Below are 57,671 nucleotides of genomic sequence, written 5' to 3' on the forward strand. Positions count from 1 at the left end.
ATGTCAGATCGCAATGCGCCTGTTAGGGCGCGGCTGGTAACAGAGCCTTATAGGCGCCTATGAAAAACCTCCGGCTATGCCGGAGGATATTTATTTGTCAGCCTTAAACCACTTTCTCGTGAGATGTTGATTGTTCTTGTTGGGCGATAGTCCAAAGAAAACCCAGACGTCAATGCTTTACCTTACAGCGAGATGATGTAGATATGCAGCCAAGAACGATGATGAGGAATGGCGACTAAAATTTGTTAGCCTCCTTGTTAACGGGCTGTATCAACGCCGTCCATTGTGAAGGCGGCTTTTACTGTTTCGCGCTGCTAGGCCTACCACGATTGTCCCTCATTTATTGTTTAATGCCGTGCAGTTACTCGCAGTATTGAGCCCATCATTTCTGCAACGGCGCGATAGTTTGCGTAGCGTATTCCAGCCCTGTTTTTATTTCCGGTAGCCCTCATTTTTCGACGTTAATCTTCCTGTGCGAAAGGATTCGAGCAGGGAGCAACTTATTAAGATTTCGATAGATATCGCCGCGATAGCCGTGGTTGTGGGCATGTTGCCAATGATGTTTTTAGCGCAACTGCCGCCTCAGGGGCTGCTGTTTAGCTTGGCGTTACTGATGCTGTGGTTATGGCGACAAACTCAGCATATTGTCTTTCAGGGACTCGCTTGGCTCTTGTGCGGGTTTATTTTTGCGTGTTGGAGTGCGGGTGGCATTGTGCGGCAAATCAACACGTTGAGCAGTAAACCCGTCAGTATCGTGGCAACGATAAGCAGTGTTAAATTATCAGGTCACGAACCCTCTAAACTGTTGTTTCGTATTGAGCAGGTTAATGATCGTTGGCTATTTCCAGCGTTGTCATTTAGCGCCAGCTTGAAGGGAAAACACGGGTGCGCCGGGCAACGTTGGGCGCTAAAAGTTCGGCTACGGCCGGTGCATAGCCGTCTTAATCAAGGTGGTTTTGATCGGCAGCGTTGGGCTATTGCACGGCGTCAGCCATTGGTGGGTTATATTCAGTCCGCCAAGCTTATCGATGCACAATGTGGCTGGCGGCAGCGAATTATCACCGCAGTGGAACGGCAGTTAGAGCCCTTGTCACATCGTGGCATTCTATTCGCGCTGGCATTTGGCGAACGGCTGTTAATCACTAAGCATGAACGTGCATTGCTACTTAAAACCGGGATAGCTCATTTAATGGCGATCTCCGGGTTACATATTTCGTTGGCGGCGATGTTGATATGGAGTCTTGCGCGATTGTTACAGCGCTTATTGCCGGCATGGCTTATTGGTTACCGCTTTCCGTTGTTGAGTAGCGTCATTCTGGCATTAGGCTATGTTTGGCTAGCCGGTGGGCAACCGCCTGCACTGCGTGCCGCCATGGCACTCACCTTGTGGATGGGGCTACGTTTATTTGGTGTCAGCTGTTCTTCTTGGCAAGTTTGGTTGTGGTGTATCAGCCTACTGCTATTAAGCGATCCGTTGGCGATATTGTCAGACAGTTTTTGGCTTTCGGCGCTGGCCGTTGCTGCGTTGATTTTTTGGTTCGAGTGGGCACCGTTACCCGCAAGGTTTAATACCGCTTGGCGATGGGCGCCGCTACGTTGGTTGCATATTCAGCTTGGTATGACGTTATTGTTATTGCCGATGCAATTCGGGTTATTTCATGGCGTGAGCTGGACGTCATTGCCTGCGAATCTATGGGCTGTGCCTATCGTATCGTTGCTGACGGTACCTTTTGTTTTGTGTGCTTTGATCGTCAACGATGTGCCATGGCTCGGGGCATTTTTATGGTCTTTGGCCAATTATTCTCTACATTGCGCGCTATGGCCGTTACCTTATCTGGAGCAAGGATGGGTACGCGTTAGTGCCGGATTATTACAATTTAGTGCGCTTGGTTGGCTGGGCGTGGTGGCGTGGCGCTTTAAATGGTGGTGGCGTTATCCCGCGGGCTGTCTCGTTGTGGTGCTCTGCTGTTTGATTTGGCGAGTACGCCAACCAGACTATCATTGGCGGGTGGATATGTTGGATGTGGGGCACGGCCTGGCCGTGGTGATAGAGCGTGAAGGTAAAGCTATAATCTACGACACCGGCGACCGCTGGGAAACTGGGAGTACCGCTGAAAGCGTGATCCTGCCTTATCTACATTGGCGTGGTTTGCAGCTTGAGCAAATTATCATCAGCCATAGCCACCAGGATCATATTGGGGGGCTGGCGGTGTTGCAGCAGGCATTTCCTCGGGCCCGCGTTTATTCACCGTTAAACGACACCGGGCATTTACCTTGTGTGCAGGGGCAACAGTGGCACTGGCAAGGATTGCGGCTAGCAGCGTTATGGCCGCCACGGCGAGTGAATTATGCGGCTAATGATGATTCCTGCATTCTACGCATTGATGATGGCACCCACAGCATGCTCTTGACCGGGGATGTCGAAGGCAGAGGTGAGGCAGCCTTAATGCGGCAACGAAGTCATCTACCTGCCACATTGCTACAGGTACCGCATCATGGCAGTAAAACATCTTCGGCATCGCCATTTTTACGGGCGGTGGCGCCAAAAATGGCCTTGGCCTCTGCTGCACGTTACAACGTTTGGCGTTTGCCCGCTGAAAAAATAATCAAACGGTACCGAGCAAATCATATCCTGTGGCGGGATACATCACGTTCAGGGCAACTAAGCGTGCGTTTTTTCGACAATTATTGGCAATTAAAAGGCTTTCGTGAACAATTAATGCCCCGTTGGTACCATCAGTGGTTTGGCGTAGAGGGGGATAATGAGTAAAATAGGCCGCTATTTCTTTCAAGGCTGGTATTTGCATGATGAATGACAAAGATCTCTCGACCACTCAGACCTTCCGTCGACTGTGGCCGATGATCGCACCTTTCAAGTCAGGGCTAATAGTAGCCGCTATCGCGTTAGTTTTGAACGCCGCCGGGGACACATTCATGTTGTCCTTGTTAAAACCTCTGCTGGATGATGGTTTTGGTAAAACTGACAGCAGCGTTTTACTCTGGATGCCTCTCGCCGTTATGGGGCTGATGCTGATGCGTGGGGTAACCAGTTTTATTTCCAGCTATTGCATCTCCTGGGTGTCGGGCATGGTGGTGATGCAAATGCGGCGGCGCTTGTTCGGCCATATGATGCGGATGCCGGTGTCTTTCTTTGATCAACAATCTACGGGTACTTTGCTGTCGCGCATTACTTATGATTCTGAACAGGTGGCTTCGTCTTCATCCAGTGCACTGGTAACCGTGGTGCGTGAAGGGGCTTCGATTATCGGCTTGTTCATCATGATGTTCTACTACAGCTGGCAGCTTTCAGTCATTCTGATTGTCTTGGCACCCATTGTGTCTTTTGCAATTCGTCTGGTGTCGAAGCGTTTTCGTAATATCAGCAAGAATATGCAGAACACCATGGGGCAGGTGACAACCAGCGCTGAGCAAATGCTGAAAGGGCATAAAGAAGTGTTGATTTTCGGCGGTCAGCAAGTGGAAACCGAACGCTTCAATTCAGTCAGTAACCGTATGCGCCAACAGGGCATGAAGCTGGTTTCTGCCTCTTCCATTTCCGATCCGATTATTCAGTTCATCGCGTCTCTGGCGCTGGCGTTCGTCTTGTTTGCCGCCAGTTTCCCGAGCGTGATGGAAACCTTGACTGCCGGTACCATCACCGTGGTGTTCTCTGCGATGATCGCTCTGATGCGTCCGCTGAAGTCATTAACTAACGTCAATGCACAGTTCCAGCGCGGTATGGCCGCCTGCCAAACGTTGTTTTCTATTTTGGATATGGAGCAGGAAAAGGATACCGGCACGCGCCAAATTGAGCGAGCCAAAGGGGATATCGAATTCCGTCATGTCACTTTCTACTATCCTGGGAAAGAAACACCGGCACTGCGTGATATCAACTTGAGCATTCAAGAAGGTAAAACCGTGGCATTGGTTGGGCGTTCGGGTTCCGGGAAGTCCACTATCGCTAACTTGTTAACGCGTTTCTATGACATCCAGGAAGGTGAAATCCTGATGGATGGTCACGATCTGCGTGAATATACCTTGGCTTCGCTGCGCGATCAGGTCGCGCTGGTGTCACAAAACGTGCACCTGTTCAATGACACCATTGCCAATAATATCGCTTATGCGCGCGAGCATCGCTACACCCGCGAAGAGATTGAAAAAGCGGCGCGTATGGCCTATGCCATGGACTTTATTGAAAAAATGGATCAGGGCTTGGATACGGTGATCGGCGAAAACGGCGTGATGCTTTCGGGTGGACAACGCCAGCGTATTGCCATTGCGCGAGCATTGCTGCGTGACTGTCCGATCCTCATCCTTGATGAAGCGACGTCAGCGCTGGATACAGAATCTGAGCGGGCTATTCAGGCTGCGCTGGATGAACTGCAAAAAGATCGCACTTCTCTGGTGATCGCACACCGTCTATCTACCATTGAAAAAGCAGATGAGATTCTGGTGGTTGAGGATGGTCGTATTGTCGAACGTGGCGAACATGCTCGTTTGCTTGCTGAACAAGGCGCCTATGCGCAACTGCATCGTATGCAGTTTGGCCAATAATGATCGAGCGTATCTGGTCCGGTAGTTCTTTGGTCTACCTGCTGCTGTTGCCGTTTTCTTGGCTTTATGGACTGGTGAGTTGCCTCATTCGTCTGAGTTATCGTATTGGCCTACGTAAAAGCTGGCGTTCGCCGGTACCGGTGGTGGTGGTCGGTAATTTGACTGCGGGTGGTAATGGTAAAACACCGATGGTCATTTGGTTGGTTGAGCATTTACAGCAGCGAGGCTATCGGGTTGGGGTCGTATCACGCGGATATGGCGGGAAGTCGGCGGTTTATCCTTTGTTATTGGATGCGCAAACGACGACCCAACAGGCAGGTGATGAGCCGGTGTTAATTTTTCAACGCACCGGCGCACCAGTCGCTATATCGCCCAAGCGTAGTGACGCGGTTCAGGCGTTGTTGAAACATCACGCTATCGATCTGGTGATCACGGATGATGGTTTGCAACACTATGCGTTGCAGCGGGATTTTGAAATCGTGGTGATTGACGGCGTGCGGCGTTTTGGCAACGGTTGGTGGTTACCCGCAGGCCCGATGCGTGAACGCGTGGGTCGGTTGAGCTCGGTAAATGCCTGTATTACAAATGGTGGGGTAGCTCAGCCCGGTGAAATCGCGATGACGTTACAAGCGCGGGAGGCGGTGAATATTGCCAGCGGGCAACGCTTACCTGCCGCGCAATTACCTGCGGTTGTTGCCATGGCTGGAATTGGTCATCCGCCGCGCTTTTTTGCCACGCTGGAAAAACTCGGGGTTAGCGTTGAACGAGAAGTTGCCTTTGCCGATCATCAGGAGTATCAGCAGGCGCAACTGGCGGCGCTAACCAGCCCGGGGCAAACCTTGATGATGACGGAAAAAGACGCGGTCAAGTGCCGCGCCTTTGCTCAAGCTCACTGGTGGTATTTGCCGGTCGATGCGGAGCTGCCTGATGAGCAGGCTACAGAATTATTGCAGCGTATCGAAACCTTGTTGCCTCAATAAGTTACACGTTTAGCGCGTTAAGCCCTAATGCTTGCGCGCAAGCATGTAAAGAACGTTGCTGCGTTTGTTCATATAACTTCAATTCATCGATTACTTCTGTACCCAGCGCTTGTTCAAATACTGCACGGCTTGACGTCACATTATAATCAGCGTGTTGTCGCTCGCCTAAATTCGACTGGAAGATCCCCGCCGCACTCACTGGCAAAAAATCCTCATACACCAACGGTTGAAAGCGGATGTAATCTTGAGCGATTAACGCCTCTAACGTACTGTGTTTATCTAGACTGTCTTTGGCTGCTAATCCGCATTCTGTTGGGAAATAGCGGAACCAAGCCAATTGTTGCTCACGCATTGCCGGATAATCATCGGGAAACGACTGGAAATGCTTGTGCAGTAAGTGGTTATAGCGTTCAGCATTTTTCTCACTGGGCGGCGCCTGCAATGCGTCATGGGTCGCTTGTAGTAGACGGTCATATAATGCCCGGCCTTTCGGCGTCAGTGCGACGCCTCGCTGTTCAATTTCACCGAAACGCGCCGTGTGATGGCCAACAAGGGTTGAACCGTCACTTTCTACAAAGGCAACCTGTTCTTCCAGCGCTTTGAAACTTGTTTGCCGTAATAAAATGGGGCAGTGACGGCGAGGTGGGCCTTCAATGACCGCTTTGGGCGTGATGCCACGCTGCGGCATGCAGTCTTGCACGCGATCTATATCTAGCGTGCGTGGGGTTAAATGATTGATATGCGGGCCCTTAAATGCAACCACGTCGGCGATTAACCGGTGTTGGTCATGCAACTGTTGATATTCAGCCGAGCTAACGGTGGCCTGACTATGCCAGCGGAAGGTTTCCAGCGCCTGCTCGATAAAGTCGTCGGCTTGTGCGCGATCTAATCCTCCTTGCGCTTCATGCAGGGCGATTAACTCTAGAGCTCTATCGGTGAAAATACGCCGATGAGCCAACAGCTTTTCGGCGAGTTGACGCAGTGCGGGCTGTTCAATCAGTTCCAAGCGAAGTAAAGAGGTAAAGACGCGGAATGGGCAGGCTTGCAGATCGTGTTCATGTATTGCGCGAAAGGCCGTCGAATGAACCGGAACCCCAGCGATGGCAAGATCATAATAGCCGACGGGAGCCATTCCCATCACATTAAATAGCCGACGTAACGTTGCGAGCTCGCTGGCAGTACCGATGCGAACGGCACCGTGGCGCTCCATCACCAACCGTTCGATTTCACCGGTAATTTGTAATTGGTGTGCTAACGCGGCGTCATTGCTTAACAACGCTCGATTAGTTTCAGCGACTAAACTGAGCAGATCGCCATATAATGGCACCTCTTTCTGATACATATCAGACATCGCATGCGAGAATTTGGCGCGAATTTCATTCGATGAGACGAACTGCTGGGCGGTCATGCGCATAGCTCCTTTATTTAGCCTATTCAGGAAAATTATTTTGGCGATAACCCTGGCTACGAAGCCATTCGCCTTGTTTTATCCTCAAGCTTAGCTATCTGACCATAATTTTGTTATAACGCTTTCAAACATATTAGATTTTTATGCGTTAGCTCTCATTTGTAGAACACAGGGCCGTAAAAAGCGATGTTGAACACGCAAAACGGCATTTTAAATGCGCAGCCACCTGAAAGAATAAATGATTTTAAATCATAGTGTTAAATTAAAAACCACACCCTGTGAAAAAAATGTGTGACAAACCGCTTGTGCAATGCGTAATTTTATGAGTAAATGCCAGTCGGCCTGTGATGCAGACCTATTTATGTTTGAGTTTAGATTTAGAAGTATAGATGTTGAATTATGTAGTTCCTTCTAAGACGTTATCTTTCGATTCCGCTTCAAAGACGAACCTTCTAAGTATCTCCCATAAGTAATGTTTCTGAAAACGGCCACTATTGCCTTATGGCAGATTTTGTAAATATATTTAAAAGGTAAAAGTAATGTCTAAGAAGACTGGTCAAGTTAAGTGGTTCAACGAGAGCAAAGGTTTTGGTTTCATTGAGCAACATGACGGCGGTAAAGATGTATTCGTACACTTCTCTGCAATTATGACCGACGGTTTCAAGACTCTGGCTGAAGGCCAGCGCGTCGAGTACACCATTCAGGACAGCCCGCGCGGGCCGGCTGCCGCCAACGTTGTTGCTCTGTAATAACAGGTAATAGCGTATAGAGTTCTTAATACAACCTTGATGAAGCATTTATGCGGATTCTTGCGGAAGATATTAAGTTCAACCAACCCGCCGTAGTGCGGGTTTTTTAATTTTTGCTCACGAGAGGTTTGTTACGAAAAACTTTAGGATGGGCTGGTAGCATCCCAACAATTATAAAAATAACGTTGTTATGGATGCTCAAGTAAAAGGATATAAGTTATGTTTAAAAATACTGTGTTAAAAATGGGCCGTGTGAAATGGTTCGATCAAGCTGAAGGCTACGGTGTTATTTCTCTGGTCGATGGTAGTGACGAAGTTTATGTTAGCCGTCGTGCTATCGCCAATACCAAAAATAAATCATTAAACGAAGGTCAGAACGTCGAATTCTCGATTTACCGTAGCTCTCATGGGCTGTCTGCAGCAGACGTTATCGCGTTCTAACGTCATGCCTTCCTCGCCAGTGCCGGCGTCGTTTCCCCCGCACTGGCGAAGATAAATCCCCCAAATTCCACTATTATCAGGCGATAAATTCATCACCTGGATAGTAGAATGGCAATACCTGAAATCTCCCTCGCCGCTGCCCGTGCGCTGCATCTTGCCGCTCAGGGACTTCTCACCCCCGTAAAACGTAAAGCCACACCTGAAGATGTCATTGCGATGATTCAACGAATGGGGCTACTACAAATAGATACTATTAGCGTGGTTGCCCGTAGCCCTTATCTGGTGTTGTTCAGTCGATTGGGTGATTACGTCCCCGCCTGGCTGGATCAGGCTTTGGCCGCTCGTCAATTATTTGAGTATTGGGCGCACGAAGCCTGTTTTTTGCCCATTGACGATTTTGCGTTGATGCGGCATAGGATGTTGAATCCACAGGGAATGGGCTGGAAATACTCGCAAGAATGGGTTGATAAGCATCGCACGGCCATCGATGACGTGCTTAGACACATTGCTAAACACGGATCGGTTCGCTCGACCGATTTCAATGCCGAAAAAAAGGGGGGCAATGGTTGGTGGGATTGGAAACCTGAAAAGCGCCATCTTGAAAGTTTATTCACCGCCGGGAAATTAATGGTGGCCGAGCGTCGCAATTTCCAGCGCGTTTATGATCTAACCGAACGCCTGTTACCTGAATGGGACGATAACAAACACGCGTTATCGGCGGCTGCCGCACATCAGCAAATGTTGAGGCGGACCTGCGGTTATCTGGGGATCTTTAAACCCGAATGGTTGGCTGATTATTACCGTTTGAAGCGCGTTTCGCCGCAGAAACTCGTTGAGTCGCTCCAGCACGAGGGGGAAATACAACCGGTACACGTTTCCGGGCTGTCAGGTATTTTTTATGTACATCACGCCTTGGCGAATGAGCTGGTGATGGCGCAGCAGGGTAAATTAAACGCTACCGTTACCGCATTATTATCACCTTTCGATCCCGTCGTCTGGGATAGGCGCCGTGCACTAGAATTGTTCAATTTTGACTATCGGCTGGAGTGTTATACGCCGAAGGAAAAGCGACAATATGGCTATTTCACCTTGCCAGTGTTGCATCGTGGCGAACTGATAGGGCGGATTGATGCCAAAATGCACCGTCGCCAATCGGAGTTTGAAGTCATCAGTTTTCATCTGGAATCGCGGGTGCGAATGGGTAAGCAACGTTGCCAGGATATCTATCTGGCGATTTGCCGCACTGCCAAATGGCATGGCGCAACGCAGGTTAAAATAGGTAAGGTGCCCGCTTCGATAAAGGACGCGTGGGGTGAGCGTTGGCAAGTAGGATAACGAACGACGCTGGTCGCATGGGTAAAACGGGGGCTTCGCCGTTCGTTACGCGCGGAGCCTCAGTTGCTAAAATTAGCGAACAGGGCAATGATTCGGTTTATGCGTTTCATCATTTGCAAAGCTTTCATTATTTCGTGACATTGATCGCAAATTTTACGCCTGTGCGCCAGCGTAAACAACCCCAAACCGAGGCCGATCGTACCAGGCAGTAAAACAAGCCGATGGTTAACCCATTGCATAGCATTATGCTATCCTCATGCACTTTCCTGATGTCACATTCCCCCGCTTGGAGAAAACATGGATCACCGTTTACTTGAAATCGTTGCCTGTCCAGTTTGCAACGGTAAGTTGTACTTCAATAAAGAAAACCAAGAGTTGGTCTGCAAACTGGATGGATTGGCTTATCCGCTGCGCGATGGTATTCCTGTGTTGTTGGAAAACGAGGCGCGTACGCTGCCGCTGGACGAGAAGCAAGTATGAGTTTTATCGCTATTATTCCAGCGCGTTATGCATCTAGCCGTTTACCGGGGAAACCGTTAGCGGATATTCACGGTAAACCAATGGTGGTTCATGTGATGGAACGCGCCCGTGAATCAGGTGCGTCACGAGTGATTGTCGCGACCGATCATCCAGATGTTGCGCGTGCTGTCGAAGCCGCTGGCGGCGAAGTGTGCATGACGAGCCCAGATCACCATTCTGGTACAGAACGCTTGGCGGAAGTGATCGAGCATTACGGCTTCGCTGACGATCAAATTATTGTGAATGTTCAGGGCGATGAGCCGCTGATCCCGCCGGTAATTGTGCGGCAAGTCGCAGAAAACTTGGCGGGCAGCAGTGCCGGGATGGCAACGCTGGCGGTACCGATTGACAGTGCCGAAGAGGCTTTTAATCCAAATGCGGTGAAAGTGGTGATGGATGAGCAGGGTTACGCGCTGTACTTCTCGCGAGCCACTATCCCATGGGATCGTGAGCGCTTTGCCCAATCAAAAGAAGCGATCGGTGATAGCCTGCTGCGCCATATTGGCATCTACGCCTACCGTGCTGGGTTTGTGCGTCGTTATGTCAGTTGGACGCCGAGCCCGTTAGAACAGATTGAACTGTTAGAGCAGCTACGCGTGCTGTGGTATGGCGAAAAAATACATGTTGCGGTGGCGAAGGCCATCCCCAGCGTAGGCGTCGATACATCGGAAGATTTACAGCGCGTGCGCGACTGTATCAAAAACTGAGCATTGTGCTGTTTGCCATCGGCGCGCTCCCGTGTGTCGATGGTTGATTTTTCTCCGCGTTTCTTCTCATTTTATTGATCTGTATTTAAGCACTTCCCCGTCCACCCGTTGATGATGTCAGCCTCTCCCTTAATTCCCATGAGGTTTTGCCTGAATGGAACAGCTACGCGCCGAACTGAGTCTTGTACTGGGTGAGTCAATCAGCCGGGTAGAATGCGTGAGTGAGCAACCCTACGCGCATCTGTATTCACTGTACGATCGGCAAGGCAGCGCCATTCCATTAGTGGCAAAGAGTTTCGTCTGTGCCGGGATTGCCCAGCAGGAAGCCTATAAACTGTCGATGCTGGCGCGCGAAGGTGATATGCGTATGCCAACGGTATTTGGCGTGGTGTACACCCAGCAATCACCGTATCGTGAAATCTTGCTGATTGAGCGCCTACGCGGCGTGTCTGTCGAGGCGCCAACGCGTACGTCGGAGCGCTGGAATAGGCTGATGGAGCAAATTGTTGATAGCATGCTGGCTTGGCATCGCGTTGACAGCCACGGTTGCGTTGGCACCGTTGACAGTACCCAAGAAAATAGCTGGTTTAGTTGGTATCAACAACGTGTCGAAGTGTTGTGGTCTACGATCAATAATCAGCATTCGCCGTTGCTTACCATGGACGATCGCCGTTTGCTGTATCGTGCGCGTGAGGCATTAGCGCATTTTTTTGTTGGTTTTGACGACGCAAGCGTGTTGGTACACGGTAATTTAACGTTGCGTAGCATGCTAAAAGATGCAAAATCCGATCAACTGTTGGCGATGCTTAATCCCGGCATGGTGCTGTGGGCACCGCGTGAGTACGACCTGTTTCGGTTGTGCGAAGAGGGGATGCCCAGCCAACTGTTATTCCATTACCTGCGGCGCGCACCGGTTGCTGAATCTTTCATGGCTCGGCGCTGGCTGTATGTTATTTGGGAAGCGATCGGGCGTATGATACATACCGGAAAACTGGATCGGCAACAGTTTGACGCCGCATCCCGGCAACTGCTGCCGTGGCTGGCTGGTTAATGATGTTCACCCGCGCCGGTTGCCGTATCGCTTCCTTTCAACCATTGCCATAGGCTGCCGAGAGTTTCATACCAGACACGTTCGCTGTGGCTGAGGTACAAGGCGGAAGGCATCATTCGTTCCCAAAAATTCAGTGGCGAGGTAATCGCCAGTTGATTAGCCGGTGCAGGGATAGGATTTAACCCTTCCTTTTCAAAGAAGCGCATCGCGCGCGGCAAGTGATTGGCGGAGGTCACCAAAATAAATCGCTGCTCCCCCACCAGCGTAGCGACCTGCGCGGCTTCTTGTTCGGTATCTCGCGGGCGATCCAGTATGATGATGTCATTACGCGGCACCCCCAGACTTTCGGCAACCCTGGCGGCGGTCTCCGCATTGCTGATTGCCGTGGCGCCACGTGCGCCGGTGAATACCAATTTTGCGCCTGGTTGCCTGAGATAGAGTCGTATGCCCTCAGTGACTCGCGGTAAACTGTTGCCGATGAGGTTGGAACTGGGCGCCCATTGCGGATTAAACGTGTAACCCCCGCCCAAAACCACGATATAATTGACCTGCTCGGTGCCGTGATAGGTTGGGTATTTTGATTCTATGGGCAGCAACAGCCGATCGGCGACCGGTTGCAGGCTAAAGAGCAGTAAACATAACCAACTCAGGCTGAGGATCGCTTTTGCGCTTTTTTGCCAGCGGGTAAACCAGAGCAGTAATAAGGCCAATGCCATCAGTAGCAGCAGCGCAGGTAATGGCATCAACATGCCGCCAATGAACTTTTTTAGGTTAAACAGCATCAAAAAGCGGGTCCTTTTGGGCGAAAAAACGACATCTGGGCACAATCATACCGCAAGAAGATTTATTCTAAGCCAGTCTGTGCCAAAATAGCAGGTTTGAATGGGCAAGAGCGTTGCCCTAAGCCCAAAGAAAACCAGCGGAGCCGTTGTTTAATGCAGGATCGCAATTTTGACGATATTGCTGAAAAGTTTGCACGTAATATTTACGGCACCACCAAAGGGAAGATTCGCCAGGCCGTGGTGTGGCAGGATCTGACGCTGCTGCTGGCAAGCTTGCCGCAGCGGCCGCTGCGTATACTGGATGCAGGCGGTGGTGAAGGGCATATGGCCTGCCAACTGGCAGAGTTAGGGCATCAGGTGTTGTTGTGCGATCTTTCTGGTGAGATGATTCAGCGTGCTGCGCAATTGGCCGAACAGAAAGGTGTGAGCCAGAACATGCAATTCATACAAAGTTCGGCTCAGGAGATCGGTCAACATTTGGAACAGCCGGTTGATCTGATATTGTTCCATGCAGTGCTTGAATGGATTGCCGAGCCTCAGGTCGCGTTAGCGGCGTTATATGACTGTCTGTTACCCGGAGGCGCACTGTCGCTGATGTTTTTCAACGCGAACGGCTTATTAATGCGCAATGTGGTTTTGGGTAATTTTCAATTGGTCGACCCGCAGGTCAGACGGCGACGTAAGCGCTCGCTGTCGCCACAGTACCCGCATAATCCACAGCAGGTATACGGTTGGTTGGCAGCGCTTGGCATGCACATCAGTGGTAAAACCGGCGTGCGCGTATTCCATGATTATCTGCAAAGCAGACAGCTGCAAACACAAAAATTTGAAGAGCTACTGGCGCTTGAACAGCACTATTGCCGGCAGGAGCCGTACGTGAGTTTGGGGCGCTACATTCACGTCATGGCACATAAACCAAACCTGAAGGACGAACTATGAGTGAATTTTCCCAGACTGTACCCGAACTGGTCGCCTGGGCCCGGAAAAATGATTTCTCTATTTCGCTCCCTACGGAGCGTCTTGCGTTTTTGCTTGCTATTGCCACGTTAAATGGTGAACGCTTGGATGGCGAGATGAGCGAAGGCGAGCTGGTTGATGCATTTCGCCATGTCAGTAAAGGATTTGAACAAACGCATGAAACGGTGGCGATCCGAGCCAACAATGCCATTAACGACATGGTGCGCCAGCGCCTGTTGAACCGCTTTACCAGCGAACTGGCGGATGGCAATGCCATCTATCGTTTGACGCCGCTGGGCATCGGCATTACCGATTATTATATCCGTCAGCGTGAATTTTCTACGCTGCGCCTGTCAATGCAGTTGTCGATCGTGGCGCAGGAACTGAAACGCGCAGCCGATGCGGCGGAAGAGGGCGGGGATGATTTCCATTGGCATCGCAACGTGTTCGCACCACTCAAATATTCAGTGGCGGAAATCTTCGACAGCATAGACATGACCCAGCGGGTAATGGATGAGCAGCAGCAGGGCGTAAAAGACGACATCGCGGCACTCTTGAACCAGGACTGGCGGGCGGCGATTTCCAGCTGTGAAATGTTGTTGTCGGAAACCTCCGGCACGCTGCGCGAATTACAAGACACCTTGGAAGCGGCCGGCGACAAGCTACAGGCTAATCTGCTGCGTATTCAAGATGCTACGCTCGGTGAGATGGAACTCGGGTTCGTCGATAAACTGGTGTTTGATCTGCAAAGTAAACTGGATCGCATTATTAGTTGGGGTCAACAGGCGATTGACCTGTGGATTGGCTATGACCGCCACGTACACAAGTTCATCCGCACCGCGATCGACATGGACAAAAACCGGGTATTCGCACAGCGATTGCGCCAATCGGTGCAAAACTACTTCGACCATCCGTGGACGCTTACCCACGCCAATGCCGATCGCTTGCTGGATATGCGAGACGAAGAGCTGGCATTGCGCAGTGATGAAGTGACAGGGGAACTGCCGCCGGATCTAGAGTTTGAAGAGTTCAGCGAGATCCGAGAACAGTTGGCATTAATGATCGAACAGGCACTGAAAGTTTATCAGGAACAACAATTGCCGCTCAATCTCGGGGCGGTGATGCGCGATTATCTGGCGCAATATCCGCGTGCACGTCACTTTGACGTAGCACGTTTAGTGGTCGACCAGGCAGTGCGCCTTGGTGTGGCTGAAGCTGATTTTTCAGGGTTGCCAGCCGAATGGCAGGCAATCAATGATTACGGAGCCAAGGTACAGGCCCATGTCATCGACAAATATTGAACAAATAATGCCAGTTAAGCTGGCCAAGGCATTGTCAAACGCGCTGTTTCCGGCGTTAGACAGCCAACTGCGTGCGGGTCGTCATATCGGTATCGATGAGCTGGACAACCACGCCTTCTTAATGGACTTTCAGGACGAACTGGAAGAGTTTTACACCCGTTATAACGTCGAGTTGATCCGTGCGCCGGAAGGGTTCTTCTATCTCCGTCCTCGCTCAACCACGTTAATTCCACGCTCGGTGCTTTCTGAGCTGGACATGATGGTGGGTAAAATTCTGTGTTACCTCTATCTGAGCCCAGAGCGGTTGGCACATGAGGGGATTTTCAGCCATCAAGAACTGTATGATGAGCTGTTGAGTCTGGCAGATGAAAATAAACTGTTGAAATTCGTCAACCAGCGCTCCACCGGATCTGACCTTGATCGACAGAAGCTGCACGAAAAGGTGCGGACCTCACTGAACCGTTTACGTCGCTTAGGCATGCTCTATTTCATGGGCAATGACAGCAGCAAATTCCGTATCACCGAAGCGGTGTTCCGCTTTGGCGCGGACGTGCGTAGCGGTGATGATCCTCGCGAAGCGCAATTGCGCATGATTCGTGACGGCGAAGCCATGCCGGTTGAAAATAGCCTGTTACTGAATGACGAGCAGGAAAGTGATGATCAACCGACAGACCACACCCCGGACAGCGCAGAGGATGAACAGGAATGATTGAACGCGGTAAATTTCGCTCACTGACGTTGGTTAACTGGAACGGTTTCTTCGCCCGCACTTTTGATCTGGATGAATTGGTCACCACGCTGTCTGGCGGCAACGGAGCCGGTAAATCCACCACCATGGCGGCGTTTGTCACGGCGCTGATCCCCGATTTAACGCTGTTGCACTTTCGTAATACCACCGAAGCGGGCGCAACCAGCGGTTCGCGCGATAAAGGCTTACACGGCAAATTGCGCGCCGGGGTGTGTTATTCCACGCTTGACGTGGTCAACTCACGTCACCAGCGGGTGGTCGTTGGCGTACGTTTGCAGCAGGTTGCTGGCCGTGACCGTAAAGTTGATATTAAGCCGTTTACCATTCAGGGATTGCCAACGGCAATTCAGCCGACCGAAATTCTGACCCAGTCGGTGGGTGAACGCCAGGCGCGCGTGCTTTCACTGCAAGAGTTGAAAGAACGTGTTGAAGAGATGGAGGGCGTACAGTTTAAGCAGTTCAACTCCATCACGGATTATCACTCACTGATGTTTGATCTGGGCGTTATACCGAAACGCCTGCGTTCATCGGCCGATCGCAGTAAATTCTATCGTTTGATCGAAGCGTCATTGTACGGTGGCATCTCCAGTGCCATCACTCGCTCGCTGCGTGATTACCTGCTACCGGAAAACAGCGGCGTGCGCAAAGCGTTTCAGGATATGGAAGCCGCGTTGCGTGAAAACCGCATGACGTTGGAAGCGATTCGTGTCACTCAGTCTGACCGTGACCTGTTCAAACATCTGATATCCGAAGCTACCTCTTATGTCGCTGCGGACTACATGCGTCATGCTAACGAGCGACGTATTCATTTGGATGGGGCGTTGGCGCTGCGTCATGATTTATTTGGCAGCCGTAAGCAGCTTGCCGCTGAACAGTATCGCCACGTCGAAATGGCACGCGAGCTGGGCGAGCAGAGCGGGGCGGAATCAGATCTGGAAACCGACTATCAAGCGGCCAGCGATCACCTGAATCTGGTACAGACGGCGATGCGCCAGCAGGAAAAGATCGAACGCTATGAGGCCGATCTGGAAGAGTTGACCTACCGCTTGGAAGAGCAGAACGAGGTGGTTGCGGAAGCCAGCGAACAGCAAGCAGAAAACGAAGCGCGTGCCGAAGCCGCAGAGTTGGAAGTGGATGAGCTGAAAAGCCAACTGGCTGACTATCAACAGGCACTGGACGTACAGCAAACCCGCGCTATTCAGTATCAGCAGGCATTACAAGCGTTAGAGCGCGCGCGTGCGTTGTGCCAGTTGCCTGAGCTGAATGCTGAAAATGCCGATGAGTGGTTGGAAACCTTCCAAGCGCGTGAGCAGGAAGCGACGGACGCCTTACTGCTGTTGGAGCAAAAACTGAGCGTGGCCGATGCCGCTCACAGCCAGTTCGAGCAGGCTTATCAATTAGTGTGCAACATCGCCGGTGAAGTGAGCCGCAGCGAAGCCTGGCAAACCGCGCGTGAGTTGCTGCGCGACTGGCCTTCGCAGCAGCATCAGGCAGAGCGCGTGCAACCGTTACGTATGCGGTTAAGCGAATTAGAACAGCGTCTACGTTCGCAACAGGACGCTGAGCGCCTGTTGCAAGAGTTTTGTAAACGGCAGGGGCAGGCGTATCAGCCGGACGAGCTGGATGCGCTGCAACAAGAGCTGGAAGAACGCTTGGAGTCGCTGTCGCAGAGCGTCAGTGAAGCCGGTGAACGGCGGATGGCGATGCGCCAGGAGTTAGAGCAACTTCAGCAGCGTATTAAAGCGCTGACTGCGCGTGCGCCAGTGTGGCTGGCGGCGCAGGACGCGCTCAGTCAACTGAGCGAGCAAAGTGGTGAGCCGCTGGAGAGCAGCCAGCACGTCACGGAATATATGCAGCAGTTGCTCGAGCGTGAACGTGAAACCACGGTTGAACGTGACGAAGTTGCGGCGCGTAAGCGTGAGGTTGAAGCGCAAATCGAACGCCTCAGCCAGCCAAGCGGTGCGGAAGATCAGCGGCTGGTCACATTGGCTGAACGCTTTGGCGGCGTATTACTGTCAGAGATCTATGATGATGTCACCATTGATGATGCGCCGTACTTCTCTGCGCTTTATGGCCCGTCTCGCCACGCCATTGTGGTGCCGGATCTGTCGCTGGTGCGTGACATGCTCGAAGGGCTGGAGGATTGCCCGGAAGATCTCTATCTGATCGAAGGCGATCCGCAGTCGTTTGATGACAGCGTATTCGCCGTTGAAGAGCAGGAGCGAGCGGTGTTGGTGAAAACCGCCGATCGCCAGTGGCGCTATTCACGCTACCCGGCGGTGCCGTTGTTTGGCCGTGCCGCGCGCGAGCAGCGTTTGGATGTGCTGCATGGCGAGCGTGAATCACTGGCCGAACGTTACGCGACCTTGTCATTTGACGTTCAGAAAATCCAACGTTTGCATCAGGCGTTCAGTCGTTTCATCGGTTCGCATCTGGCAGTAGCATTTGATACCGATCCTGAAGCGGAAATTCGTACGCTGAATGGCCGTCGTGGCGAAGTTGAACGGGCGCTGAATAATCACGAAGCCCAGAACCAACAACAGCGTCAGCAATACGATCAGGCGAAAGAAGGCATCTCGGCGTTGAATCGTCTGACACCGCTGGTTTCATTATTGAATGACGAAACCTTGCCGGATCGTGTTGAGGAGCTTCATGAAGAGTTGGACGAAGCGCAAGATGCTGCGCGTTATCTCCAACAGCACGGCGTTGCCTTAGCTAAATTGGAGCCGCTGGTTGCGGTATTGCAAAGCGACCCGGAACAACACGAACAACTGCAACAAGATTATCAGCAAGCGCAAAGCGTACAGCGTCAGGCTAAACAGCAGGCGTTTGCATTGGTTGAAGTGGTTCAGCGTCGGGCGCATTTCAGTTATACCGACTCGGCTGGTATGCAGAATGCTAACAACGATCTTAACGACAAATTACGTCATCGCTTGGAGCAAGCTGAAGCAGAACGCAGCCGCGCGCGTGAGCAACTGCGCCAGTATCAAGCGCAATTTACGCAATATAGTCAGGTGCTGGCGTCGCTGAAAAGCTCGTATGACGCCAAACGCGACATGCTGAAAGAGCTCAGTCAGGAACTGGTGGATATTGGCGTACAGGCTGATGCCAACGCAGAAGCGCGCGCGCGCCAGCGCCGCGACGAACTGCATGCGGCGTTAAGTAATAACCGTGCGCGTCGCAACCAGTTGGAAAAACAGCTCACCTTCTGCGAAGCCGAAATGGACAGCTTGCAGAAAAAACTGCGCAAGCTGGAGCGCGATTATCATCAACTGCGTGAGCAAGTCGTGACGGCTAAAGCGGGCTGGTGTGCGGTGATGCGGATGGTGAAAGATAACGGCGTCGAACGTCGCTTACACCGTCGTGAGCTGGCTTATATGGATGGTGATGAACTGCGTTCAATGTCGGATAAGGCGCTGGGTGCGTTGCGTCTGGCGGTGGCGGATAACGAGCACTTACGTGATGTGCTGCGGTTGTCAGAAGATCCGAAGCGGCCAGAGCGTAAGATTCAGTTCTACATCGCGGTATATCAGCATCTGCGTGAGCGTATTCGACAGGATATTATTCGTACTGACGATCCGGTTGAGGCCATCGAACAGATGGAAATCGAACTGGGGCGTTTGACTGAAGAACTGACGGCGCGTGAGCAGAAACTGGCAATCAGCGCGAAAAGTGTGGCGAATATTATTCGCAAAACTATTCAGCGTGAGCAAAACCGTATTCGCATGCTCAATCAGGGATTGCAGGCGGTTTCGTTTGGTCAGGTGAAGAGCGTGCGTCTGAACGTCAATGTGCGTGAAGCGCATGCGACACTGCTGGATGTGTTGTCTGAACAGCAGGAACAACACCAAGATCTGTTCAACAGTAATCGTTTGACCTTCTCTGAAGCGTTGGCCAAATTATATCAGCGTTTGAACCCGCAGATTGATATGGGGCAGCGTACACCGCAGACCATTGGCGAAGAACTGCTGGATTACCGTAACTACCTGGAGCTTGAGGTAGAAGTGTTCCGTGGTTCTGATGGTTGGCTGCGAGCCGAAAGCGGTGCGCTGTCTACCGGTGAGGCGATCGGTACTGGTATGTCGATTCTGGTGATGGTGGTGCAGAGCTGGGAAGAGGAATCGCGTCGGCTGCGTGGCAAGGATATTTCGCCATGCCGTCTGTTGTTCCTTGATGAAGCGGCGCGTTTGGATGCCAAATCAATTGCAACACTGTTTGAACTGTGTGACCGGTTAGAAATGCAGTTGATTATTGCAGCACCGGAAAACATCAGCCCAGAAAAAGGCACCACCTACAAGCTGGTGCGAAAAGTGTTCCAAAATCAAGAACACGTTCACGTTGTTGGGTTACGTGGTTTTGCCAGCGAGTCTGTCGCTGCGCTGAGTATGAATCCGACAGAAGCACCGCAAACTTAAAAAAACAACCTACTAATCTGAAAATAGCCGCCCTGGGGTGGCTATTTTTTGTATAACAAAGACGATAGAACGACCCAATACGGTAAAGTAGCGTTATGAAATAAACAGTAATCCTGTTGTGCCCAAAGCAAAACAGCCTTTCTGTTTGTATACTTAAATTAATCAGTAATCTTTGTTGTGTTTTTTGCAAACATACAGGGGGCAAGGGATGTTGTTTATAAAAGGAAACACGGTACGACGCTTGGCGTTGAGTTGTGCAATTGTTGGTAGCTTTACCACGTCGCTACCTGCATGGGCGGCCGTGCCTGCGTTTTCCACTGCTTCCTCTGGCTCAGGCATGTCAGTAGCGCAAAGCCGTTCTGAGTTGCTTGCCGCATTACCACGCGGCGTGACGCCACATTACCTTACTACGTTAGCACCACTGTATGCGGCTAATCACATGCAGCCGATGTGGCAGGATCGTGAAGCGGTACAGCAGTTCCAGCAGCAGTTAGCAGAATTAGCTATTTCCGGTATCCAGCCGCAGTTTAGCCAATGGGTTAAGCAGCTCACCGATCCGGCTATTAGCGATATGGCCCGGGATGTTGTGTTGTCGGATGCGATGATAGGCTACCTGCAATTTGTCTCCTCGATCGGAGCCAACGGTAACCAATGGCTTTACAGTACCATTCCGTACAAACTGGCGACACCGCCGACGACGGTAATCAACCAGTGGCAGTTGGCGGTACGGCAGGGCAAGGCGCGGATCTTCGTTGAATCGTTAGCGCCGCAACATCCACAGTACGCTAAGATGCATCAGGCGCTGCGAGAAATGCTGGCCGACAACCGCCCTTGGCCGCGGGTAGGCGGGGGGCCAAGCTTGCGCCCGGGGCAAACCAGCAATGACATTCCGGCACTGCGTGAAATTTTGCAGCGAACCGGCATGCTAAATGAGGCGCCGGCTACAAGCTTGTTCACTCAAGAGCCCACAGTGGTAAACAACACTGATACGCCGCCGGTGATGGATGATTTATCCGTCGATGAAGAAGGGTTGCGTAACAGTCGTGCTACGGTAGTTAGCCCGTCGTCTACATCGGTGGAGAATCTTAATGCGCCGAGCGAGAGTACATTCTTGCGACAACCACCGAGCCAGGTTTCAAGCGCTGATAACCGCTATAGCGAGGAGTTGGTTGAGGGGGTTAAACGCTTTCAGCAATGGCAGGGGCTGAGTGCGGATGGCATCGTCGGTGTGCGAACGCGTGAGTGGCTAAACGTATCGCCGCAAATGCGAGCTTCGTTGCTGGCGTTGAACATTCAACGGTTACGCATTCTGCCGGGGCATGTCAGCAATGGCATTATGGTTAACATCCCTAATTATTCACTGAGCTATTACCAGAACGGAACTGAAGTCTTGTCATCACGCGTGATTGTGGGTCGTCCGAGCCGTAAAACGCCGATGATGAGCAGCGCATTGAACAATGTGGTGGTCAATCCGCCTTGGAATGTCCCAACAACCTTGGTGCGTGAAGATATTGTGCCGAAAGCGATGCGTGATACCAGCTACTTCAGAAAACACGGATACACGATACTTTCCGGTTGGAGCAATGATGCAGAAGTCATTGATCCCTCGATGATTGATTGGAGTCGAGTCTCTGCACGTAACTTCCCGTATCGTATTCGCCAAGCGCCGGGAGCCAGTAACTCGCTAGGCCGTTTCAAATTCAATATGCCGAGTTCAGATGCTATTTATTTGCACGATACGCCGAACCATAATTTGTTCCAGAAAGATATTCGTGCTCTGAGTTCTGGTTGCGTTCGTGTGAATAAAGCGTCCGATTTGGCGAATATGTTGTTGCAGGATGCGGGATGGAACAATAGTCGCGTCTCTTCGACCTTAAAACAAGGTAATACCACGTTCGTCAATATTCGTCAGCGTATCCCGGTTAAATTGTATTATTTAACCGCCTGGGTTTCTGAAGACGGCAAGCCACAATTCCGTACAGATATTTACAATTACGATAATACGGCGAGATCCGGCGCACAAATTTTGGCTCAGGCCGAAAAATTAATGCAATAAATGCAGTAATTATAAATAAATAACGGTCAGAATACTGGACCATGTTATTGGCGCTCAGGCGATGAGCGCCGATACACCAAGGGATACCGATGGTTGACTCAGCCTGTCTGGGCGGTTATGGTTCGGTCAGTGCGCTTTTTTGTGCATATTTTTTGATATTTTTGCCGGATTTAACGTAAACATGGATACAATAGATCATAACCGTCGTAAATGGCTGGCTTTAGGTACTGCCGCCATGGGTATAGCACTGCTGCCCGGGCAAGCGTTTGCCAGCCTTTCTACTTCTCGCCCACGTATATTGTTGATCAATAATCTCAATACGGGAGAGTCGCTTAAAGCGGAATTCTTTGATGGTAAAGGTTACAATAAAGAAGAGTTAGCCCGCTTAAATCATCTTTTCCGCGATTATCGCGCGAATAAAGTCAAATCAATTGACCCACAGTTGTTTGATCAGCTTTTCCGTCTGCAAAGTCTGTTGGGTACCACGAAACCCGTGCAACTGATTTCAGGTTATCGATCGCTGAGTACCAACAATGCGTTACGTGGCCGCAGCCGTGGTGTGGCGAAGCACAGCTATCACACCAAAGGGCAGGCGATGGATTTCCATATTGAAGGTATCCAGTTGAGTCATATTCGCAAAGCCGCGTTAAAAATGCGGGCAGGCGGTGTAGGATATTATCCACGTAGCAACTTCGTACACATTGATACCGGCCCAGCACGAACCTGGTAGTTAATGTTGTACCCTGATTGAATGTGTCGGCCAGAAAGGTTCGGCTCAGTGAGTTTGGGGCTTTATGAAATATCAAATTATTCCTGTTACTGCGTTCAGTCAAAATTGTACGCTGGTTTGGTGTGAAAGCACGCAGCAGGCAGCGCTGGTGGATCCCGGTGGCGAAGCTGAAAAGCTTAAGGCTGCAGTCGCGGAAGCCGGGGTTACGCTGACACAAATATTATTGACGCATGGGCATCTCGATCATGTTGGTGCGGCAGCGGAACTGGCTGAGTATTATCAGATACCGATTTACGGTCCAGATAAAGAGGATGCTTTTTGGCTGGAAGGGTTACCTGCACAAAGCCGTATGTTTGGTATGGAAGAGTGCGCGCCACTGACACCGAATAAATGGTTAGCCGAAGGCGATGGTGTCCAGGTTGGTGAGATGGCGTTGAAAGTATTGCATTGCCCCGGGCACACTCCAGGACATATTGTGTTCATCAACGAAAACGCGCGTCTGGCGTTAGTGGGCGACGTGCTGTTTAATGGCGGTGTGGGGCGCAGCGATTTCCCTCGCGGTGATCATCAAGCATTAATCAACTCTATTCGTACTAAATTGTTACCACAAGGTGATGATATGGCGTTTATTCCAGGTCATGGCCCGATGTCGACCTTTGGCCATGAGCGCCAAACCAACCCGTTCCTGCGTGAAGAGCCGGCAGTCTGGTAACGTTATTTCCCGGCAGAAATAACGAAGGGGCGCTTGGCGCCCCTTTTCTATGGGTGGAATACTGTTTTACAGCACGGCGACGATGGCTTCACACAGCGGTGCCATATTGTCAGGCGTCATGCCTGCTACGTTGACGCGGCCAGAATTCACTGCGTAGACACCAAACTCATCACGTAAACGGAGTACTTGTTCTTTGCTCAAGCCGCTGAAAGAGAACATTCCATTCTGATTGATGATGAAGCTGAAGTCTTGCTTCGCCCCTTTTTCTTGCAAGGTGTTCACGAACAACTGACGCATGCGATGGATACGTTGACGCATGTCGCTCAGCTCTTGCTCCCAGATGGCGCGTAGCGCTTCATTACTCAGGATCGTGGCAACCACGGCAGCACCGTGTGACGGTGGGTTGGAATAGTTAGCACGGATAGCGGCTTTTACCTGGCTAAATGCACGATCGGCAGTTTCGCTATCAGCAGCAACAACGGTACAGGCACCGACACGTTCGTTATACAGACCAAAGTTTTTAGAGTAAGAGCTGGCAACAATCAGTTCTTTATGTTTTGCCGCGAAAATACGAAGCCCTTGGGCATCCTCTTCCAAACCGTTAGCAAAACCTTGATAGGCAAAGTCAAACAGTGGCAACCAACCGTTGGCGACAGACAACTCAGCCAGCTGTGTCCATTGTTCAGGGGTTGGGTCGATACCGGTTGGATTATGACAGCAGCCGTGGAACACCACCACATCACCCGCCTGTGCTTGCTTCAGGCTGGCGATCAGGCCATCGAAGTTCAGTGAATGATTAGCTGCATCATAATAATCGTATTCCAGTACTTCTAAACCTGCAGCGTGGAACACGTTTTTGTGGTTAGGCCAGCTAGGGTTACTGACCCACACACGTTTGGCGTCGGTTTGGTTGGCGATAAAATCACCTGCAACGCGTAGCGCTCCAGTGCCACCCGGCGTTTGCGCGGTGCGAGCGCGTTTATCAGCGATAATTGAACTATTTTTGCCGAACAGCAGTTCCTGTGTGCAAGTGGCGAAAGCCGGGATCCCTTCAATACCGAGGTAATTCTTGGTGGTTTCATTTTCCAGCAGATATTGCTCGGCTTTTTTTACGCTGGTTAACACCGGCGTTTTGCCCGTTTCGTCTTTATAGACGCCAATACCGAGGTTAATTTTAGTTGGACGAGCGTCCGCGCGGAAAATGTCAGTCAGACCCAGAATAGGATCGGCAGGTGCTGCGGTGATGTTTTCAAACATGTCAGATGCTTCCATGGCTTAGAGTTAAGCTGTCAGAGACATCAGGGTAGCGCCAGACATGCGCTTTGCCAACCGTTTGCGAGAAAAACACATCGATCTTGTGATGAGTGCATATTCAGCACAAAAAATGACGGGAAAGGGGATACCGGTAGCATAATAATTTACCGTACCTAAAAACAAAAACAGGGCCGAAGCCCTGTTTTATCACGTCGCGATGGCGAACCACCGTTAAGTGTGTAACGAATTAGAACTGGTAAACCAGACCCACTGCTACGATATCGTCGGTGTTCAGACCCAGCGGGTTGTTGTCATTCAACTGGTTGATTTTGTAATCAACATAGGTAGACATGTTTTTGTTGAAGTAGTAAGTCGCACCGACTTCTACATATTTGATCAGGTCAGCATCGCCGATACCTTCGATATCTTTACCTTTGGACTGAACGTAGGCAAGAGAAGGACGCAGACCGAAATCGAACTGATACTGAGCGACCAATTCTAAGTTCTGTGCTTTGTTAGCGAAACCGGTAGCGCCGTTTTGTGCGCTGTTGGTGTTGCTGTTTTTAATGTAGGTGGCGTTGCGTGTTTCACCGTACATTGCTGCCAAGTAGACGTTATTCGCGTCATATTTCAGCGCAGTTGCCCACTGCTCAGCGCGACCATCGCCACGGCCATAGGTTGCGGTAGTCTGGCCATCGGTACGGTCAGATGACGCATAGGCTGCGGAGATACCCACACCGATTGGTGTTTCATAAGTAGAGGACACACCCCAACCGTCGCCATTGGAGCGTTTGATATCGTCGCGCTCGTTTTTACCTTGATACTGAACACCGAAGTTCAGGCCGTCAACCAGACCGAAGAAATCGTTGTTACGGTAAGTCAGCAGACCGGTAGAACGGCCAACCATAAAGTTGTCGCTACCTGCAGAGTCGCCACCGAATTCTGGCAGCATATCGGTCCAGCCCATTGGGTCATAGACGATACCGTAGTTACGGCCGTAATCCAGAGAACCGTAGTCGGCAAATTTCAGACCCGCGAAGCCCAGACGCGTTTTGTTGCCGTCCTGAGCATCAGAACCGCCTTCGCTGTTGTTAGCCTGAATGTTGTATTCCCACTGGCCGTAACCGGTCAGTTGGTCATTAATCTGAGTCTCACCTTTGAAGCCAAAACGGACATATGACTGGTCGCCATCATCGCCTTTGCTGTCAGAGAAGTAGTGCAGGCCGTCAACTTTACCGTACAGATCCAGCTTGTTGCCATCTTTGTTATAGATCTCGGCAGCGTTTGCTGCACCGGCAGCCAACAAAGCCGGGATTACCACTGCAAGAATGTTGCGCTTCATCATTATAATTACCCTCATTGGTGTTATTCGGACACCTTGCCACTGCCGACAATAATTCTTTTGGAACTATTGTTGATAGATTGGTGTCGTTCTGTGTCTGCATGCAGTGTTCCATTCACCGTCAGGTTAATCTAGAACGAAAATGATACTAATACCCTAATCAGGTTTCAAAAAGAAACATTGTGTAACTAAATATTAATGAAAGGGAACTTTGTGACGCAGGTCAAGAATAAAAAATGCGAAAGGCCAGCGAGGCTGGCCTTTGTTTTGTAACAAAATGGTAGTAAAACGCGCAGATTTAATAAATTAGAAGCTCGCGTTACGTGGCGTACGAGGGAATGGAATGACGTCACGCACGTTTTGTACCCCGGTCACATAGGCGATTAAGCGCTCAAAACCTAAACCGAAGCCAGAATGTGGAACGGTGCCGTAACGACGCAGATCGCGATACCACCAGTAATCCTCTTTATTTAGCCCCATTTCTTCCAGGCGCTGATCCAACACATCGAGGCGTTCTTCACGCTGTGAACCACCGATAATTTCGCCGATACCCGGGGCTAATACGTCCATTGCCGCCACGGTTTTACCGTCTTCATTCATACGCATGTAGAATGCTTTGATGTCTTTTGGATAATTTTTGACGACTACTGGCGCCTTGAAGTGTTTTTCGGCCAGATAACGCTCATGCTCTGAAGAGAGGTCGATACCCCAAGACACTGGGTTTTCGAAGGTTTGCCCGGATGCTACCAGGATGTCGATGGCGTCGGTATAATCCACTTGAGCAAAATCGGAAGACACAAAGCGCTTCAGGCGTTCAACGGCATCTTTGTCTACGCGTTCAGCGAAGAACTGCATATCGTCGGCACGTTCGTTCAAAACTGCCTGGAAAACATATTTCAGCATGCTTTCCGCTAAGCCTGCGACATCGTCCAGACTGGCAAAGGCGACTTCTGGCTCAATCATCCAAAATTCAGCCAAGTGGCGGCTAGTATTGGAGTTTTCTGCACGGAAGGTTGGGCCAAAGGTGTAAACTTTAGATAACGCACAAGCGTAAGTCTCACCGTTCAACTGACCGGATACGGTCAGGAAGGCTTCTTTACCGAAGAAATCCTGGCCGAAGTCGACCGCGCCTTTATCGTCACGTGGCAAATTTTCCATATCCAACGTTGATACGCGGAACATTTCACCCGCGCCTTCGGTATCCGAGGCCGTGATCAGCGGTGTTGAAACCCAGAAATAACCGTTTTCATGGAAGAAGCGGTGAATAGCCTGCGCCAGGGTGTGGCGCACACGCGCAACGGCACCAATCAGGTTGGTACGTGGGCGCAAGTGGGCGACTTCACGAAGATACTCAATGCTGTGACGTTTGGCCGCCATCGGGTAGGTATCGGGATCATCCACCCAGCCTACGACGCTAATTGCGGTTGCTTGCAGTTCGAAACTTTGGCCTTCGCCGGGTGAGGCGGCCACTTTACCGGTGACTTCAACAGAGCAACCGGTGGTCAGATGCAGAACTTCATCCTGATAATTCGGCAGAGAATTATTAACAACGGCCTGTAACGGATTAAAGCAGGAGCCGTCATAAACGGCGAGGAAGGAGATACCAGCTTTAGAATCTCTCCGGGTACGCACCCAGCCGCGCACGGTGACTTCACTGTCAACCGCAGCACGTCCTTGCAGCACGTCGCATACAGGCACTACGCTCATAGATTTCTCTCTTTAATTGATTTGATGTAAGAAATAGCTAACAACCCAAGAAAATGGGGATTCGACTATGTTACTTGCCGCAGTGCAGAGCACAAGTAGAAATCGTCAGAATGATGCAACATTATTTCTTGGCGTAGGGGAAAAGGGCGGGGATGATAGGCAAAGAGATAAAAGCCGGCGTGAGGATTTCACCCGGCTTTGTCATTAGCTGGCTTTTTTTACGCGCGGTAAATCAAACGCTTTACGCAGGGCGTTGACAAAGGCCTTGTCTTGGCAAATGGTCTTGCCCGGGCTGTCAGACAATTTAGCGACGGGTTTACCATTACACTCCACCAATTTGATTACGATATTCAATGGCTTGACATCGGGAATGTCGCAGGTGAGGCGCGTGCCGATACCGAAGACCAGATTGACGCGCTGGTCGAAACGGCGGTATAGCGCCAAGGCTTTCTCCAAATCTAAATTATCAGAAAACACCAACGTCTTACTGACCGGATCGATGCCGAGATTTTCATAGTGGGTGATGGCTTTCTCGCCCCAGGCGAAGGGATCGCCGGAGTCATGCCGCAGGCCCTGATAATGTTTGGCAAACTGTGGGCCGAAATCGCGCAGGAAGGCGTCCATGGTGATGCAGTCGGTTAAGGCGATGCCCAATTGCTTTGGGTATTCATCCAGCCAGGCCTGTAGCGCGGCGCGTTGGCTGTTTGCCAGCACGGGGCTGATTTGCTGATGAGCTTGGAACCATTCGTGCGCTTGGGTACCGACTGGCGTTAGGCCGAGTTGGTGCGCCAGAGCGTAGTTACTGGTACCGACCAGATAAGGGAATTCTTCCTTTAAGGTGCTGACGATAGCGTGCTGTACCGCTTGTGAAAAGCGGCGGCGAGTACCGAAATCCATCAGCTTGAAGCGCGAGATATCCACATCTGCGGCCATTTTTTTGAATTCAGCCAGCTTGCTGCGTAACTGAGTAACGGCCATATCAGGTGTGACCTGCGGCGAACGGTGGCGGTGCACCACTTCGCTGATCATGGCCAGTAATGGCACTTCCCACAGGATGACTTCGCGCCACGGCCCGGTGATACGGATGTGTAATTTACCGTCGCGATCGTCAATGCTGACTTGTTGCGGATCATAGCGGAAATGGCGCAGCCAGTTAAGATAATCCTGCTGGAAGAAGGGCAGGCTTGAGAGATACTGATATTCAGTTTCCGTTAGCACCAGTTGGCTCATCAGCGCGATTTGCGCACGGATTTCATCGGCATATTCTCCCAGTAACTCGTCGCCACGGCAGCGGAATTCCGCCGCGACTGCGATCGTGGAATAGCGATGGAATACTGCTTGCTGCATATGAAGCTTGTAAGCATCAGTATCAAGCAGTGATGTCAAAATCGGGGAGGCGTATTGAGTCATAGCGCGTTACAGCATCCTCGTCAGGCGCGTGTCCAAACCTGGATAGTTCCGGTATACGTCAAGCTGTTTCGTTATTGGCAATCTGATGTCCCTCCAAACCGTTATTGCCACGTTTGCGAGGATACGCTCAGTTGTCGTCATGACGTCACTTGCATGATTTGGGCATGATCAAAAAGATGAAGGAGTATACCCGGATTATCCTGTTATTGAAGCGCCATCACACCACAAATTATCGATGAGGGTCGAGGATTAAACGTGCGCTTGTTCGGCGTTAGCCGGCGTTAGCAACAATGAAAGACAGATAAACCAATAAACTGAGTAACTTAGTTGAATTAGTGATAAAAATTATAAGGTTAATTATTTTAAACACAGGCTTAGAGAAAATGAATATCCGGGTGTGTTGCGATACTGTCTTTACCGTTTTTCTTGCAAAAATACAGCGCTTCATCCGCCTTTTTGATCGCCGTTTGTAACTGTTTAAAGTGGGAAACCTCAGCAATCCCGCAGCTGATGGTAAAACTCACGCTGCCGCCTTCGGCCAAAGGTAACTGCAACAGGTGTGTTTGTTGACGCAGTTTTTCCATCACTGCACGGGCGTGCTGTAAGGTACAATGGCCAAGGATGACCGCGAACTCCTCACCACCGTAACGACAAAAAATATCATTGCTGCGGAAAGCGCCGCGCAATAGCTCACCAAATGCGACGAGTGCGCGATCGCCGACGTCATGCCCGTAAGTGTCATTAAGGACTTTAAAGTTATCGATGTCGATGAGGCAGAATGCGAGTGGGTAGCTGCTGTCATCGAGCGCTGCGCATTGACGAAAGAACTTGCGGCGATTATAGATATTGGTTAATGGGTCGAGATACGATGATGTTTCCAACTCTTTAATTAAGGAAAATTTTTCATTTTCTAAGCGAATCTTTTCCATATGGTAGAGCTTTAATTGATTAATAGCGTTACCAATCGCAATCAACTCCTGACTGTAAAACACTTCATTGGTATCAATGGCCATATCGCCTTGTGATAATCGCTGAATATTGTTTTGCGTTTTTGTCAGCCAGCGGCTGATGTTGGAGCAGAAAATCAGGGAGGGTAATAAAAAGAACAGCGTGATTAAAACACCGAGAGAAATCATGCCGTCAATCGCGGCTTGGCTGCGGTACATTTCATTGCGCGACGCAATCATTTCCAGGTTGAAACTGCGCTGATACAGCTGCTGGGAAAGCTCGCTAATGGTTTTTACATATTGATAAATGAAATCTGCATCGAATGCGCTGTTATGCGTGGTCGACTCATACAGTTCGCTGGCGATCCGATCGGTTTCTTTGCGGGAAACATGTTGCAGTAACTGATTGATAATCGATGTGGTTTTAGCATCTTCATAAGCGATTTTCATGAAAGTCAGTCGGGAGCTGAGTGCGTTTAACACGCCGGTTAATTGAATCGCTTTTAAATACGCATTCTTCCTATCCAGGCTGTTGATGTTTACGTCAATAATTTGATCGATCAGCTCGGTCAATGAAATATTAAGCTGGTTATTTAAACGAATAGCCTCAAGGAAAAGGAATGAGTCGGCATTGAGCATCCGCGCTTCGTAGGTATATCGGTAGTAATCTTTGCTGGCCTGGGTAATATAATATGCACTGTTTATATTGAATAAATTACTGGGATCGTTGGGGCGTTGCATTAACTGACGGGTATCATTATCCAGTAATTTCTCTAATAAAATCAGCATTGATTGGATGGCGAATTTTTGTTGAGCCCCCAACTGTTGCGATTTTTTGCTGTCAATAAATGGTCGAATCTTTTCGATTTTCTCTCTGGCCTTGCTGTCAGATTCTTGCCACAGGCTATCGTCGATGCTGTTACTGAGCAGGCTTAAACGTTTCAAGCGATGTGATTGCAAACTGTGCTGAAAAGCGGCAGAAATCTCTTCGGCACGCTGGATTTTATATAAGTTTAAAGCGCTTTCGTTATATTGCGTACGTGCTTCTGTCAGTTCATTACAAATGAAAATGGCAAAAGAGGATGTTAATGAAAAGGTAAAGAAATAAATAAGATATTTAACTTTCATCACAACCACGCGTCATTGAATCCGAAGGTATAATCATATCATCGTATCAAAAGACGTCATGGCACAAGCGTTTACTCTTTTTTAGCATAAAATGCTATTTTTAGGATTTGTCTCGCGGTTATTACCCATGACGGCAGGCTTAACAATGATCCGTCGCGCAATTCTGTTACACATCCTTCGCCGTCTATGGGATTTTTTCGTGACTGTGATACAGTTTATTTACAATCTGAATCGGGGTTTACCCGCCCGCAGTCGTCGGGCAGGCAACGGCCCATTATCCGTAACTCACTGAGACGTCAAAGGGTTTGTATGACACAACAGCCACAGGCAAAGTATCGCCACGATTATCGCGCGCCTGATTACACGATTACCGACATCGATTTAAACTTTGATCTAAATGCAGACACGACCCGGATCACTGCCGTCAGCCAAATTAAGCGCCAAGGTGCTGCCGACGCGCCGTTGCTGCTGAACGGTGAAGATCTGACGTTGGTGAGTATCCAGGTTGAAGGGCAGGCGTGGGATGCCTATCGTCTACAGGACAACCAACTGGTTATTGAGCAATTACCAGAACAATTTACCCTTACCATTGTCAATGATATTCACCCAGCAAAGAATAGTGCATTAGAAGGGTTATATCTGTCTGGTGAGGCGTTGTGTACCCAGTGTGAGGCTGAAGGTTTCCGTCATATTACCTATTATCTTGACCGGCCGGATGTACTGGCGCGCTTCTCAACCCGAATAGTGGCTGACAAGCAGCGTTATCCGTTTTTGCTGTCTAATGGCAACAAAGTCGCTGAAGGTGAATTGGACGATGGCCGCCATTGGGTGCAGTGGCAAGATCCTTTCCCGAAACCGAGCTATCTGTTTGCGCTGGTGGCGGGTGATTTCGACGTGTTGCGTGACAGTTTTATCACCCGCTCTGGCCGCGAGGTCGCGTTAGAACTGTTTGTCGATCGCGGCAATCTTGATCGTGCTGATTGGGCGATGACCTCATTGAAGAATGCAATGAAATGGGATGAAACCCGTTTCGGTCTGGAGTACGACCTCGATATTTATATGATAGTCGCGGTGGACTTCTTCAATATGGGCGCGATGGAAAACAAAGGGTTAAATATCTTTAACTCAAAATACGTGTTGGCGAAAGCTGAAACGGCCACCGATAAAGATTATCTGGGTATTGAAGCGGTTATCGGCCATGAGTATTTCCATAACTGGACCGGCAACCGCGTCACCTGCCGTGATTGGTTCCAACTGAGTCTGAAAGAAGGGCTAACCGTATTTCGCGATCAAGAGTTCAGTTCAGACTTGGGATCGCGCGCAGTAAACCGCATTGATAATGTGCGGGTGATGCGCGGTGCGCAATTTGCTGAAGACGCCAGCCCGATGGCGCACGCCATACGTCCGGACAAAGTGATTGAAATGAACAATTTCTATACGCTGACGGTCTATGAAAAAGGTTCAGAAGTCATTCGCATGATGCACACCCTGTTGGGCGAAGAGAACTTCCAAAAAGGCATACAGCTGTATTTTGAGCGCCACGATGGTAGCGCCGCCACCTGTGACGATTTTGTGCAGGCTATGGAGGATGCCTCCAATGTTGATTTGTCACTGTTCCGCCGCTGGTATAGTCAATCAGGTACGCCAACGTTGACGGTACGCGACGAATACAATGCCGAACAGCAGCAATATCGCCTGCATGTTAGCCAACATACTGCGCCGACAGCCGATCAAGCCGAAAAACTGCCGTTGCATATCCCGCTAAATATCGAACTCTATGGCAGCGACGGTGAGGTGATTACACTGCAGAAAAACGGTTTGCCGGTTAATAACGTGTTGAATGTCACCGAAGCCGAGCAAACTTTTATCTTCGACGGTGTTGAGCATCAGCCCGTGCCTTCGCTGCTGCGTGAATTTTCTGCGCCAGTAAAGTTGGATTATCCGTATAGTGATCAACAACTGACCTTCTTAATGCAGCATGCGCGCAATGACTTCGCCCGTTGGGACGCAGCACAAAGTCTGTTGGCAATTTATATCAAATTGAACGTTGCTAAATATCAGCAGAAACAACCGCTGACATTACCGTTGCACGTTGCTGATGCCTTCCGCGCTGTGTTGCTGGATGAAAAGCTGGATCCGGCGCTGGCGGCGCAAATCCTGACGTTGCCTTCTGAAAGTGAAATTGCCGAACTGTTTACCGTGATTGACCCTATCGCGATTGCCAATGTGCATGAGGCGATTACCCGCTGTTTGGCTCAGGAGATGACTGACGAATGGCTGGCGGTTTATCACCATAACAAAACTGACGGCTATCGCGTTGAGCACGGTGACATTGCCAAGCGTGCATTGCGTAATACCTGCTTGCGCTATTTGGCCTTTGCTGATGCGCAACAGGCCGACAAACTGGTGGCCGCGCAGTTCCGCAGTGCGGACAACATGACCGATTCACTGGCCGCGTTGGCCGCTGCCGTTGGTGCGCAATTACCTTGCCGTGATGCGTTGATGGCGGAGTTTGACGATCGTTGGCATCATGATGGTCTGGTGATGGATAAATGGTTTGCGCTGCAAGCTACCAGCCCGGCGAGCAATGTGTTGGCGACGGTGCGTAGCCTGTTGCAACACCGTTCGTTCAGCCTGAGCAACCCGAACCGTACCCGCTCTTTAGTGGGGGCGTTCGCTTCCGCCAATCCTTCGGCATTTCATGCGGAAGATGGCAGCGGTTATCAGTTCCTGGTCGAGATCCTCAGTGACCTGAATACCCGTAACCCGCAGGTTGCTGCGCGATTGATTGAGCCACTGATTCGCCTGAAGCGCTATGATGCAGGTCGTCAGGCGTTGATGCGTGAGGCGTTGGAGCAATTAAAAGCGTTGGAGAATCTGTCTGGCGACCTGTATGAAAAAATCAGTAAAGCGCTAGACGCCTAATTATTGCGTGATGCGCTCAGTCAGTTAACGGGCATTATCAACAGTTGGGGGGCGGCTAAGGCCGTCCTATCAGGTTGATAACAACGTTGTCTTTGAACCTGAGATACTCGGGTCTAGCGCACCGAGGGGCGCTCCGGCGGCAAGCCGCTACGACCCCTTCGGCGCGCTTTCCCTAATAACACGTTTTGTCTACAGTCTGGGGGCGGGCTAAAGGCCGTCCCTTTTCGTTCACGGCGATTTCATCTGCGACAACGTCTGCTTATCACCTTGTGTTATTTCGCTCATTAGGTAGAAAAATTTAACCGCGTTATCGATGGCAACATGGGATGCTGGTTGATCCCGTTACGGTGCCTGCGCAAAGTAAACGATTGCGTATAAAACGCCGTTGTGGCGTTTAACCCATTCCAATTAGGTTGATTATCACGGATAATACGCCCCCGGTTTGCAGCTCTACCGAATAATTTGCGAATAGGCAGGGTAGAGAGACAAAATGATTCGGCTGGTATCAAGGCGGCAACTGAACCGATGTCTTGGCGCTTACTCAACTAAGTGCATGGGATGGGGCAAGTCGGCCATCAATGAAGTAGCCTGAAGTATGACGGATATAACCGGGAAATCAGGAGCGTACATGTACTACCCTCTCATCAGGAAAGCGTTGTTCCAGTTTGATCCAGAGCGCGCGCATGAATTAACTTTTCGCCAACTGCGCCGTGTTACCGGCACTCCTTTAGCGTTTCTTGTTCGTCAGTCTGTGCCGACCAAATCCGTGAGCTGCATGGGGCTGTCTTTTAAGAATCCAATCGGCTTAGCGGCAGGTCTGGATAAAGATGGTGAATGTATCGATGCCTTAGGCGAAATGGGCTTTGGTTTTATCGAGGTTGGCACCGTCACCCCACGCCCGCAATCGGGCAATGATAAGCCGCGCCTATTCCGTATTGTGGAAGCCGAAGGGATCATTAACCGCATGGGGTTTAATAACCTTGGGGTCGATAATCTGGTTGAGAATGTCAAAAAATCTCACTTTGGTGGCATTCTTGGGATTAATATTGGCAAGAATAAAGATACGCCAGTAGAGCAGGGTAAAGACGATTATCTGATCTGCATGGATAAAGTTTATCCGTATGCCGGTTATATTGCGATCAACATTTCTTCACCGAATACGCCGGGATTACGATCCCTGCAGTATGGTGAGGCATTAGACGATCTTTTAGCCGCCGTTAAAAATAAACAGGCTGACTTACATGCACGCCATCATAAATATGTACCGGTGGCGGTAAAGATCGCGCCGGATCTTTCTGAAGACGAATTGATCCAAATAGCTGACAGTTTGGTGCGCCACAATATAGATGGTGTGATCGCCACCAATACCACGTTAGATCGTAAATTGGTTCAAGGATTAAATTACTGTGAGCAAGCTGGAGGGTTGAGTGGGCGCCCCTTACAATCGCGCAGCACTGAAGTGATCCGCCGATTGTCGCAAGAGCTGCAGGGTAAGTTGCCGATAATCGGTGTGGGTGGCGTTGATTCTTTAACCGCCGCACGAGAAAAAATAGCAGCGGGTGCAACACTGGTGCAAATTTATTCTGGATTCATCTTCCACGGCCCGCGTTTGATTAAAGATATCGTTACCCATATCTAATAATTTTCCTTTCATTTGTTGCCGGGGGTTTATTTCTCCCCCCGGCTCGTCTATATTTTGTTCATTAGCGTAAATATCATCTGTGGAATTATCTGATGTTTAGGCTGCTTTAACGGTGATAAAATCACCTTTTGCCGTAAATATGGCGTTGGCTCGTGGCAAGCTAAGGATAAACAATGAAGATAAAACCTGACGATAATTGGCGTTGGTATTTTGACGCTGAACACGATCGGCTAATGCTTGATTTAGCCAATGGGATGATCTTCCGTTCACGTTTTCCGGCCAAAATGTTGACGCCAGACGCGTTTGGCGAATGCGCCTTCTGCGTTGATGACGCTGCGCTGTATTTTACCTACGAAGAACAGTGCAAACAGATTAAACTCAGTCATGAGCAACGTGCTGAATTGGTATTAAACGCCTTGGTGGCTTATCGCTTCCTTAAACCGTTAATGCCGAAAAGCTGGCATTTTTCCCAACAGCATTTTCCTTTACAGCCTAAAAATGGCGATTTGGTCGCGGTAAAGGTAATGGAAAGTGGTGAGGATGCGCGCTTGCTGGTGGTAGAGGCGGGGGATAATGCCAGCCTGTGTCTACTGGCGCAATTTCACTTGTCGGTCGCAGGGCGTACCATGGTTCTGGGCGATGCTATTAAAGTGATGCACGATCGTTTGAAGCCCTGCGCGCAGGGCGATGCGTCGACACCCGCTTACGACAGGGCGGTGTAATCAAGCCAGCTTGATATTGGTCTTAGGGATACAGCTACAAGAAAGAATGGTGCCATTATTGGCCACCGCGCTTTTCTTCAACGGGGCAACGTCGCCGTCCACTAACTTTATTCGGCAACTGCCGCAAATTCCCGCCCGACAAGAGTAGGGAATGTTGATGCCTTGCAGTTCCAGTTGTTCCAACAGAACTTGTTGGTTATTGCCGTTAAATACCGCTCCTTGATAATCGATGGTTATGCTTTGTGCACTATCATTGGGGGCTTGTACGTTTTCCGCTACGGCGCCGCCGCCATAGGGGCGAGGTGGCTTGTTCGCTAACACGTCAACCGTATCACCAACGCGGATAATACCGCTGTTACGCGCAATCATATTTTGGCCGAAATCCACACCTCCCCCGTCTGCCGTACGGAATTTTTGCAGCGTGTTCAAAGGCTCACCGTTGGGGTGTTTGCGTCCTCGCTCGGTACTGACGGTGGTCAAGACGCAGCGGCTACAAGGTTTGACCACATCAAACATCACCTCGCCAACGCGGATGACCTGCCAGCCGTCCTCTGCCCATGCATCAGCACCGGTAACCACTAAATTCGGGCGGAATTGCTCCAGTTTGATACTGCTTGGGCAGCGTTGTTGCACATCATGGAATGAGGCTTCATTGATTAACAGGAACGGATAACCATCGGCGAACGACAACGGAATCTCTGGGTGTCTTTTGACGCGTCGTGTCAGATCTTGTCCCAGCCAGCGCAACTGCACCTCGCGCTGAAAGTAGCCGCTTAACCACTGGTTGATCGCCATTGGCGCAATGCGCGCGGTGAAATGATTCCCCCAGACTTCGGTAGGCTGCGCATCGGCGGTAAAATCACTAAAGCGAATAGTGGCACTTTCGCCATTCGGAGCCGTTAGGTATAGACCGTCTGCCAGCAGTGCCGGGGTGAACAACACCATGTGGGGGTAGTGGCGAGCGGTAAGAAAAGTGCCATCTGGCGCGGTGATCATGAAGCTGCGGTCAAATGCCAGGCCATGTGAGGCAACCTGTGCATGAGATAATTGTAAACCGCGCATTGATTTAACCGGATGGACGTACAGTTTGGAAAGCGTGATCACCCCAAATCCTCAAGCAAAGAAAAACAAAACGGAAGAGAGCAACTTTATGATAAGCGGTGCAGATTAGCTATACCCGTTATACTTCGAATAACCTCTTTCGAGCTGCGCTTGCGTTCGCCTCCGCGAGAGAGTTTTGGGCTTCTCAGGCTTGCCGCCGCGATGCAACTCGAATTATTTAGGGTATAATGCGCGACAATTTTCTTTTTGGTGATAAGTACGATATGAACTCTCTGTTTGCCAGCACGGCGCGTGGACTGGAAGAACTGTTAAAAAGCGAACTGGAGCTGCTTGGCGCTCACGCCTGTCGAGTTGTGCAGGGTGGGGTACATTTTCAGGGTGACGATCGTCTTCTGTACCAAAGTTTGCTGTGGAGCCGTTTGGCTTCACGTATTTTGTTGCCGCTGAATGAATTCCGCGTGCACAGTGATTTGGATCTTTACCTCGGTGTTCAGGCGATCGATTGGACAGAAATCTTCGGTGTAGAAAACACCTTCGCCGTGCACTTCAGCGGTGTGAATGAAGAGATCCGCAATAGCCAATACGGCGCGTTGAAAGTGAAAGATGCCATTGTTGACAGCTTCACGCGAAAAATTGATCAACGCCCGACCGTGGCGAAGCAGCAGCCGGACATCCGGGTTAACGTTTTTCTGCAACGTGATATGGCTAGCGTAGCGCTCGATCTGAGCGGTGAAGGTTTACATCAGCGCGGCTACCGCGATCTCACCGGGCAGGCACCGTTGAAAGAAAACCTGGCTGCCGCCATTGTGCAGCGTTCCGGGTGGCAAGCGGGTACGCCGCTGCTCGATCCGATGTGTGGTTCTGGTACCTTGCTGATCGAAGCCGCGATGATAGCTGCCGATCGTGCGCCGGGCTTACATCGCCAGCATTGGGGCTTCAGCGCGTGGAAAGGCCATAACGACGAGCTATGGCGTGAAGTTGTGACGCAAGCGCAGGTACGAGCACGTCGTGGCCTGCAAGAAACCACGTCGCGTTTCTTTGGTTCAGATATCGACCGTCGGGTGATTGACATGGCGCGTGCCAATGCCCGCCGTGCGGGGGTGGCTGAGCTGGTGACCTTCAACGTTAACGACGTGAGTAAGTTGGTCAATCCGCTGCCGGAAGGCCCCGTGGGTACGGTGGTGAGTAACCCGCCGTACGGCGAGCGTCTGGAAAGCGAGCCAGCGCTGATTGCGTTGCACAATATGCTGGGTCGGATCATGAAGAGTGCGTTCGGTGGTTGGCAATTGTCGCTGTTTAGCGCCTCGCCAGAGCTACTGAGCTGTTTGCAATTGCGAGCAGAACGCCAGTTCAAAGCGAAAAATGGCCCATTGGATTGCGTGCAGAAAAACTACCAGTTAGCCGCTAATCCGCAGGGGAGCGCTGGCGTACAGGTGGCGGAAGACTTCGCAAACCGTTTGCGCAAAAACCTCAAGAAGTTGGATAAATGGGCCAGACAGCAGGGGATTGAATGTTACCGTCTCTACGATGCTGATTTGCCAGAATACAACGTGGCGGTCGATCGTTATGGCAGCAAAGTGGTGGTACAAGAGTATGCGCCGCCTAAAACCATTGACGCCCAAAAAGCCCGTCAGCGCCTGTTTGATGTGATCAACGCGACGTTGGCGGTGCTCGATCTGCCGTCTAATCAGCTGGTACTGAAAACCCGCGAGCGACAGAAAGGCAAAAACCAGTATGAGAAACTGGCGCAAAAGGGCGAGTTCCTGCTGGTGGAAGAATATAACGCCAAACTGTGGGTTAATCTGACCGACTATCTTGATACCGGGCTGTTTCTCGATCACCGTATTGCGCGGCGTATGCTGGGCGAAATGAGCAAGGGTAAAGACTTTCTCAACCTGTTTGCCTATACCGGCACTGCCAGCGTGCACGCTGGGTTGGGGGGGGCGCGCAGCACGACCACGGTGGATATGTCACGCACCTATCTGGAGTGGGCGGAGAAAAACCTACGCGCCAATGGCCTAACGGGGCGACAGCACCGGTTGATACAGGCGGATTGCCTGTCTTGGCTGCATAATGCCGACGAACAATTCGATGTGATCTTTATCGATCCGCCGACGTTCTCCAATTCCAAACGGATGGAAAACACCTTTGACGTACAGCGTGACCATCTGGCGTTGATGAAAGATTTGAAACGGTTACTGCGCCGCAAAGGAACCATCATGTTCTCGAACAACAAACGCGGTTTCCAGATGGATCTGGCGGGGTTAAATGCGCTGGGGTTGGAGGCGAAAGAAATTACCGCCCAGACACTATCGCAGGACTTTGCACGTAATCGCCAGATTCATAACTGCTGGCTGGTCACCCATGCCGGCGAAGGAAAATAATTACTATGTCGTTAATTAGCATGTCCGGTGCGTGGTTGTCTTTCAGCGATGCACCTCTTTTAGATAACACCGAAATTCACATTGAAGACAATGAACGCGTTTGTTTAGTGGGCCGTAACGGTGCAGGTAAATCCACTTTACTGAAAATCTTGGGTAAGGAAATTCCCCTAGATGACGGCCGGGTTATCTACGAACAAGACTTGATCGTAGCGCGTTTGCAACAGGATCCACCGCGTAATATCGGCGGTACGGTTTTTGACTTCGTCGCCGAAGGCGTGGCGGAGCAGGCAGAACACTTGAAAGCCTACCATGCGATTTCACATCAGGTGGAAATTGATCCGAGTGAGAAAAACCTGACGCGCATGGCGCAGATTATGGAGATTCTCGATCATCAAGGTTTATGGCAACTCGATAGCCGTATCAGTGAAGTGTTGGCCCAGTTGGGGCTGAATGGCGATGCTGAGCTGTCTTCATTGTCGGGTGGTTGGTTGCGCAAAGCGGCGTTGGGGCGTGCGCTGGTCAGTTCTCCGCGTGTGTTGTTGCTGGATGAACCGACCAACCACTTGGATATCGAAACGATCGATTGGTTAGAAGGTTTCCTGAAAGAATTTCAGGGCAGTATTGTGTTTATCTCACATGACCGATCGTTTATTCGCAATATGGCAACGCGGATTGTCGACTTGGATCGTGGCAAATTAGTGTCATGGCCGGGGGATTACGATCTCTACTTGCTGAGCAAAGAGGAAGCACTGCGGGTAGAAGAGTTACAAAATGCTGAGTTTGATCGCAAGCTGGCACAAGAAGAAGTGTGGATTCGGCAAGGCATTAAGGCGCGACGTACCCGTAACGAAGGTCGCGTACGTGCGCTAAAAGCGCTGCGCAATGAACGCTCCGCGCGCCGCGAGGTCATGGGAACGGCCAAAATGCAGGTGGAAGAGGCCGTGCGTTCGGGAAAAATCGTTTTCGAAATGGAAAACGTCAATTACCAAGTCGGTGGCAAAGTCTTAGTGCGAGATTTTTCTGCTCAAGTCCAGCGCGGCGATAAAATTGCGCTGGTTGGGCCGAACGGCTGCGGTAAAACCACGCTGTTGAAACTGATGCTTGGTCAACTGACAGCCGACAGCGGTCGTGTTCACTGCGGTACTAAACTGGAAGTGGCGTATTTTGACCAGCACCGTGCAGAGCTGGATCCGGAGCGCACCGTGATGGACAACTTGGCAGAAGGCAAGCAGGAAGTCATGGTCAACGGCCGCTCACGCCATGTTTTGGGCTACCTACAAGACTTCCTGTTCCATCCAAAGCGTGCGATGACGCCGGTGAAAGCCTTGTCTGGCGGGGAGCGCAATCGCCTACTGTTGGCACGTTTATTCCTCAAACCAAGTAATTTACTGATCCTCGATGAACCAACCAACGATTTGGACGTCGAAACGCTGGAGTTGCTCGAGGAGCTAATTGATAGCTATCAGGGCACGGTGTTGTTGGTGAGCCACGATCGTCAGTTTGTCGATAACTCGGTGACTGAGTGCTGGATCTTCGAAGGTAACGGTACTATCAGCACCTTCGTTGGTGGGTATTTTGATGCTCATCATCAGCGCGCGACCGCGAAGCCAATTCGTCAGGCTGCGCCAGTGAGCCAAAATAAGTCGGTGGAGAAAAAAGCGGAACAGGCGAAGAAGCCGACGGCGAAACTGAGCTATAACCTGTTACGGGAACTGGAACAGTTGCCGCAACGTCTTGAACAACTGGAAGCGGAAATAGAGGCGTTGCAGACGCAGGTGAGCGATGCAGATTTCTTCTCGCGCCCCCACAGCGAGACGCAGCAGGTATTGAGTGATTTGGCCGCGGCGGAAATGCGTCTGGAAGAGGCGTTTGCCCGTTGGGAAGAATTGGAAGCGATGAAAAACGGCTGATTGAGTACAAACTGCCCGCACGCTGCGGCGGGCTATTTTTGTGTTACCGGCAATAAGTTTCCAAGAGATGGGGGGGAGCATCAAGACGGCAAAGGCGTGAATGCTTGGGAATCTCAATCACGATGTGAGCGAGATACACGTAAGCCGTTAACAACGGTGCTGCTTCCCGTGTTAAGGAGATGGCCGAGGAGGAATAGGGTGTGTTCCCACGAGAATAATAAGCAGCATCGTCATTCAAATCATGACGAACAGCGACAGGAAGACCTGATGCTGTGCCCGCAGTGTGACATGCTGGTGGCACTGCCTTCATTGTCATATGGCAGTAAGGCGGTATGCCCCCGTTGCAAAACGACGCTCAGTGCGCGTTGGAATGAGCCGCGTAAACGGCCTATAGGCTATGCCCTTAGCGCCTTATTTATGTTGTTATTGGCGAACCTTTTTCCGTTCGTCAATATGCGTGTTGCCGGTATTGCTAATGAAATCAAACTGATCCAGATCCCACAGGTGATGGTGGCCGAAGACTACGCCAGTATGGCCACGCTATTTATGGTGTTGGTGCAGTTGATCCCGGCGTTCTGCATGGTGGTGATTATTCTACTGTGTGCGAAAGTGCAATTGCCCCAACGTCTAAAAATCTGGATGGCGAAGAGGCTGTTCCAGTTCAAAACCTGGTGCATGGTAGAGATTTTTCTTGCTGGCGTATTGGTCAGTTTCGTCAAGCTGATGGCCTATGGTGATATCGGTGTCGGTACCAGTTTTGTGCCGTATTGCCTGTTTTGTTTGTTACAGGTACGCGCTTTCCAGTGCGTCGATCGTCGTTGGTTATGGCAGGATCTCGAACCGGCGCCGCGTCTGTTGCAGCCGATAAGCCCTGGCCGCGCGGGTATTGTGCAAGGGGTGAGATCGTGTCTGTGCTGTACGGCTATTCTGCCAGCCGAGCAGGTGCAGTGCCCACGGTGCCACACATTCGGGCATCTACGGCGGCGTTACAGCCTGCAATGGACGATGGCGTTGCTGATCACGTCGTTGATTTTATACATTCCGGCCATGGTTTTACCCATCATGATTACCGAAGCATTGGGCAATAAAATGCCGTCGACCGTGATGGCAGGGGTCATCTTGCTTTGGGGAGAAGGATCGTATCCGGTGGCGATGGTGATTTTCATTGCCAGCATTATGGTGCCATCGCTGAAAATGTTAGCCATTGGTTGGTTATGTTGGGATGCCAATAACCGTAAGAAACCCCGCGCTGATAGTGAACGTATGCATCTTATTTATGAAGTCGTTGAGTTTGTAGGCCGTTGGTCAATGATTGATGTGTTTGTGATTGCCGTTCTTTCGGCACTGGTGCGTATGGGACAATTAATGAGTATTTATCCTGCTACTGGCGCGCTGCTGTTCGCCATGGTGGTGATCCTCACTATGTTTGCAGCCATGACGTTTGATCCCCGTCTGACCTGGGATCGCGTAAATGAAACAATAAAGAAGGAGCCGCAAGGTGACGGAAAATAATCATAGCGTCGCGAATGTTGAGAAGATCAAACGCTGGTCACCGGTGTGGATTATTCCTATCGTGACCGCGCTGATCGGCGTCTGGATCCTGTTTTATCATTTCAGCCATCAAGGGCCGGTGGTAACGCTGTACACCACGACGGCGGAAGGCTTGGAAGCCGGAAAAACCAAAATCAAAAGTCGCAGCGTTGACGTGGGGACGGTAGAAAGCGTGACGCTGAGTGAAGACCTGAGCAAGGTGCTGGTTCAAGCTCGATTGAATTCCGGCATGGGAAAGCTGTTGCGTGAGGATTCTGCCTTTTGGGTCGTGAAGCCGCAAATCGGTCGTGAAGGCGTTTCCGGGTTGGGAACCTTACTGTCCGGCGCTTATATTGAACTGCAACCGGGCAATAAAGGGAAAGACAGTAAAGATGAATATCAGTTACTGGATGCGCCGCCGTTGGCTTCACCTGATGCCAAAGGGTTACGTATTGTGTTGGACAGCGATAAATCAGGTCAGCTAAATGCGGGCGATCCGGTGCTGTTCCGGGGTTATCGTGTGGGATCGGTCGAAACAAGCTACTTTGATCCTAAGCTGCGTGCCATGCGTTATCAGCTGTTTATCACTGCGCCTTACGATCAACTGGTGACCACCAATGTGCGTTTCTGGAAAGACAGTGGCGTAGCGTTTGATATGTCGGCGCAGGGTATGCGGGTTGAGATGGGCTCGCTGGCAACGTTATTTAGCGGCGGCGTCAGCTTCGATGTTCCAGAAGGTTGGGATCGTGGTGAAAAAGCGGCAGAGAAAGCAGAATACCAGCTCTACGAAAACCAGCGTGGCATTCAGGATTCGCTGTATACCGTACACAAAGACTATTTGATGTTCTTCTCTGATTCCGTTCGCGGTTTGCAACCGGGCGCACCTGTAGAGTTCCGTGGCATCCGTTTGGGTACCGTCGCGCAAGTACCGTTCTATAAAGAGGGCATGGAGCAACGTCTCGACAGCGATTACCGTATTCCCGTATTGATCCGTATCGAACCCGATCGTTTCCAGAAACAACTGGGTAAAAACTTTGATATGGAACAGCACCTGAAAGATGCTAAAGCGCGTGGTTTGCGTGCGGCACTGAAATCTGCCAACTTGCTCACCGGCTCGTTGTACATCGATCTGGATTTCTATCCTCAGGAGAAAGTGTGGAAAGGGCCGCGCGAACTGTTCGGTTATCCGCTGTTGCCGACGACCAGTGGCGGGTTAGCGCAAATTCAGCAGAAACTGATGCAGACGCTGGATAAGATCAATTCGATGCCGTTGAATCCAATGCTCAATGAAGCGACGAAAACGCTGTCTGAAAGTCAGCGCACGATGCGCGAAACGCAGCAGACCATGAAATCGCTGAATGACATTATTGCCAGTAAAGCAATGAAAGATCTGCCGCAGGATATGCAGAAAACGTTGCAGGAACTGAACCGCAGCATGAAAGGATTCCAACCGGGCTCACCGGCTTACAATAAGATGGTTGGTGATATGCAGCGTCTGGACCAAGTGTTGCGTGAGTTGCAACCGGTGCTGCGTACCCTGAATGAAAAGAGCAACGCGCTGGTATTTGAAGCCGCGACGAGCGATGATCCTCAGCCGAAGAAGGCCAGAAAATGATGAAATGGATACCCGTAGCCTTGGCACTGATACTCAGTGCCTGTAGCAGTCAGCCGCAGAAGACTTACTATCAGTTACCGGCGCTAAATACGTCGGCACAGGTTAGTGCGACCTCAGCCTCACGCCAGCTCTGGCTTGAGCACGTTAGCGTGGCGGATTATTTGGCGCAAAGTGGCGTGGTTTATCAAACCAACGATGTGCAGTATGTCATTGGTAAGAATAACCTGTGGGCTAGCCCGCTTGATCAGCAGTTGCAGCAGTCTTTGGTAACCAATCTTAGCAATGCATTGCCGGGTTGGCTGGTATCTTCGCAGCCAATGAGCAGCGATCAGGATGTACTGAATGTCACCATTACGGGCTTTCATGGGCGTTATGATGGCAAAGCTATCATCCGTGGCGAGTGGGTGTTGAAACATCAGGATCGTTTGATCAAGCGGCCGTTCAATTTGGAGCTAAAACAGGATGAAGACGGTTATGATGCGTTAGTCCGTGCGATGGCGGTTGGCTGGCAGCAAGAAGCACAGGCGATTGCCGTTCAGGCGAGCCAGCTCTAGGATTCGTCCGTCTTAATACACGCTAAACTTATGCCGGTGAGCAATAGCAATATTGTTCACCGGCATTTTTTATTCAAATATTTCAGTGCATTATCTTGTTTCTCACGTTATCAGTCACTTAAGTTTTTTTGCGTGCGTAGCTCACAAATATGACATTGGCGTGAATTTTGCGCATTGATCTTGGCTGCGATTAGCGCTATTGATTAAAGGTGGTCGTACAAGAAATGGCCACTGTTTTCTTTCCAGCAGACCAAGAAATGAGGGAAACGAGGCATGAAGAGACAGAAGCGAGATCGTCTGGAACGGGCACAATCCCGTGGTTATCAAGCAGGTATTTCAGGGCGCTCCAGGGAAAATTGTCCCTATCAATCTTTAGACGCCCGGGCTAATTGGCTGGGAGGTTGGCGACAAGCCATGGAAGACAGGGCTGTGACCGCTTAAGCGGCTCTCTGTCATGAAGAAGGAATGACCTCCGCCAGTGTGCGGAGGTTTTCGTTTATGGCATTGGCTTACGCCTGCCAACGTTTCAACAAGATACTGGCATTGACGCCACCAAAGCCAAAACCATTAGACAATGCATAATCGATCATCATCGGTTCTGCCTTATTTGCCACTAGGTGCAACCCCGCCGCCGCCGGGTCAGGATTATCCAAATTCAGCGTTGCCGGGGCGATTTGATCGCGCAAAGCCAGCGCTGTGAAGATGGTTTCCAATCCGCCTGCGGCACCCAGCAGGTGACCGGTTGCCGATTTTGTGGATGTCACTGCCAGTTTGTTGTTATCACCAAACAGATGGCAAATGGCGTTGATTTCGCCTAAATCGCCGACCGGCGTTGAAGTTGCGTGTGCATTCAGGTGCTGAATGTGTTCCGGTGTTATGCCCGCTTGTTTAAGCGCTATTTTCATCGCGCGATAGGCGCCGTCGCCATCTTCGGCGCCAGAAGTCATATGGTAGGCATCGGCGCTGGTACCGTAACCGACAATTTCTGCCAACGGCGTAGCGCCACGTGCTAATGCATGCTCTAACGTTTCAATGACCAGCATGCCCGCGCCTTCCCCCATGACAAAACCGTTGCGTGCGCTATCGAATGGCCGAGATGCAATGGTGGCGTCTTCCCTTGTTGCGGTGGACATGGCGCGCGCAGCGGCAAAGCCGCCGAGACTGACGGTATCAATAGCGGCTTCAGCGCCACCGCATACGGCGATATCGGCCTCGTCATTGCGAATCATACGCACTGCGTCACCAATCGCCTGCACACCGGCCGCACAGGCGGTAACTGGTGCGCCGATCGGGCCTTTGAACGCGTGTTTGATAGAAACATGGCCAGCCGCTAGGTTGACCAGAAATGACGGGATGGTGAAAGGGGACAAACGTTTGGGGCCGCGTTGGTCAGAAGTACGTACCGCATTGGCAATCGCTGGGAACCCGCCAATACCGGAAGCGATTACGGTTGCGGTTCGTTCTTGTTTTTCAACCGTGTCGGCTATCCAGCCAGCCTGACGAATCGCCTCATCGGCCGCGACCATCGCAAACAGAATAAAACGGTCCATCTTCTTTTGATCTTTAGGTGCGACCGAGCGGTCGGGATCAAAACCGGCTTCGCTGTCTTGCTCCAGCGTAGGGACTTGGCCACCGACTTTAACGGATAAATCGGAAACAATTTCTTCCGGCAGTGGACGAATGCCACTTTGCCCAGCCAGCAGACGCTGCCAGATAATCTCTACGCCACTGCCAAGCGGTGAAACGGCACCCATACCCGTAATAACGATACGGCGACTGTTCATAACGACTCCTTAGAAGATTCATTGATTACATTTGTTGATGACTGCTGCATCCGAGCGGCACGTTGCCGCATGACGGATGACGCGGCAGGACCCGCGGCCAGTGTGATATTCTGCCGATTGATCGGTTGTTGAGTGATTTCGTCAATCAATAACGCGTGAATTGGCTGGCCACTTGCACGATCGACTAATTGCGCGGCGATGCCCTCAGGAGCCAGGTGAGTATTCCCCCACTGCAGAAGGGTGGCTAATACGGGAAAGAGGTCCTCACCGCTTTCTGTCAGCAGATATTCATAACGCAGCGGCTGCTGTTGATAAGAACGTTTATAAAAGATGCCGCTCTCGACTAAAAATTTGAGGCGACGACTAAGGATCGTCGGTGAGAGCCCAAGACTTTGCTGAAACTCATCAAATTTCGACAGGCCATGAAATGCATCGCGAATAATTAACATGCTCCACCATTCGCCAATGCGATCGAGAGAACGGGCGATGGGGCAGGGTTGCTTGTCAAAGCGAGTCTTTTTCATCGCACCTCCTTCACTACAATAATTGTAGTAACTAGGAAAGACGTACTAGCGCAAGATCAATCGTGCGCTATGAAAATAGGGGGAGGGAGTTCACGACGGCCAAGCCGACCGTCGTGGCTGCTATTAGAAGGCAGTCGTGTCCTTGAACAGACCCACTTTCAGATCGCTGGCCGTGTAGATCACTTCGCCGTCGACCAGCACTTCACCGTCGGCCACACCCATGATCAGTTTACGGGTAATGACGCGTTTAAAGTTAATGCGATAGGTTACTTTCTTCGCGGTTGGCAGTACCTGCCCGGTGAACTTAACTTCACCCACGCCCAGCGCACGGCCTTTACCTTCGCCACCCAGCCAGCCGAGATAGAAGCCGACTAACTGCCACATGGCATCCAGCCCCAGGCAACCTGGCATTACCGGATCGCCAATGAAATGGCAGCCGAAGAACCAAAGGTCTGGATTGATATCCAGTTCTGCTTCGACATAGCCTTTGCCATGTGTGCCACCGTCTTCTGACATTTTGACCACGCGGTCCATCATCAACATGTTACCTGCCGGCAACGGCGGACCGCCGGCGCCGAACAGCTCGCCACGGCCGGATGCTTCGAGGTCTTCTTTCGTATAGGAATCGCGTTTATCTACCATGTTCTTAGTAAACCTTATTTTAATGAAGGACGCAGATTAGCTTACACGTGTACGCTGAACAAGTCCGATCAGCCGTGGTTAAACCAGTTAAGCCAGCGTAACGGCCATGGTCGGCGGCGTTCCGTCTGGTTAACTTGGCTAATCCGTTCCTGAATTGCAGCCAGTAAATTCGGCTGCTGTTCATCGGAGTAGGGGTAACCTGTCAATAATGGCAAGGCTTCTGCGGCATTATCCACCGCCCAAAGGTGGAACTGACCCTCACGTACCGCATCAACCACGTCTTGCCGCAGACACAGGTGGCGCACGTTGGTCGCTGGCAGAATCACGCCTTGCTTGCCGGTCAGCCCACGGCGCAGACAGACCTCAAAGAAACCTTCGATCTTTTCGTTAACGCCACCGATAGGTTGTACGTTACCGAATTGATCGACGGAGCCGGTAACGGCGATCTGTTGGGTAATTGGCTGCATTGATAGTGCACTGATCAGGGCGCACAGCTCAGCCAGTGAGGCGCTGTCACCATCGACTTCACCGTAAGATTGCTCAAAAACAATCGATGCGGAGAACGGTAGCGGTTGATCCAGCTCCAGCTCGGAAATCAGGAAGGCTTGCATAATCATCATGCCTTTGGCATGTAGATTACCGCCAAGCTCTGCTTTTCGTTCAACGTCGGTAAATTCGCCGTCGCCGAGGTGTACGACACAGCTAATACGAGAAGGTTCACCAAAACCACGCGGGTGGCCTGGATAATCTAGCACCGACAAGCCATTGATCTGGCCGATCACATCGCCTTCAGTTTGGATCAGGATCTGACCCAGCTCGATCTCATCCTGCATGCGCTCCGCTAAATAGCTTTCACGCCATTCACGCGAAGTAAGTGCCGCTTCCAGCGCTTTGGCGGTGATCTGGCCTTGCTCGGCATACAGTGACGCTTCAGCCAATTGTTGGCTAAGCCAGGTTGGGGAGAGCGGTAAACTGCCCTGATCGCCACTGTAGCGTACTGCCTGCATCATCAATGGTGGCCAAGCATCGGTCGCTAGCGGTGGTAACTGCTGTTCAGCGACCAGCGTATTGACATAACCACACCATTGGGCCAGATCGTCGGTATCGGTAAGCTGCAGCTCGTCTTCGTATTCGCCGTATACCGCCTGCTCACAAACTTCTGGCTCCATATCGCTGAAATCCGCCAGCCCATGACGATCGCCCACGATAATCAGCCGTAGCGCTAAGGGAATAGGAGGAATACTGACGGGTAATGGTCGCGTTTCGTCGGGCGAAATCCACTGGAACTGGCGTTGAGTAATCATCTGTTTCAAGCGCAGCCACATCAGCGGTTGTGCCAGCAACGTCCGCGCTGACAAGATCAGTACACCACCGTTGGCTTGGTGCACCAAACCGGGTTCGAGGGCGATATCGCCCTGGTGAATGCGAACACAGCCGAAAAGTTGCTCCTGCTCGACCCATTCACGGAATACGCAGGCGCCTGCGGCGGCAAACGGCTCATCGCCACTGAGCGCAGGTTCCACATGGACTCGGCCTTTTTGCACGATGTAGTTGCTGCCAGCGTCAGTCGTTTGCGGCGTCAGCTGTTTGACCGCATTAGCAATCAAGGCTAGGTACTCACGGGTTTCTTGCGCTTTCACTAGCATGAAGTGGGGTTGAGATCGCGGATGGCAAAACAGCGTCAGCGCGTTTTCCAACCGAGGCTGGATAGAGGCAAAGGTGACGGATGCCAACTGAGCGGCGGAATCGAATATCGCCTGATAAGGCGTAACGGCAGGCAACAAAGATTGCCATTCAAGTCGGTTATTGGTCAAAGTGTTAGATGCAATTGTCAAAATGGGAAAAGGCGATTATACAAGAATAACGCCAGCTTGATACAGACAGAGTAGCAGATGATGTCTGGGAGTTTGACGGCGAACGATAGTTGTGCAAAAAATAGCCTGAAAGGCCGTTTAATTGCCGGGAAATTTAGCACAAAACTGTTATGCTTAAACAAAGTTACGCGGTCACTGTAGAGCTCACAATGAAATATCAGCAACTGGAAAATCTGGAGAGCGGCTGGAAATGGAAATACTTGGTGAAAAAACACCGAGAAGGGGAAGCGATAACCCGTTATATTGAAAACAGCGCTGCGCAGGAGGCCGTTGATGAACTGCTAAAATTGGAAAACAATCCAGTTAAAGTATTAGCTTGGATTAATAACCATATGAACCCCGCGTTGGATAACCGCATGAAGCAAACTATCCGCGCCCGGCGTAAGCGCCATTTTAATGCCGAACATCAGCATACGCGTAAGAAATCGATCGATTTAGAATATCTCGTCTGGCAGCGTCTGGCGGCGCTGGCACACCGACGGGGTGCCACACTATCAGAAACCGTCGTGCAGTTGATTGAAGATGCTGAACGCAAAGAAAAATACGCCAGTCAGATGTCAACTCTGAAACAAGATTTGAAGGCTATTTTGGGTAAAGATCAAGAATAGTGGAAGATAAAATCACTTACCTATTCTAGCTATCGTTTTTGCTCTAAACTTCTCTGCCTCACAACGAAAAAAACCCCGCAACGCGGGGTTTTTTATTAAGAAGCGGTAACTTAAGCCTGTGGCTGAGTTACAACGTCTTTGATACCTTTAACTTCGATTTCTACACGACGGTTTGGAGCCAGGCATTCGATCTGTGCTTTGTTAGCACGGCCAGCTTTGTAACCGCAGTTGTCGGTAACTGGGTTAGCTTCACCCATACCACGTGCAGAGATTTTGTCTGCTGGGATACCCTTAGATACCAGGTAATCAACGACGCTGTGAGCGCGGCTTTCAGACAGTTTCTGGTTAGAAGCTTCTGAACCTACCAGGTCAGTGTAGCCCAGAACCACGACAGAACCGTCTTTAGGATCCATAGAGCTCAGTTGGGTGTACAGCTGATCCAGAGCCTGCTGGCCTTCGGATTTCAGAGATGCTTTACCGAAGTTGAACAGAACGTCAGACTTCAGAGTGAAACGCTTGGTTTCAACAACTGGAGCTGGTGCTGGAGCTGGAGCAACAACAACATCATCCTGACCGAAACGGTAAGAAACACCCAGGCTCAACATGGTGTTGTCTGGACGCGCGCCAACGGTACCTGCATCGCCGATGTTGCTAACGAATTGGTAATCCAAGCGGGTAGCCCAGTTTTTGGTCAGTGCGTATTCAACACCAACAGCAGCCAGCGGAGAAACGCCGGTGTCGTGGTTGCTCAGACGCTCGCCAGTAGCACCGTAGTTAGCTTTAGAGTCTGCACGCCATACCATACCACCCAGACGGGTGTAGATGTCCAGATCGTCAGCAATTGGGTAGCTCAGTTTAGCTGCCAGTTGAACGCCCTGTGCTTTGAAAGCACCGTTGTTCACGTTGCCTTTGTAAGGCATACGGCCAAGCCAGTCATAGCCCAGCTCGAAGCCCAGGTATTGGTTCGCTTGGTAACCCAAGAACGCACCAGCACCCAGTTGACTTTCATGGGTAGGGCCATTGCCGATACCATGTTCGTAACCGTTGCCGTAGAAGCCTACGTCATGATACTGGGACCAGCCCAGTTTCGCACCGGTGTACCAGGTGTTATCTTTTGGGGCGGCTTGCGCTACGGTAGCGAAACCAGCCAGTGCCACTGCTAATGCGATAGCTGTCTTTTTCATTTTGCGCCTCGTTATCATCCAAATAGGCAATGAGCTTTAAAGCTAATTTTTAAGCCCTTGGTTAAATTCCTTCGCCAAGGTTTATGCCCTCGTTTGTTACTCTGCCAGTTTTTCTGGCGTTATAGAGCAACCTTGGCGATGTAAAGTCTACAACGTGGTGCGAAAGTTACAAGTGTGATGTGATAAACCTCTAAAAAAAAACGTAGAATTGTACATATTTGCTAACACTCTTAGCTTATTTTTTAAGCTTTCTTGGGTGTGAAATGTCGCGCCAAGCCGCATCCGTGCTCGTTTTCTACCTGATCCCATGAAGGTTCCGTCATCGGGAAGAAAAAATGATGGGAAAAGTCCTAAATTTACTCAATGATACAAAGAAGAGTGAATTTTTAACGTCGAACACTGTCCCTTGCTCGGGTTTATGTCACGTTGTGGGCGCATAATAAATCCATAGGCGTTACCTAATTCAGCTGCACGACGTAATTTTAGCCGATCATCGTCTGTTAGGTCAGGTAGCCACCCTAAAACCACGCTGTAATTCCCTGTCAATAACGCTTTTTCCATTGCCTCTACCGTATTCTGCGGTGTGATTTGGCTCAGCTGGACCACTTTTTCGAGCGGTAAACCCGATTGCTGCAGCCACAGTTTGCTGAGTTTTTGCTGCGGGGTTAACCACAAAAGCCAACGTGACTGCATACCCAATTGTTGTAGCAACGGAACCAACAGCTGGGCAATGGCGGGTTGATGCTCATTGTAAACAAGTTCACTGATAAGACCTTTTTCTTCGTGAGAGCCGAATGCCCCCGCAGAATTATTCATCGCCAACGGCGTGTGGCTAAAATGAGGTTTGCAGAGTGATTGAGTACGCATAAGTATCCCGCCTGTAGATGCACTGTATGTATATACAGTACATGCGACATAACAGAAGATCAACTCAATTTTTCGTAACGTCTCGCAGATTTACGATCATTTTTTAAGCTAGAAGATTTTGTGATTGGCAGGTAAGTGCTTAATGCGTATTTTTCTAATTAATTGTTCCACTTAGTTTTATTTCATTGATGTAAGAAATAAATCCCTAGCAAATTACCAATGGAGAGGCTTATGAAAAGGATAACACTCGCAAGAGTCGCGCAGGCTAAAGCCTGTTTTTCTGCTTTAGGTCGGATTACTACCCGTTCACAGTTTGGTGGCTACGGCCTTTTGGCCGATGGCGTTATGTTTGCCGTTGTCACCGAAGGCGAAATGTATCTGCGAGCGACTCATCGCATCGAGTCCGAGTTTCGTGCTCGCGGGATGGCGAATATGATTTATTCAAAACGTGGTGCGCCGATTGTCATGCGTTATTACTGGGTTGATGATGACTTATGGCGAGATCGCAACGAACTGGTTTGTCTTGCTTGGCAGGCAATGCGCGAAGCGAACAAAGAAGCGCAGGTGAAAAAGAACAGCGATGAAAGATTGAAGAATTTGCCGAATATTGATGCTGCCATGGAACGCTTACTTTGGCGTGTCGGTATTTGCGGTGTGTACGACCTTCGTTTGCAAGGACCCAGACGTTCATTCTTAAAGCTTTTCTACCAACAAAAAAATCTCGGGCATAAAGTGTTGTTGTCTTTGGCGGGTGCATTGGCAGGTTATCATCATGCCGCCTTGCCCAAGGAGTTACGGGGGGAGCTGATCAACTGGTTCGATGAGGTCATTCCGCAGGCTGCGGCGGAGAGCCCTCCGCCTTATCGTTATAGCAGTGCTGAATAATCAGTGTGATTGACCAATGAGCGTATTGAGTGCCGTCAATTCAGGTAATAACTCAATGACCAATCCTATTTGCTGCAACACCAGTTGTTCTTTGCTTTCGGGTTCCGGCGTCAACTGATTAATTCGCGTAGAAAGTGTTTCCAACGCAGCAGTGATGCGTTCGCTGTCGTGCAATTCGTGATGCAGTGCGCCATCGACATAGCAAACAGCATCGTTCAGCAGATCGAGCACTTCGGTATTGGTGAGTTGCTCGCGATGAGCGCCTAATGCAGAAATATAACTTAGCAATGTGTGATTGAGACAAAGTAGCCGAAAGGCCGCTTCCTGGGCAGCTTTATCCGCTTTGGGATCGGCCGACATATTCGAGATGACAGAGGCTAATTCGGCATCGCAGTTATGCGCATCACGACGTGCGATGCGGTAAGGCAAGCTATTGTCTTTGCCTTGATGGTATTGGATTAATATGGCATCCAGATAACGGCAATCTGCGTTTAAGGTCTTGCTTACAATGGAAGGGAGCTGGCGAAACTGCCAGTCCGGCCAGATAAATGTCACTGCGGCCCAGGCAATGGCACAACCTAACAATGTGTCATACACGCGTGGCGCGGCGACTTCAAATCCTTCCCCTAACAGATTAAAGCACAACAACACAAGCAAGGTAATAAACAGCGTGGCGTGGGCGTACTGTACCGTGCGGAAAGCAAAAAACAGCACGCCGCTGATCACGATGAGAATCAACTGCCCTTCAACTGAGGGCACAAAATACAGGATGGGGAGGCCGACTATTATGCCTGCTAAGGTGCCCACAACACGTAATGCCAGTCGTCGCCGCGTAGCATTATAGTTTGGCTGGCAAACAAACAAACTCGTCAGCAATATCCAATAACCGTGTTGCATACCTGTCACTTGGATAAGCGCGTAGCCCACACATAGCACGATTGACATACGAATTGCATGGCGAAACAGCGCCGATTGTGGCGTCAGATGGCGGCTGATACGCAGGCGGATATCGCTCCAGCCAGTCAGCCGATCGTCCGCTAGGCTGTTTTCTTCCGCTTGGCCATTCGCTAGAGCCTGTTCCGACTCGATGTTAGCTAATTGCGCATCGATAGCGCGTAGGTTTTTTAGCAGATGAGACAGGGCTTTGGCGAGATCGCGATTATCGGCCGTGATCGCGAGGTGTGTCAACGCTTCGTCTATGCGGTCGAATGCCGGTTCGAACCGATTGTTATGCTGGTATTTTTGCCTCAGCAGGATCGATTGCGCCAACTGTTGGCAGGCGCGTGCCTGCATGCTCAACAAGCGTTGGAAACGAAAGAGAATATCACTGTGGCGAAACTGTTTGCTCAGTGCCTGGTACTGCACATGCGATGAACTCGCACGCTCATGAATGTCTTGCTCCACGAAGTAATAATGTAAAGTGCGGCGTGTGCCCCGCTGGCCGCGATCGCCCTTAAGCCGGGTTAGCAGCGAAACCTTAGTCTGGTTAAGCGTGCTCACCAGCGTACTGTTAGCCATGGCAACATCCATCCATGGCAAGTCAGCCTCATGCTCTGCATCGGGATCAAACAGGTTGGCTTTTGCATCCAGATATTGCGCCAGTTGATCATAGCAACGTGCCAGATTCTCTTGCAGAGGGCGTATTGGGAACACCAAGTGACCAATAAGCGTCAACAGGTTGTACCACACGGCTCCGAGGATCAGCAGCATCGGTTGTTGATACCAGGCATCGTACATTGAAGTACCAAGCATGGTGTACACCGCGATCAGTAACGCACCAAAAGCAATGGTGGCGTAGCGCTGTCCCAGAGCACCCAGCAGGATAAATAGGCAGGTGGAACCGGTTAGGCCGAGTGCGAACAACCACGGATAAGGGAACAACAGCTCGATCGAGGTAGAGGCAACGAAAAAGCACACCAGCGTGATCAGCAGGTTGCGCAATCGGCCAGCTAATCTGTCATCTAAATCGGTTAACGCGGCGGCTACAACGCCAAGCGTCAGTGGAATGGTTAGTTTAGGAACGCCTAACCACCATGGCACAGCCGTTGCACCGGCGAGTGCAATAAAAATGCGCAGGTTATAAAGTAAATTGCTGTTATAGGTATAACGCCGGATTGCCGGTGCAAAAGTGAGCACAAAAAACTCCTTGGGCGGAGAAAAAATTAACGCTGTTGATACTGGCGACGGGCGTTCTCGTCACGCGCCTGTTGCGCCATCTCAACCGAAACCACGCGACGGCCAACGGGCCACAGCGCAATGGCGGCGATTTTAAAGTTGGCGATACCCACTGGGATACCGATCAGGGTGATACATTGCGCAATACCTGCAACGATGTGTGACAGGCATAGCCACCAGCCAAATAGAATCAACCAGACAATATTCAGTAATGAACCGCCGGCAGAAAGCAGCGCGTTACTTTTTTCTGGGTATAATTCATCAATATGGATTGCTTCGTTACCATAAGGTAGAAACGACAGCTTGGTAATTTCCCAGCATGAGCGGGTCAGTGGTAGCGTAAAAATCAACACTACGCTAACCACGGTGGCCAATAGCCAGGCGAAGGTGGTAAAAAAGCCACCTAACACGAAATTAAGAATATTCAGTACTGTGCGCATAGTTGTCATCCGTTCTAATGATGGTCGAACCGCTAAGCCGTTGCGTTTGTTATCAAAACGCCAATGCTATTCTACCCTTTTTTTAGCGCTAGAGTGCCACTGCTTATCACAGGTAAACTGGCAATTATCCACGATCAACATAGTCATGGCACGCCGATATGGAACTTAAAGCGACATCGCTGGGAAAACACTTGGCTCAGCATCCCTACAACCGTGTGCGGTTGTTGCATGCCGGAGTTGAGGTGAGCGGTGAAAAACACGAATATTTAATTCCTTTTAACCAGCTAATCGAAGTCCGCTGTAAGCGCGGCATCGTCTGGGGCGAACTGGAGTTCGAACTGCCGGATGAGAAAGTCGTGCGCTTGCACGGCACCGAATGGCAGGAAACCCAGCGTTTCTACCATTACTTGCAGCATGCCTGGCAGCAGTGGAGCGCTGAAATGAGCGAGGTCAGCGCCGGCGTTTTACAGCAACAGGTGAGCGATATTCAACGTATTGAACATCAGAATAAATGGTTCAAACGTTCGGAATTGAGCAAGCTACAACAGCAGATTCGCCAGTCGTTTGATGCGTTACCGATGCCTGTCGTTCGCCTTGAGACGTTTGACAACTGTCGTGAAGATTATCGCTTATGTCAGCAATGGTTGCAGCGGGGTGAGCACAGCGTTGCCGCCCGTAATCAACAGTGGACGGAGTTGATGCTTGAGCAACATGCCGATTTTTTCCAGCGTGTAGAGACACAACCGTTAAATGCGTCGCAAAGCCGCGCGGTCGTCAACGGCGAAGATTCCGTGTTGGTATTGGCAGGTGCGGGCAGTGGCAAAACATCGGTGTTGGTAGCGCGTGCTGGCTGGTTGCTGCGGCGTCAAGAGGCAGAGTCTGAGCAGATTCTGTTGCTGGCTTTTGGCAGGCAGGCGGCTGAAGAAATGAATCAGCGTATCAAGGAACGCCTCGGTGACAGCGCCATTCAGGCGAAAACATTTCATGCGTTGGCATTGCAAATTATCCAACAGGGTATCCGTAAAACGCCGGCCATCAGTAAGCTTGAAACAGACAGCAAAGCGCGGCGAGCACTGTTGATTAAACATTGGCGACAGCAATGCGGCGAGAA

44 protein-coding genes (1 of these 44 running past the window's edge) are annotated in these 57,671 nt (G+C 50.7%); 28 read left to right on the forward strand and 16 right to left on the reverse strand.

The genetic code is table 11. From position 1 onward, the window contains the following. Window positions 1-472 precede the first annotated feature (472 nt). From ACQKDS_RS17635 to lpxK, 3 genes are read left to right on the forward strand one after another with little or no spacing between them, the layout of a single operon-like run. A complete protein-coding gene (locus ACQKDS_RS17635; RefSeq protein ID WP_399673101.1) occupies window positions 473-2,770 on the forward strand; it encodes a ComEC family protein in 2,298 nt (765 codons plus the stop codon). A 35-nt stretch (window positions 2,771-2,805) separates the two neighbouring features. Continuing rightward, window positions 2,806-4,554, forward strand: a complete 1,749-nt coding sequence (gene msbA, locus ACQKDS_RS17640; protein WP_399673098.1) for a lipid A ABC transporter ATP-binding protein/permease MsbA — start codon at window positions 2,806-2,808, stop codon at window positions 4,552-4,554. Then, window positions 4,554-5,534: a tetraacyldisaccharide 4'-kinase gene (gene lpxK / locus ACQKDS_RS17645; RefSeq protein ID WP_399673096.1), complete on the forward strand. Its 981-nt coding sequence runs from the start codon at window positions 4,554-4,556 to the stop codon at window positions 5,532-5,534. Before msbA ends, lpxK begins: the two co-directional genes overlap by 1 nt. Before the next feature lies 1 nt (window position 5,535). Here lpxK and hglS read toward each other — a convergent pair whose 3' ends face one another. After that, window positions 5,536-6,942: a 2-oxoadipate dioxygenase/decarboxylase HglS gene (gene hglS, locus ACQKDS_RS17650; protein WP_399673093.1), complete on the reverse strand. Its 1,407-nt coding sequence runs from the start codon at window positions 6,940-6,942 to the stop codon at window positions 5,536-5,538. A gap of 539 nt (window positions 6,943-7,481) precedes the next feature. On the opposite strand from hglS, the gene cspE reads away from it, so the two are divergent. The 6 genes from cspE to ACQKDS_RS17680 all read left to right on the forward strand — a co-directional run bounded on the left by cspE (window position 7,482) and on the right by ACQKDS_RS17680 (window position 11,744). Further along, on the forward strand, window positions 7,482-7,691 hold the full coding sequence (gene cspE / locus ACQKDS_RS17655) for a transcription antiterminator/RNA stability regulator CspE (protein ID WP_004928244.1): 210 nt from the start codon (window positions 7,482-7,484) through the stop codon (window positions 7,689-7,691). Window positions 7,692-7,910: 219 nt separating this feature from the next. Then, window positions 7,911-8,132 carry a cold-shock protein gene (locus ACQKDS_RS17660; protein ID WP_399673091.1) on the forward strand — a complete coding sequence of 74 codons (222 nt, stop codon included), beginning with the start codon at window positions 7,911-7,913 and terminating at the stop codon, window positions 8,130-8,132. 108 nt (window positions 8,133-8,240) lie between these two features. Beyond that, the gene (locus ACQKDS_RS17665) at window positions 8,241-9,467 is read left to right on the forward strand and encodes a winged helix-turn-helix domain-containing protein (RefSeq protein WP_399673089.1); all 1,227 of its coding nucleotides are present in this window, start codon (window positions 8,241-8,243) and stop codon (window positions 9,465-9,467) included. 297 nt (window positions 9,468-9,764) lie between these two features. After that, window positions 9,765-9,947: a Trm112 family protein gene (locus ACQKDS_RS17670; RefSeq protein WP_399673087.1), complete on the forward strand. Its 183-nt coding sequence runs from the start codon at window positions 9,765-9,767 to the stop codon at window positions 9,945-9,947. Beyond that, window positions 9,944-10,693: a 3-deoxy-manno-octulosonate cytidylyltransferase gene (gene kdsB / locus ACQKDS_RS17675; protein WP_399673084.1), complete on the forward strand. Its 750-nt coding sequence runs from the start codon at window positions 9,944-9,946 to the stop codon at window positions 10,691-10,693. The genes ACQKDS_RS17670 and kdsB overlap by 4 nt, the downstream gene beginning before the upstream one ends. Before the next feature lie 154 nt (window positions 10,694-10,847). Further along, entirely contained in the window at window positions 10,848-11,744 is an 897-nt protein-coding gene (locus ACQKDS_RS17680) for a YcbJ family phosphotransferase (RefSeq protein WP_399673081.1), read from the forward strand. Here ACQKDS_RS17680 and elyC read toward each other — a convergent pair. Next, a complete protein-coding gene (elyC, locus tag ACQKDS_RS17685) occupies window positions 11,741-12,526 on the reverse strand; it encodes an envelope biogenesis factor ElyC (RefSeq protein ID WP_399673112.1) in 786 nt (261 codons plus the stop codon). The genes ACQKDS_RS17680 and elyC overlap by 4 nt on opposite strands. A 153-nt stretch (window positions 12,527-12,679) precedes the next feature. On the opposite strand from elyC, the gene cmoM reads away from it, so the two are divergent. The 7 genes from cmoM to ACQKDS_RS17720 all read left to right on the forward strand — a co-directional run bounded on the left by cmoM (window position 12,680) and on the right by ACQKDS_RS17720 (window position 23,445). Further along, window positions 12,680-13,465, forward strand: a complete 786-nt coding sequence (gene cmoM / locus ACQKDS_RS17690) for a tRNA uridine 5-oxyacetic acid(34) methyltransferase CmoM (RefSeq protein ID WP_399673079.1) — start codon at window positions 12,680-12,682, stop codon at window positions 13,463-13,465. Continuing rightward, complete coding sequence (gene mukF, locus ACQKDS_RS17695; RefSeq protein WP_399673076.1) at window positions 13,462-14,784, forward strand: chromosome partition protein MukF; 1,323 nt, start codon at window positions 13,462-13,464, stop codon at window positions 14,782-14,784. Before cmoM ends, mukF begins: the two co-directional genes overlap by 4 nt. Beyond that, the gene (mukE, locus tag ACQKDS_RS17700; protein WP_399673073.1) at window positions 14,765-15,493 is read left to right on the forward strand and encodes a chromosome partition protein MukE; all 729 of its coding nucleotides are present in this window, start codon (window positions 14,765-14,767) and stop codon (window positions 15,491-15,493) included. Before mukF ends, mukE begins: the two co-directional genes overlap by 20 nt. Continuing rightward, window positions 15,490-19,947 carry a chromosome partition protein MukB gene (gene mukB / locus ACQKDS_RS17705; RefSeq protein WP_399673071.1) on the forward strand — a complete coding sequence of 1,486 codons (4,458 nt, stop codon included), beginning with the start codon at window positions 15,490-15,492 and terminating at the stop codon, window positions 19,945-19,947. The genes mukE and mukB overlap by 4 nt, the downstream gene beginning before the upstream one ends. A gap of 208 nt (window positions 19,948-20,155) precedes the next feature. Then, on the forward strand, window positions 20,156-22,003 hold the full coding sequence (gene ldtD / locus ACQKDS_RS17710; protein WP_399673069.1) for a L,D-transpeptidase: 1,848 nt from the start codon (window positions 20,156-20,158) through the stop codon (window positions 22,001-22,003). A gap of 181 nt (window positions 22,004-22,184) precedes the next feature. Beyond that, entirely contained in the window at window positions 22,185-22,733 is a 549-nt protein-coding gene (locus tag ACQKDS_RS17715) for a DUF882 domain-containing protein (RefSeq protein ID WP_399673066.1), read from the forward strand. A gap of 64 nt (window positions 22,734-22,797) precedes the next feature. Beyond that, the gene (locus ACQKDS_RS17720) at window positions 22,798-23,445 is read left to right on the forward strand and encodes an MBL fold metallo-hydrolase (protein WP_399673063.1); all 648 of its coding nucleotides are present in this window, start codon (window positions 22,798-22,800) and stop codon (window positions 23,443-23,445) included. A 66-nt stretch (window positions 23,446-23,511) separates the two neighbouring features. Here ACQKDS_RS17720 and ACQKDS_RS17725 read toward each other — a convergent pair whose 3' ends face one another. The 5 genes from ACQKDS_RS17725 to ACQKDS_RS17745 all read right to left on the reverse strand — a co-directional run bounded on the left by ACQKDS_RS17725 (window position 23,512) and on the right by ACQKDS_RS17745 (window position 31,233). Continuing rightward, window positions 23,512-24,702, reverse strand: a complete 1,191-nt coding sequence (locus ACQKDS_RS17725) for an amino acid aminotransferase (RefSeq protein ID WP_399673060.1) — start codon at window positions 24,700-24,702, stop codon at window positions 23,512-23,514. A gap of 244 nt (window positions 24,703-24,946) precedes the next feature. After that, entirely contained in the window at window positions 24,947-26,044 is a 1,098-nt protein-coding gene (ompF, locus tag ACQKDS_RS17730) for a porin OmpF (RefSeq protein WP_399673058.1), read from the reverse strand. 303 nt (window positions 26,045-26,347) lie between these two features. Then, a complete protein-coding gene (gene asnS / locus ACQKDS_RS17735) occupies window positions 26,348-27,748 on the reverse strand; it encodes an asparagine--tRNA ligase (protein ID WP_399673055.1) in 1,401 nt (466 codons plus the stop codon). 204 nt (window positions 27,749-27,952) lie between these two features. Further along, a complete protein-coding gene (pncB, locus tag ACQKDS_RS17740) occupies window positions 27,953-29,158 on the reverse strand; it encodes a nicotinate phosphoribosyltransferase (protein WP_399673053.1) in 1,206 nt (401 codons plus the stop codon). A gap of 374 nt (window positions 29,159-29,532) precedes the next feature. Next, complete coding sequence (locus ACQKDS_RS17745; RefSeq protein ID WP_399673109.1) at window positions 29,533-31,233, reverse strand: GGDEF domain-containing protein; 1,701 nt, start codon at window positions 31,231-31,233, stop codon at window positions 29,533-29,535. Window positions 31,234-31,542: 309 nt separating this feature from the next. Between ACQKDS_RS17745 and pepN the strand changes: the two genes are divergently transcribed. The 3 genes from pepN (at window position 31,543) to ACQKDS_RS17760 (ending at window position 36,522) form a co-directional block, all read left to right on the forward strand. Continuing rightward, the gene (gene pepN, locus ACQKDS_RS17750) at window positions 31,543-34,158 is read left to right on the forward strand and encodes an aminopeptidase N (RefSeq protein ID WP_399673050.1); all 2,616 of its coding nucleotides are present in this window, start codon (window positions 31,543-31,545) and stop codon (window positions 34,156-34,158) included. Between the two features lie 628 nt (window positions 34,159-34,786). Further along, the gene (gene pyrD / locus ACQKDS_RS17755) at window positions 34,787-35,797 is read left to right on the forward strand and encodes a quinone-dependent dihydroorotate dehydrogenase (protein WP_399673048.1); all 1,011 of its coding nucleotides are present in this window, start codon (window positions 34,787-34,789) and stop codon (window positions 35,795-35,797) included. A 176-nt stretch (window positions 35,798-35,973) separates the two neighbouring features. After that, on the forward strand, window positions 35,974-36,522 hold the full coding sequence (locus tag ACQKDS_RS17760; protein ID WP_399673046.1) for a cell division protein ZapC: 549 nt from the start codon (window positions 35,974-35,976) through the stop codon (window positions 36,520-36,522). Here ACQKDS_RS17760 and ACQKDS_RS17765 read toward each other — a convergent pair whose 3' ends face one another. After that, window positions 36,523-37,626, reverse strand: a complete 1,104-nt coding sequence (locus ACQKDS_RS17765; RefSeq protein WP_399673044.1) for a YcbX family protein — start codon at window positions 37,624-37,626, stop codon at window positions 36,523-36,525. A 221-nt stretch (window positions 37,627-37,847) separates the two neighbouring features. Here ACQKDS_RS17765 and rlmKL point away from each other — a divergent pair, with 221 nt between their 5' ends. From rlmKL to rmf, 6 genes are all read left to right on the forward strand, one after another. Continuing rightward, window positions 37,848-39,968, forward strand: coding sequence for a bifunctional 23S rRNA (guanine(2069)-N(7))-methyltransferase RlmK/23S rRNA (guanine(2445)-N(2))-methyltransferase RlmL (rlmKL, locus tag ACQKDS_RS17770; protein WP_399673107.1), 2,121 nt, complete (start codon window positions 37,848-37,850; stop codon window positions 39,966-39,968). A 5-nt stretch (window positions 39,969-39,973) separates the two neighbouring features. Beyond that, window positions 39,974-41,878, forward strand: coding sequence for an ABC transporter ATP-binding protein (locus ACQKDS_RS17775; protein ID WP_399673043.1), 1,905 nt, complete (start codon window positions 39,974-39,976; stop codon window positions 41,876-41,878). A gap of 198 nt (window positions 41,879-42,076) precedes the next feature. Then, window positions 42,077-43,390, forward strand: a complete 1,314-nt coding sequence (gene pqiA, locus ACQKDS_RS17780) for a membrane integrity-associated transporter subunit PqiA (RefSeq protein ID WP_399673041.1) — start codon at window positions 42,077-42,079, stop codon at window positions 43,388-43,390. Next, window positions 43,377-45,023 (forward strand): intermembrane transport protein PqiB, encoded by a 1,647-nt coding sequence (gene pqiB, locus ACQKDS_RS17785; RefSeq protein WP_399673039.1) that lies wholly within the window; start codon window positions 43,377-43,379, stop codon window positions 45,021-45,023. Before pqiA ends, pqiB begins: the two co-directional genes overlap by 14 nt. Further along, complete coding sequence (pqiC, locus tag ACQKDS_RS17790; protein WP_399673037.1) at window positions 45,020-45,577, forward strand: membrane integrity-associated transporter subunit PqiC; 558 nt, start codon at window positions 45,020-45,022, stop codon at window positions 45,575-45,577. Before pqiB ends, pqiC begins: the two co-directional genes overlap by 4 nt. Before the next feature lie 273 nt (window positions 45,578-45,850). Next, window positions 45,851-46,018: a ribosome modulation factor gene (rmf, locus tag ACQKDS_RS17795; RefSeq protein ID WP_399673035.1), complete on the forward strand. Its 168-nt coding sequence runs from the start codon at window positions 45,851-45,853 to the stop codon at window positions 46,016-46,018. 68 nt (window positions 46,019-46,086) lie between these two features. Here rmf and fabF read toward each other — a convergent pair whose 3' ends face one another. From fabF to ACQKDS_RS17815, 4 genes are all read right to left on the reverse strand, one after another. After that, a complete protein-coding gene (gene fabF / locus ACQKDS_RS17800; RefSeq protein ID WP_399673033.1) occupies window positions 46,087-47,361 on the reverse strand; it encodes a beta-ketoacyl-ACP synthase II in 1,275 nt (424 codons plus the stop codon). After that, window positions 47,358-47,885 carry a winged helix-turn-helix transcriptional regulator gene (locus ACQKDS_RS17805; protein ID WP_399673031.1) on the reverse strand — a complete coding sequence of 176 codons (528 nt, stop codon included), beginning with the start codon at window positions 47,883-47,885 and terminating at the stop codon, window positions 47,358-47,360. Before ACQKDS_RS17805 ends, fabF begins: the two co-directional genes overlap by 4 nt. Before the next feature lie 123 nt (window positions 47,886-48,008). Next, window positions 48,009-48,527 carry a bifunctional 3-hydroxydecanoyl-ACP dehydratase/trans-2-decenoyl-ACP isomerase gene (fabA, locus tag ACQKDS_RS17810; RefSeq protein ID WP_399673029.1) on the reverse strand — a complete coding sequence of 173 codons (519 nt, stop codon included), beginning with the start codon at window positions 48,525-48,527 and terminating at the stop codon, window positions 48,009-48,011. 68 nt (window positions 48,528-48,595) lie between these two features. Further along, window positions 48,596-50,341, reverse strand: a complete 1,746-nt coding sequence (locus tag ACQKDS_RS17815; protein WP_399673027.1) for an AAA family ATPase — start codon at window positions 50,339-50,341, stop codon at window positions 48,596-48,598. A gap of 209 nt (window positions 50,342-50,550) precedes the next feature. Between ACQKDS_RS17815 and matP the strand changes: the two genes are divergently transcribed. After that, window positions 50,551-51,009: a macrodomain Ter protein MatP gene (matP, locus tag ACQKDS_RS17820; RefSeq protein ID WP_399673025.1), complete on the forward strand. Its 459-nt coding sequence runs from the start codon at window positions 50,551-50,553 to the stop codon at window positions 51,007-51,009. A gap of 110 nt (window positions 51,010-51,119) precedes the next feature. Here matP and ompA read toward each other — a convergent pair whose 3' ends face one another. Continuing rightward, a complete protein-coding gene (gene ompA / locus ACQKDS_RS17825; protein ID WP_399673023.1) occupies window positions 51,120-52,193 on the reverse strand; it encodes a porin OmpA in 1,074 nt (357 codons plus the stop codon). 360 nt (window positions 52,194-52,553) lie between these two features. Then, window positions 52,554-53,060 carry an SOS-induced cell division inhibitor SulA gene (gene sulA / locus ACQKDS_RS17830; protein ID WP_399673021.1) on the reverse strand — a complete coding sequence of 169 codons (507 nt, stop codon included), beginning with the start codon at window positions 53,058-53,060 and terminating at the stop codon, window positions 52,554-52,556. A gap of 231 nt (window positions 53,061-53,291) precedes the next feature. Between sulA and ACQKDS_RS17835 the strand changes: the two genes are divergently transcribed. Then, window positions 53,292-53,945 (forward strand): TfoX/Sxy family protein, encoded by a 654-nt coding sequence (locus ACQKDS_RS17835; RefSeq protein WP_399673019.1) that lies wholly within the window; start codon window positions 53,292-53,294, stop codon window positions 53,943-53,945. Here ACQKDS_RS17835 and yccS read toward each other — a convergent pair whose 3' ends face one another. After that, entirely contained in the window at window positions 53,946-56,081 is a 2,136-nt protein-coding gene (gene yccS, locus ACQKDS_RS17840) for a YccS family putative transporter (RefSeq protein ID WP_399673017.1), read from the reverse strand. A gap of 26 nt (window positions 56,082-56,107) precedes the next feature. Next, window positions 56,108-56,560 carry a YccF domain-containing protein gene (locus ACQKDS_RS17845; protein WP_399673015.1) on the reverse strand — a complete coding sequence of 151 codons (453 nt, stop codon included), beginning with the start codon at window positions 56,558-56,560 and terminating at the stop codon, window positions 56,108-56,110. Between the two features lie 158 nt (window positions 56,561-56,718). Here ACQKDS_RS17845 and helD point away from each other — a divergent pair, with 158 nt between their 5' ends. Further along, window positions 56,719-57,671, forward strand: partial view of a DNA helicase IV gene (gene helD / locus ACQKDS_RS17850; RefSeq protein ID WP_399673013.1) — the start only. It continues 1,114 nt past the right edge of the window; 953 of the gene's 2,067 nt are visible here — the first part of the coding sequence; the start codon lies at window positions 56,719-56,721; the stop codon falls past the right edge of the window.

This window comes from Serratia sp. NPDC078593 (genome assembly GCF_050268245.1).
Lineage (GTDB): Bacteria > Pseudomonadota > Gammaproteobacteria > Enterobacterales > Enterobacteriaceae > JBNNGK01.

Coding starts and splice junctions, on each gene's coding strand:
- mukF (WP_399673076.1), top strand. CDS start 13,462: ATGAGTGAATTTTCCCAGACTGTACCCGAACTGGTCGCCTGGGCCCGG.
- matP (WP_399673025.1), top strand. CDS start 50,551: ATGAAATATCAGCAACTGGAAAATCTGGAGAGCGGCTGGAAATGGAAA.
- rmf (WP_399673035.1), top strand. CDS start 45,851: ATGAAGAGACAGAAGCGAGATCGTCTGGAACGGGCACAATCCCGTGGT.
- pepN (WP_399673050.1), top strand. CDS start 31,543: ATGACACAACAGCCACAGGCAAAGTATCGCCACGATTATCGCGCGCCT.
- ACQKDS_RS17720 (WP_399673063.1), top strand. CDS start 22,798: ATGAAATATCAAATTATTCCTGTTACTGCGTTCAGTCAAAATTGTACG.
- mukE (WP_399673073.1), top strand. CDS start 14,765: ATGTCATCGACAAATATTGAACAAATAATGCCAGTTAAGCTGGCCAAG.
- elyC (WP_399673112.1), bottom strand. CDS start 12,526: ATGCTGTTTAACCTAAAAAAGTTCATTGGCGGCATGTTGATGCCATTA.
- cmoM (WP_399673079.1), top strand. CDS start 12,680: ATGCAGGATCGCAATTTTGACGATATTGCTGAAAAGTTTGCACGTAAT.
- ACQKDS_RS17670 (WP_399673087.1), top strand. CDS start 9,765: ATGGATCACCGTTTACTTGAAATCGTTGCCTGTCCAGTTTGCAACGGT.
- msbA (WP_399673098.1), top strand. CDS start 2,806: ATGATGAATGACAAAGATCTCTCGACCACTCAGACCTTCCGTCGACTG.
- ACQKDS_RS17835 (WP_399673019.1), top strand. CDS start 53,292: ATGAAAAGGATAACACTCGCAAGAGTCGCGCAGGCTAAAGCCTGTTTT.
- pyrD (WP_399673048.1), top strand. CDS start 34,787: ATGTACTACCCTCTCATCAGGAAAGCGTTGTTCCAGTTTGATCCAGAG.
- asnS (WP_399673055.1), bottom strand. CDS start 27,748: ATGAGCGTAGTGCCTGTATGCGACGTGCTGCAAGGACGTGCTGCGGTT.
- pncB (WP_399673053.1), bottom strand. CDS start 29,158: ATGACTCAATACGCCTCCCCGATTTTGACATCACTGCTTGATACTGAT.
- sulA (WP_399673021.1), bottom strand. CDS start 53,060: ATGCGTACTCAATCACTCTGCAAACCTCATTTTAGCCACACGCCGTTG.
- ompF (WP_399673058.1), bottom strand. CDS start 26,044: ATGATGAAGCGCAACATTCTTGCAGTGGTAATCCCGGCTTTGTTGGCT.
- cspE (WP_004928244.1), top strand. CDS start 7,482: ATGTCTAAGAAGACTGGTCAAGTTAAGTGGTTCAACGAGAGCAAAGGT.
- ACQKDS_RS17725 (WP_399673060.1), bottom strand. CDS start 24,702: ATGTTTGAAAACATCACCGCAGCACCTGCCGATCCTATTCTGGGTCTG.
- ACQKDS_RS17775 (WP_399673043.1), top strand. CDS start 39,974: ATGTCGTTAATTAGCATGTCCGGTGCGTGGTTGTCTTTCAGCGATGCA.
- ACQKDS_RS17665 (WP_399673089.1), top strand. CDS start 8,241: ATGGCAATACCTGAAATCTCCCTCGCCGCTGCCCGTGCGCTGCATCTT.
- ACQKDS_RS17680 (WP_399673081.1), top strand. CDS start 10,848: ATGGAACAGCTACGCGCCGAACTGAGTCTTGTACTGGGTGAGTCAATC.
- ACQKDS_RS17660 (WP_399673091.1), top strand. CDS start 7,911: ATGTTTAAAAATACTGTGTTAAAAATGGGCCGTGTGAAATGGTTCGAT.
- hglS (WP_399673093.1), bottom strand. CDS start 6,942: ATGACCGCCCAGCAGTTCGTCTCATCGAATGAAATTCGCGCCAAATTC.
- fabF (WP_399673033.1), bottom strand. CDS start 47,361: ATGAACAGTCGCCGTATCGTTATTACGGGTATGGGTGCCGTTTCACCG.
- rlmKL (WP_399673107.1), top strand. CDS start 37,848: ATGAACTCTCTGTTTGCCAGCACGGCGCGTGGACTGGAAGAACTGTTA.
- ldtD (WP_399673069.1), top strand. CDS start 20,156: ATGTTGTTTATAAAAGGAAACACGGTACGACGCTTGGCGTTGAGTTGT.
- ACQKDS_RS17845 (WP_399673015.1), bottom strand. CDS start 56,560: ATGCGCACAGTACTGAATATTCTTAATTTCGTGTTAGGTGGCTTTTTT.
- pqiC (WP_399673037.1), top strand. CDS start 45,020: ATGATGAAATGGATACCCGTAGCCTTGGCACTGATACTCAGTGCCTGT.
- ACQKDS_RS17760 (WP_399673046.1), top strand. CDS start 35,974: ATGAAGATAAAACCTGACGATAATTGGCGTTGGTATTTTGACGCTGAA.
- ACQKDS_RS17805 (WP_399673031.1), bottom strand. CDS start 47,885: ATGAAAAAGACTCGCTTTGACAAGCAACCCTGCCCCATCGCCCGTTCT.
- fabA (WP_399673029.1), bottom strand. CDS start 48,527: ATGGTAGATAAACGCGATTCCTATACGAAAGAAGACCTCGAAGCATCC.
- ompA (WP_399673023.1), bottom strand. CDS start 52,193: ATGAAAAAGACAGCTATCGCATTAGCAGTGGCACTGGCTGGTTTCGCT.
- lpxK (WP_399673096.1), top strand. CDS start 4,554: ATGATCGAGCGTATCTGGTCCGGTAGTTCTTTGGTCTACCTGCTGCTG.
- ACQKDS_RS17745 (WP_399673109.1), bottom strand. CDS start 31,233: ATGAAAGTTAAATATCTTATTTATTTCTTTACCTTTTCATTAACATCC.
- mukB (WP_399673071.1), top strand. CDS start 15,490: ATGATTGAACGCGGTAAATTTCGCTCACTGACGTTGGTTAACTGGAAC.
- ACQKDS_RS17715 (WP_399673066.1), top strand. CDS start 22,185: ATGGATACAATAGATCATAACCGTCGTAAATGGCTGGCTTTAGGTACT.
- kdsB (WP_399673084.1), top strand. CDS start 9,944: ATGAGTTTTATCGCTATTATTCCAGCGCGTTATGCATCTAGCCGTTTA.